Raw genomic sequence first — 54,608 nt, 5'->3', positions numbered from 1 at the left:
TTTGGCAGCACTCATGTTCGGTATCCTCAGGTCAGTAAAGGCGTTTTATTCGGGATAGCCTGCGTTTCATGCAGGCCGCAAGGGTCAAACCTCTTCAATCCGCAATGCAACGGGTTCTCCGGCTACCACATCAGTCTCGCGAAGCCCGTCGAGGGCCACGTCCAGCGTGGCGCGTGTGGTCTTGTGGGTGACGATCAGAACCGGTGCGGTGCTTTCGGAATGGCCGTACTGACGCATCCGGTCGATTGATACGCCCGCATCGCCAAGAATGGCAGCCACTTTGGCCAAAGCACCGGGTTTGTCGTACAGGGCAAGACGCAGATAATAGGGGGCTGGCAGGCCGGTCACGGCAGGTTGCGCGTCCTGTAGCGAGGTCGCAGGGCGGCCAAAGGTCGGGATTTGCAGTCCGCGGGCCAGATCGCAGACGTCACCCATCACGGCGCTGGCCGTGGGGCCCTCGCCGGCGCCGGGGCCACGCAGAACAACCTGCTCGACCGCGTCGCCTTCGATCACCACCATATTGGTGCCGCCTTCCAGTTGCCCCAGGGGCGAACTGCTGGGAACCAGGCACGGCTGCATCCGCTGTTCCAAACCACGGGCCGAGCGTTGTGCAACGCCAAGCAACTTGATGCGATAGCCCATGTCGTCGGCCTGATGGATATCTTCCAGACTGATCTGCTGAATGCCTTCGATCTGGATGCCGTCGAAATTCGGCTTTGTCCCGAACGCGATCGAGGACAGCAGCGCCAGCTTATGCGCCGCATCAATGCCGCCGACGTCGAGGTTCGGGTCAGCCTCAAGATATCCAAGCTGCGCGCATTCCTCGAACAGGGCGTTGTAACCCTGCTCCTGCGATTGCATCCGGGTCAGAATATAGTTGCAGGTACCGTTCATCACGCCCATGACGCGGGTGATCTCGTTTCCGGCGAGCCCTTCGGTCAGGGACTTGATGACTGGGATGCCGCCAGCAACGGCGGCTTCGAACCTGATCACGCGACCAGCGGCCTCGGCCTTTTCGGCCAGTTCCTGACCGTGGATGGCCAGTAGCGCCTTGTTTGCGGTAACCACGTCCTTGCCGGTGGCCAGCGCGGCCTCGACCGACGCTTTGGCGGGGCCGTTTTCACCGCCGATCAGTTCAACGAAAACGTCAATATCATCGCGTTTGGCCAGCGCTACGGGGTCGGTTTCCCAGGCATAATCGGAAAGGTTCACGCCGCGGTCTTTGCTTGCATCGCGCGCCGATACGGCGACGATTTCCACAGAACGCCCCGTACGCGCCTGCAACAGGTCTGCGTGGCGGCGGACGATCCTAACGACACCCACGCCAACTGTTCCCAAGCCCGCAATTCCCAGCCGCAGCGCCTGTGTCATCCCGTGGGTTCCTTTCCGCTCGAAGACTTCGTGATGTCGGGCCTGTTGCCCGTTCAGCGCTGCCTTAGCGGGTTCGGCGCTAGGGTGCAATGCGTGGTGGCACGCGAAGGGCAGTGAAACGCAAAGGCTCAGTTGATTTCCGCAGCCTGAAGTTCTTCTGCCTTTTTCTGCAGCGCTTCACGCCGGGCAATTAGGTCTTCTTCGACTTGGGCGGCCTCATTAACCGGGTCAACCGGCGGGCCAAGGTTTTCCTGAATAGGAACAAGCTTGGGATAGCGGGCCGATTTCACGTTTGGCTGTTCACGCCCCTCCAGTTCTGGAAAGTCGGCGCATCCGGCACAGGCGAGCACCAGGATCAGCATAGACAGGGGCTTCATTCAAATCCCTTTCAAGGTCGATTGCAAGTGTGATGCACCTTTTGCGACTTTGGTTCAAGCAGGGTTCTATCTGAACGGACGTTCAGATACGGTGAGCGAATGGCTCGTACACAAGGTTCACATTCCGATATCACCGGTCCGCGTATCCGCAAAGCGGCGTTGGGATTGTTCGCCCGTCACGGTTACGCGGCGGTCTCTATGCGCCAAATCGCGTCTGAGGTTGGGGTGCAGGCCGGGGCGCTATATAACTACACACCCGACAAGCAGAGCCTTCTGTACCGCCTGATGCATGAACACATGCAAGAGTTGTTGGCGGCCTATGACTCACTAAAGCAGCCTGCGGATGCATCTGAGGCCTTACGCCAGTTTGTCGGGTTTCACATCCGCTTTCACCTTGAACGTCCGGATGAGGTGTTCATTGCCTATATGGAACTACGCAACCTGACGCCTGAGAACTTTGCTGAGATCGAAGCGTTGCGCCGAAAATATGAAGACGCACTCGAGATGATCTTGTGCGCAGGGCAGGAGGCAGGTCTGTTCAACGTCGCGGACACCAAGATTGCTACTTTGGCGGTGATTGCCATGTTGAACGGTGTGATGACTTGGTATCGGGCCGGCGGACGCCTGTCGCTGGATGAAGTTGAACAGGTTTATTGGGATATGGTCCGCCGGTCAGTTTCGAACTGATGGCGTTAGTGCGCGGGCCGAATGAACGTACCGTTGCGTAGTTCGCGAAAGGCTTGCTCCAGCTCGGTCTGCGTGTTCATCACGATCGGGCCGTGCCAAGCGACCGGCTCGTCAATCGGCGCGCCTGAGATCAGCAGAAACCGCGCACCTTCAGGTCCAGCCTGAACCGTAATTTCATCCCCGGTGCCAAACCGGACCAGCGTCCGGTTGCCCGACATGTCGCGGATATTAACCTCTTGTCCGGCGACTTCTTTTTCCAGAAGTATGCCAGTGGGCTGTGAGGCATCGGCAAAAGCAGCCTGACCGTCGAACACATAGGCAAAGGCGCGGCGATAGGTGTCGATCCGAAAGGTCTTTTTAACACCTGCCGGTATATTGATGTCCAGATATTGCGGGTCAGCGGCAATCCCGTCGACCGGACCGGTCTTCCCCCAGAACTCACCTACGATCACGCGCACTGTGGTGCCATCGTCATCGGTGATTTCCGGGATGTCCTTACTTTGCACATCCTGATAGCGCGGCGCGGTCATTTTTTGCGCCGACGGCAGGTTGCCCCACAATTGGAACCCATGCATTTGTCCTGACACGTTTCCTGTCGGCATCTCCTGATGAAGAATCCCGGAACCTGCGGTCATCCACTGCACGTCTCCGGCCCCGAGTGTGCCGCTATTCCCCAGAGAATCCGAATGTTCGACTGAACCGGCCAGAACATATGTGATCGTTTCGATCCCGCGATGCGGGTGCCAAGGAAACCCGGCCTTAAAGTCCTGCGGGCGCTCGTTGCGAAAGTCATCGAACAGCAGAAACGGGTCGAGTTCAGAGGGGTCCTGAAATCCGAAGGCGCGGTGCAGTTTAACGCCTGCGCCCTCGATTGCGGCGACGGCTTTCCGGGTTTGCAGAACGGGTCGTAGGGACATTGCGGCCTCCTTCAGCTATGCGGAAGCATGTATTCCCGGCGCTGATTACGTCAATCGACAGAAAAGAACGGGGAATGTGCAAAAATCAGCAGTAACTGCCCCTCTGTTTTTTCCGATAATAAGTCGCTAAACCCTGATGAAAATGACAGGGGTTCACATGCAACAAGATGTATTGGCGACCATTAAGCCATCACCTGCAAGACGCTTGCTTGGCGTCGGGATGCTAAGCGTGGTGGGCGCGTTGGTTTTGTATGTAGCCCTTGCGCAGCCCCCCGAACCCGTTTGGCAGGTCTTTTTGCTTGTGGTTGGCGGCGCGGCGTTTTGGTTGGCGTATCGCATGTGGAATGCGACGAATGACTGGATCGAGTTGACACAATCCGAGCTGAGAACCGGGGCAGGGCGCCTTATTGTAAAAGTGGCAGATATCGAATCCGTTGATCGAGGGGTTTTTGCATTCAAACCATCGAACGGGTTTCTTTTGAAAACACGTACCAGCGGGGAAAACAGCTGGGCGCCCGGGCTATGGTGGCGTCTAGGTCGCCGGGTGGGGGTCGGCGGCATGACTGCCGCCGCCGAAACCAAATATATGACTGACGTGCTTAGCTCGTTGTTGCCGTAGCGACTGGTTCCACCTGACAGGCGTTGTCCGTAACAAAGCCAGCGACTTCATTGGTGAAGCGCGGGCGGGTAAAAACAAAGTTGTCGAAGGTATAGCCCTCGTTGATCCACTGGTACCCAAAGGCCGGCACAAACTTGTTGGTTGTCTCGACAATGATCAGCGAATCCTGATCCGGCATAGGCGGCAAGTTATTACGTATGGTGCCGATGTTGTCGTCCGTCCATGTGAATGCGTATCCATCTCCGCAAGTTGTCGACCACCGTACATAATGACGGTCATCCTCTTTATCAAAGACAACAAAGCTGACGCGCAGACTCATGGGTGATTGTGCTTCCACCATTCGGTACATAAGCAAATGCATCGATTGGACATAAGTGTCTGTTACGGTAGTAGTTTCACGAGAGATCAAATCACCTACGGTGTAGGCGGCTTTGAGGTTGATAGAGCTTTGGCGGAACCCTTCAAAAAAAGTGAATGATCCCGAAATTGTCCAAATCAAAACCGGAAAAATAAGAACGGAATCGACGGTCATGCTTCCGGATTCATTCTTTTTAACAGACTTTAAGACGTCTCGGATTTTCGAAAGAAGTTTCATTCTCTTACGGCTCCTGAACAAACGCTGAGGTTGCTGTCAGACGAATCTGCCCACCGTCATTTGCCAAGGTGCGTCCCATCGTCGAAGACGGAAAAAGGGGATCGATTTTGGCGCAGGCCCGCAGAATCATCAATTGGTTTTCCGTCCCGTTGCTGAAGTCGCGAACTGGTTTAGCTTCATTTGACAAGTCGGTGCAGTCTGGTTCCTCGGGGAGGTGGATACCGGCAAACGCATCCTGAACAATCATCTCAAGGCGCAAGCTTTCGCCGCACGACCTAATGATGCCAGCCCTGTCACAGATCCTGTCTTTTATGTCATCGTGTTGCAGGACAGTTCCGGTTCCAAGGCGGATATCGCGCACAGTCCGATCGACAGCATTTTCCAACATCGCCTGCTGCATAGTGACCAAAGAGTATTCAACGGCACTGAGAATAAAGAACATGTAGAAAGGGAAAATCACGACGAATTCAACCGTTGGAGAGCCTTGTTCGCAGCGTTTGAACCTCTGCAGATATGCCATTGCTTTCCTGATCATTGTGTCAGCCTCAGTTTGCGGATCGACGATGCAATGGACGCAAACGCGTCCTCAAGATTCAAACCGTGTACATCGTAAACGTGGCTGTCCGAGCTGGCACAGCCTTTGATTGTTTTGTAGCCGGATCTCGGTGCTTCGAAAGCAATGCCGTAGACGATGATGCCCTGATCTTTTGCAGCGCCGCAGACATGCTTGGTGCGCTGGTTCTTTGCAGACGTCTCAACCTTGGAATAGGCTGCGCTGGTCCACTCGGCCGGCGCGCTGGGTTGCCAGCCGAAGACGACATCGGCAATGTACTCAAGAGAGGCGCGGTTCAGCAACTCGGTATTCTTCAGGCGAACAGACGTGCCGGGCTCATCGTTCCACTCGTTTTCAGGTTCCGGGTTTCCATATGGGTGGTCCGCCCATTCTCCGCGTTGAGACCACGCGAAGTGCTTGGGAGTACCATTCGAATGGTAGGTGGAATAGTCACCATACGTGGTTTCGGTCGTATTTCGCAGTTCCCAATACCCATTGACCAATTCATAGAAGTACTCTGTCCACGAGTAAGTAGCTCCGGACTCCGGGTTGTGCCAAACGTCTGACCAACCATCGCGAATAGATGGGTTAAGCATGTATTGATCTGTATTCTGACCATCTGTCATGACGATCGCGATCTTCAGAATGTCGGAACCATAGTCGCTGGGGCGGTCAGCAAAGTGATCGGGTACAATATAGTCATCAGTCGCCATATCCCCGACAATGCCACGCATACTTGGATCCAACAGAGCGGTACCCCACTTCATCCCAATGTCAATTGAGGTGTTGCCACTCGCGGTGAGAGCTTTGATTTGAGCCTTGAGAAAATCAAGGTCGTCTGTGACCGGAGTAATCGCGCTGCCTGCCCGGACAGGGCAGACTGGGGTATCGATCGTGCCTTCAGAGTAGGAGAACGGATCAAAATGCGCAGTCCGCTCCAGCGTGTCACCCCTGTGAATATCGGCATCGCTGAATTGTTCTGCAATGAAGTTGACGCAATGCGAATAGTTATGCTCGGCGGTCACATTCGTGAAGTTCTTCAGAAGCCCCTCACCAGCATTGACCTGCGTCGCGTAGGGTATGATCGAGATCGAGATATTTTGTTTGTCTTCGTCTGACGAACTCAGCATCAGCGTCACGAACTTTGTCGCTGCGTCCTGCAGAAGCTCCAATTTCGTTTTTCCACCAGTGGGTGAATGTGACTGCATTGAGCCAGACATGTCGAGGATCAGCGAAATTTCAACGGCGCCGATGGACTCCTCTGCCGTGCTTAACGCTTTGGCCGTAAACGAGTCCACGCCAGCCAGGTTCATGTAGCTGGTAGACACCTCGGTTTCAGCCGTTGCCGTTACTTTTCGATAGCCAAAGCTCTCGGTGACTTCTACTGGTTTTGTTAGCTTGTCGCTTAGATCAGCTAAATCAAGATAAGAGTTTACGACTTCGTCAGGCGTTTTCGTTTGGTCAAGGTCCGCCGCCGCCAGCACTGCACGATCCAATGTGGACTGCAAGTTAGCTCTGTCGCGCTCGTAGTTCATGATGTCGACGCCAAAGCCGGTCAGGGCGAAGATAGTTAAGAACCCAAGGAGGACGAAGATCGTGAACGCCCCGCCGTCTTCGTTCCTGACGAAGCGCCGGATCGGTGATACAGTTCGATTGACTAACGTAGTGCCACTTTCAAAAACGTTCTTTGTCATATTGCAGTCCTCACTGAGCAGACATCCAAGCTGCCAAGGAATTATTAACTTTTGAAAATTAACGCTGAAACGTGGCGGGATTTAGGCGAAAAAGACACGGACTTGGCCGGTTTAAAGGGAAAGCCGGGATAATTTTGGGGCGTGATACGGTTCTGTTTTCGAATGGGCGACAATTCCGGCGGGGTGGGGTCGAATGGGCGACTCAGCGGGTTGTGTAAACTCCTGCTCGGTTTTTCTGGTTTTATTTTCGCTTAAATATTGATCGTTTGCGCATTGGGTGCGACAAATCGTCAGAACGCAAGTCGTTCGCTGGCACGGAGGATTAGATGACGGCCATTAAAGAACCCAGCTTTCGCGAGAGTGTGGACCTTATGTTCAACAGGGCGGCGTCCCTGATGGACCTGCCTCCTGGGTTGGAGGAGAAAATACGGGTTTGCAACGCCACCTACACGGTTCGCTTCGGTGTGCGACTGCGGGGCGAGATTCATACATTTACGGGTTATCGCTCCGTTCACTCTGAACATATGGAGCCTGTGAAAGGCGGTATTCGTTACGCGTTGGCAGTTAATCAGGACGAAGTCGAAGCGCTTGCAGCGCTGATGACGTACAAATGTGCACTGGTTGAAACGCCCTTTGGCGGCTCGAAGGGCGGTTTGTGCATCGATCCCCGCCAATATGAAGAGCATGAGTTGGAGCAGATCACCCGACGTTTTGCTTATGAACTTGCCAAGCGCGATCTGATCAATCCGTCTCAGAACGTTCCAGCGCCCGATATGGGCACGGGCGAACGTGAAATGGCCTGGATGGCTGACCAATACGCCCGTATGAACACCACCGACATCAATGCGCGTGCCAGTGTAACCGGCAAGCCGCTAAATGCTGGCGGAATCTCGGGGCGGGTCGAAGCAACCGGTCGGGGCATTCAGTATGCATTGCGTGAGTTCTTCCGCCATCCCGAGGATGTGCAGAAGGCGGGCCTGTCTGGCAAACTTGATGGCAAACGCATCATCGTTCAGGGTTTGGGCAACGTGGGGTATCACGCGGCCAAGTTCCTGAGCGAAGAGGACGGCTCGCGGATTGTCGGTATCATTGAATGGGATGGCGCGCTGTATAACCCCGACGGGATTGACGTCGAATCTGTACGTCAGTGGATCGTGAAACATGGTGGGGTCAGCAATTACCCGGACGCAACGCATTCGGCTGAGGGCGGCGAAGTTCTAGAGGCTGAATGCGATATCCTGATCCCGGCGGCGCTTGAGGGGGTGATCAACCTGTCCAATGCCGAGCGGATCAAGGCGCCTCTGATCATTGAGGCGGCGAATGGTCCTGTCACAGCCGGGGCGGATGAGATTCTGCGCAAAAAAGGTACAGTGATCGTCCCGGACATGTACGCGAATGCGGGCGGTGTGACGGTGTCGTATTTCGAATGGGTCAAGAACCTAAGCCATATCCGCTTTGGTCGGATGCAGCGCCGTCAGGAAGAGGCGCGGCACGAGCTGATCGTCAGCGAGCTGGAGCGGCTGGACCGCTACTTGGGCGATGCGTGGTCGATGACTCCAGATTTCAAGACCAAGTACCTCAAGGGCGCGGACGAACTTGAACTGGTGCGGTCGGGCCTCGATGACACGATGCGCATTGCCTATCAGTCCATGCGTGAGGTCTGGCACAGTCGCGACGATGTCGAAGATTTGCGCACGGCGGCCTATATTGTGGCCATCGACCGCGTTTCGAAAAGCTATCGCGCCAAAGGGCTTTGAGTTCCGGCTGGGGCGGGCGGGATCAATCGGTCGCCCCGGCGCAACACGATGGCGAGAGGTGTAAAACGACAATGGCGGGCAAGGCCTGCCGAGGGTAAACTGTCGCGAAAGAAACGATTCCGGGAGACCCCCATGTTGCGTACCGCCTTTGCGGCCCTGTTGTTGGCCACACCTCTGGCTGCTCAAGAAACCAAAGAACAAAGCTGCCAGTATCAGGCGGATGTCGTTGCGGCGATTCAGAAAGCGCGTCTGGATAAGGTGAAGGAGCGTGACGTACCGCAGGCGGTGGCTGACACCAGCCCGACCTGGCCCGAAAACTACAACAATGCCATTCCGCTGATCACGCCTTGGGTCTACGAGCAAAAGATGCGCGACGTGCGCAAAAAGGACCTTGGCGCGGCGTGGTTGGAACTGTGTTTGCAGCAATAATCCACAGGTCTTACATTTCCCTGTGGACAACCGCGCGCCATCCCCTTGGCGCGCGTTTTCATTTCTGTCAGGTTTGACCCATGTCACTGCCCCCCGGTTTTCTTGATGAACTGCGCACCCGTCTGAGCCTGTCTCAGGTCGTTGGGCGCAAAGTCATGTGGGATCAGCGCAAGTCCAATCAGGGCAAGGGCGACATGTGGGCGCCGTGCCCATTCCACCACGAAAAGACGGCGTCGTTCCATGTCGATGACCAAAAGGGGTTCTATTACTGCTTTGGCTGCCACGCCAAAGGCGACGCAATCAACTTCGTAAAAGAGACCGAGAATGTCTCGTTCATCGAAGCTGTCGAGATTCTGGCGCGTGAGGCCGGGATGCCGATGCCCGCGCGCGATCCCAAAGCGCAAGAGAAACAGGATCGCCGCTCGCAACTGGCCGAGGTGATGGAGCAGGCGGTGCAGTTCTTCCGCCTGCAACTCAAGACCGGAGCAGGGGCGGCAGCGCGTGACTACCTGACCCGCCGTGGGTTGGACGCGCAGGCGTTGGACCGGTGGGAGATCGGATTTGCCCCCGATGGCTGGCAAGCGTTGTGGGATCATCTGCGCGGCAAGAACGTGGCCGAGGACCTTATCCTCGGGGCCGGTCTGGCCAAGCCGTCAAACAAGGGCAAAAAGCCCTATGACACGTTCCGCAACCGGATCATGTTCCCAATCCGCGATCCGCGCGGGCGGTGCATTGCCTTTGGCGGACGGGCGATGGACCCGAATGACAATGCCAAATACCTGAACTCACCCGAGACCGAGCTGTTCGACAAAGGCCGCAGCCTCTACAACCACGGCCCCGCGCGGCAGGGGGCGGGGAAGGGGCAGCCCTTGATCGTGGCCGAAGGCTATATGGATGTGATCGCACTGGCTGAGGCCGGGTTTGGCGCATCGGTTGCGCCTTTGGGGACAGCGATCACCGAGCATCAGTTGCAACTGCTTTGGCGTATTTCGGACGAGCCGATCATTGCACTGGATGGGGACACCGCCGGTCTGCGCGCCGCCATGCGGGCGGTCGATCTGGCACTGCCGCTGCTGGAAGCCGGCAAATCCCTGCGCTTTGCGCTGATGCCCGAAGGCAAGGACCCGGACGACCTGTTGCGCGCCGAAGGGGCAGGGGCCGTGCAGGCCGTGTTGGATGGCGCCATCCCCATGGTCAAGCTGCTGTGGCAGCGCGAGACCGAAGGCAAGGTGTTTGACAGCCCCGAACGTAAGGCGGCGTTGGACAAAGTGCTGCGGGACAAGATCAAACTGATCCGAGACCCATCGATCCGCTCGCACTATGGACAAGAGATTAAAGACCTGCGTTGGCAACTGTTCCGTCCGCAGCGGCAGAACCGTCCCTGGCAACCGAAGGGCAAATGGCAGCCCAAACCCGCCGCGACACCGGGCGCGCGGGCTTCTTTTCTGGCCTCATCTGAGGGAGCGGAAATCCAGCTGCGCGAAGCCGCCATTCTGGCCATTGCCGCGCTGAACCCGCAGGTTGTCGTGCAATTCGAGCACCAGTTAGAAGAGATGGAGTGCCGCGATCCCGACCACGCGGCCCTGCGTCACGCCATTCTGCGTCATGCAATTGATGACCCGGATCACCTGCAGGACCACATTGCTGAAACTTTGGGGCCTGAAGCCCTTGAAAACCTGTTGGCCCTTCGCCATGTCGCAGTAATCCCCTGTGTGTATAAACCGGGCGACGTTGAAAAGGCCGAGATGACGCTGGCCGAGGAACTCGCAAAGATCAAAGCTCTCAGGGGGTTGGATGCTGAGATTGCCGAAGCTGAAGAGGAACTGTCCGATCTGGCCGATGAGGCGCTGACATATCGGCTGGCACAGGCCGCCGAAGAGCGAAACCGCACAAGCCGCAGCCAGAATGAGGACAGGGCCGTTTTCGACATCGCCGACAACGGCGCGCGAATCAACCGCGACGAGAAAGACGCGTTTAAGGCAATCATGTCCGGGATCAATTTTGAACGGAAACGCCGGTAAAGTGGTGTTTTCGTAAGGCACTGGAAAAGAAAAACAGGTAAACGGGTGGCCGAATCACTTCTACGCGCTAATGATTCGGTGCAAACGAATCACCCATCCCTGCAGGAGCATTGAATGGCCGCCAAAGACACGACCGAAGATCGCAAATCTGACGAGCAGGAACAGGAAATCTCGCTGGATATGAGCCAGGCCCAGGTCAAGAAGATGATCGCCGAGGCCCGCGAGAAAGGCTACATCACGTACGACCAGCTCAATCAGGTGCTGCCGCCGGATCAAGTCAGCTCGGAACAGATCGAAGACGTTATGTCGATGCTGTCCGAGATGGGCATCAACATCATCGAAGATGAAGAGGCCGAAGAGGAAGAGAACAAAGGCTCGACCGAACTGGCCACTACCGAAAGCAACCGCGAGGTTGCGCTGGCCGGGGCCGCCACTGAAAAGCTGGATCGCACCGACGACCCCGTCCGCATGTATCTGCGCGAGATGGGATCGGTTGAACTGCTAAGCCGCGAGGGCGAGATAGCCATCGCCAAGCGGATCGAAGCCGGGCGTAACACGATGATTGCCGGGCTTTGCGAAAGCCCGCTGACGTTCCAGGCGATCACGATCTGGCACGACGAACTTTTGTCCGAAGACATTCTGTTGCGCGACGTCATCGATCTGGAGGCCACGTTCGGCAACCAGATGGACGAAGACGGTGATGTTGAAGAACCGGTCGTTGACACTTCGGCGGTGCAGGCGGCCAAACCTGCCAAAGACACGGGGCCGGAACTAGACGCTGATGGCAACCCGATTGCCAATGACGACGACGATGACGACGACGATCAGGCCAACATGTCGCTGGCAGCGATGGAAGCGGCCCTGAAAGATCAGGTTCTGACCACGCTGGAGCGGATTTCGACCGACTTCTCGATGTTGTCGGAAATGCAGGACAGCCGGATTTCAGCGACCCTGAACGAGGATGGATCCTTCAGTGAGAAGGATGAAGAGACCTATCAGAAGCTGCGTGCTGAGATCGTTGAACTGGTGAATGGTCTTCACCTGCACAACAACCGTATCGAAGCCCTGATTGACCAGCTTTATGGCATCAACCGCCGCATCATGTCGCTGGACAGCTCGATGGTGAAACTGGCCGACCAGGCCCGTATCAACCGTCGTGAGTTCATTGACGCCTATCGTGGCCGCGAACTGGACCCGAACTGGCTGACCGAGATGGCCGAAAAGCCGGGCCGGGGTTGGCAGATGTTTATCGAACGCTCGACTGCCAAGGTTGAAGAACTGCGCAACGACATGGCTCAGGTCGGTCAGTATGTCGGTCTGGATATCAGCGAATTCCGCCGCATCGTGCAGCAGGTTCAGAAGGGCGAGAAAGAGGCGCGGCAGGCCAAGAAGGAAATGGTCGAAGCCAACCTGCGTTTGGTGATCTCAATCGCCAAAAAGTACACGAACCGTGGCCTGCAATTCCTTGATCTTATTCAGGAAGGTAACATCGGCCTGATGAAGGCCGTGGACAAGTTCGAATACCGCCGTGGCTACAAGTTCTCGACCTATGCGACGTGGTGGATTCGTCAGGCGATCACACGCTCGATCGCAGATCAGGCGCGGACAATCCGTATTCCGGTCCACATGATCGAAACGATCAACAAACTGGTCCGGACCGGCCGTCAGATGCTGCACGAAATTGGCCGCGAACCGACGCCGGAAGAACTGGCCGAAAAGCTGCAGATGCCACTTGAGAAAGTGCGCAAGGTGATGAAAATTGCCAAGGAGCCGATCTCGCTTGAGACGCCGATTGGTGACGAAGAAGACAGCCAGCTGGGCGATTTCATCGAGGACAAGAATGCGGTGCTGCCTCTGGACAGCGCGATTCAGGAGAACCTCAAGGAAACCACGACCCGGGTTCTGGCCTCGCTTACCCCGCGTGAGGAACGGGTTCTGCGGATGCGCTTTGGCATTGGCATGAATACCGACCATACGCTGGAAGAGGTTGGCCAACAGTTCAGCGTGACCCGCGAACGTATTCGTCAGATCGAAGCGAAGGCGCTGCGTAAACTGAAACACCCGAGCCGGTCTCGAAAACTACGATCCTTCCTGGATCAGTGAATTGAAAGGCGCCTCAATCGAGGCGCCTTTTTCTTTCAGACGGAACTCTTCACATTGACCGGTTCAAAGATCAATTTGGCGGCAACTCACAAGTTCTGTTCAGGCAGCGCCTCTATATCTCCGGTGTCCACTCATGGGACAGGCCGGGGCGAGGCTGTGCCGCTGATGACCCCCGGCCACCCGCTTTACGGGTTTTGGGGGAAATCCAGGCGGCTGCGGAATGTGCTGGGTGCTTGACCGGTCCAGCGTTTGAAAGCTGTCGAAAACGCAGGCTGATCGGAATAGCCCAAGGAAAAAGCAATCTCGGACAATGGCATCCCATTGGTAATGAAAGTCTGCGCCAGATCGCATCGCAGGTCATCGACGATATCGCGATAGCTGACCCCTTCGTCTTTGAGGCGGCGTGCAAACGTGCGTGAACTCATCCCCAGATTGGCGGCGGCCTCGTCGGCGTTGATAACCGCGCCTGGCATCGACCGGGTGATCAGCCCTTCGACTTGCGCTCGCAGTTTTTGCTCGGGCGAGTGTCGCTCGGCCAGAACGCGTTCTCCATACTCCAGAAGATGCGCCCGGAGGTTCGAGTCATAGGTCGGAACCGGCAAATCAAGCGCGGACGGCGCCAGAACAATCTCAAGTCGTTCTGCGCCAAACACAACGGGAAATCCTGCAAGCTTTTCAAACTTTAACCGGCTTTCACCGACTTCGTGTTGAAATCTTAGTTCGATGGGAAAGAAATTAGCTTGCGTCAACGTGCGCATTCGAGACAAGCCTGCGAACATCAGGAACTCGGTCCTCCGATGATACCGGGCAAAACCAGCGTCTTTCCAATCGGCCTCGATGGTGGCGAAGTTACCTGCAAGACGTAGGCTGAACATGAGGGCTGGATCAATGATCCTATGAAAACGAGATGTATTCTCCATGACCTGCCGCAGGTCACGGGAATACTTACTGATATAGGCGGTCAGACTCGACGTGGACTTAAACTGCAACCCAGCCTGCGCTGCAAATGTTACATCCCCAAGCGCATCGCAAGCATAACGTACGAACAGAGCCTCTTGATGGGCTGTATAGACAGTTGCCGGAGGAGCGATGGTTTCGCGGGACAGGTCGCATTTTTCAAGGACGCGATCGGTCAGATCGGTGTCCTTCGTTCTTTGATCAAGTGCTGAAGCCAACAATTGAATGCGGGCGATATCTACTTCCATCGGATTGACCACCGTTTACTCAAGGAGACTTCAAGTCGAGCGCGGGATACGTTTGTCTTGATCTTAGCAAATCTATTGTCCGGAATTCGAATAGTTTTGGCGGATGAAAACAAGACCCGAGGCTGAATATTTTGTATTTTCCGCCCGTTGTCGGGTCAGTGCCTTGTTGGGGAGCGGGCAGAGCCCTGGAAATTCACCAGTTCCGGTGGCTCCCCGGCACAACTACTCTCTTGGATCGCGGGCAAGTCCTCTTGTCGCATTGTTCGGTCTGGACCGGAATGAAAGGGTTGGTCCGAGCGTTATCGGGCCAAAGATATGCCAAACCCTGTTTCTGCCAGTTTAAAGAATATTCAGGATGTCATTGTATTTGATGGGGAATGTGTCCTGTGTTCGGGGTTTTTCCGCTTCATGTTGGCGCGAGATAAAACGCATCGCTTTAAGTTCGCAACGGCGCAGTCGCCTTTAGGGCAACGGCTATATCGTGAACTCGGTCTTCCAGCGCGGGATTTTGAAACCAATCTTGTTATCGTCAATGGCAAAGTTCATCAGCGTTTGGATGCATTCGCCGCCGCAATGAAAAGCTTGCCGGGAGCATGGCCAGTTCTGTCTTTGTGTCGGTTCCTGCCAAGATGGCTCAAGGACCCGCTCTATCACTCAATTGCGCGAAACAGGTACAAAGTCTTTGGGCGCACGCAGACCTGTTTGATCCCGGACGCTTCATTGCAGTCCCGGTTTCTGCCTGAGGGGTTTTGAGTGCATCCCGACCCTTTTTTGCAATCCCTGCCTTCCCAGTCCGTTCTGCCGCCTGCGGTAAGGCAGTTGCATGAGGCCCCGGGGCTGTACGTCGGGCGGTGCAGTGTTGCCGGGGGCAAGAGCAGGTTAATTGCATTGGTATTGCGTCTTGGGCGCTTCCCGCCAGACGCCGCCGACATCCCGGTGCAGGTCACGATAGATCGTGCAGGGCATGAATGGCGATGGGTTCGCGACTTTGACGGCCACACCATGCGATCCCGGCTAACTTTTGATCACGGTGCCGAATGTGTTCGTGAACAATTGGGCTTTTTGTCCATTTGGTTGGTGCCTGAAGTCTTTGACGGGCGCCTGTTGATACATATAAGGCGTCTCAGTGTTCTGGGAATCCGCTGCCCGGCATTCCTTCTGCCGCGTCTTCAACTGTAGATTGGCAGGACGAAATCGGGCATTTTGGGTTTGATGTGTCGGCTGAAATGCCGATGCTGGACTGTCTAATCAGGTATCGCGGCTGGCTGGCACCCGTTCACGACCAGCTAGGAACGGGCTGAATTCATCGTGAAGCGTCTTTGTCTGAATTTAAAGTAAACTAGGTCAATGCTTACCTCGAAACAGGAAAGAGTTTGATTATGAAAAAGGTTATGTATGCAGTATTGGCGGCGATGATGCTGAGCACTCCGGCTTCGGCCACGTTCGCCCGGTTTGGGTTTCAGACCGTCGCGCTGAGCAATACGGAGTTTGAAGTGATCCCAAGGGGGCGCACCGATGTAGACGGGTACTGGTGCGCGGCCTCAGACTTTGCGCGCAGGACATTGGGGGCAAGCTGGCAGCAGCGAATTTACGTCAAGCGTGGCTACGGCCCCAGCGAGGCGACAGGCCGAAGAACAGCTGTGCAATTCTCGCTCACGCCGCCAGAGGGGGTTCCGCAACAAAGCGGTGGTGTCATTACGACAGGGTTTCAACCTGGGTTCAATATGTCCGTTTCGGCCGCCAATGGCCGCTGCAACGTGCGCCCCTTCATACGGTGATAAAAGGGTGTCCGCCTGATGCAGACCGAGTTAGTGATTTCAACCCACGGCCCGGGCCTTTACGAATTTACCTCGGACGTGCGTAACTGGCTCAATTCGGTCGAGGGCTATGGTCTGCTGACACTGTTCGTACGGCACACCTCCTGTTCGCTGATCATTCAGGAAAACGCGGACCCGGAAGTGCAGACAGACTTGCGTGCCTTTTTTGATCGGCTAGTACCGCCGTCGGATCATCCGGCAATGGCGTATTTGCGGCACACTTATGAAGGCCCAGACGATATGCCCGCCCATATCAAAGCCGCACTTTTGCCCGTGTCGCTGTCGATCCCAGTCGCATCTGGGCATCCTGTTCTGGGCACGTGGCAGGGGATTTATCTGTTCGAGCATCGCTCAGCGCCGCATCGCCGAAAGGTTGCGGCGCATTTTGCATAGACTCACGATATAGCGGTAAAAAATTCCGACTACCCAAATCCTAGCGGCTACCCTATAGTTGTGGATAAGTAAGCGGCATAGCTTACAAAAAGAGGCCGAACAAGGGACGAGGAGACGGCGGATGCGCTGCCCGTTTTGCGGAAATATCGACACTCAGGTCAAAGATTCACGCCCGGCAGAGGATCACGTCGCGATCCGCCGACGCCGGTTTTGTCCCGCATGTGGGGGGCGGTTCACCACTTATGAGCGTGTACAGCTGCGCGATCTGGTGGTGATCAAAACCAATGGAAAACGTGAAGATTTCGACCGGGATAAGCTGGAACGCTCGATCCGGATTTCGATGCAGAAACGACCGATTGAACCGGATCGGATCGACCAGATGATTTCTGGTATCGTCCGCCGTTTGGAAAGCATGGGCGAAACCGATATCCCGTCCAACAAGATCGGCGAGATCGTCATGGAAGCTCTGGCGCGGATTGACACCGTGGCCTATGTTCGTTTTGCAAGCGTGTACAAGAATTTCCAGGCGGCCGATGATTTCGAGGAGTTTGTCCACGAACTGCGCCCGCCGCAGCCTTCGACGGACGAGTGAGCGAAACTGATAAGCGATTTATGGCGCTGGCTTTGTCTTTGGGCCAGCGCGGCCAAGGGACGTGTTGGCCTAACCCCGCAGTGGGCTGTGTCATTGTGCGCGATGGCCGGATTGTCGGACGCGGCTGGACCCAACCCGGTGGCCGTCCGCATGCCGAACCACAGGCCTTGGCGCAGGCCGGAGAGGCCGCCCGAGGCGCAACAGCCTATGTTTCATTGGAACCCTGTTCTCACTACGGAAAAACGCCGCCCTGTGCCGAGGCTTTGATCAAAGCGGGCGTGTCCCGCGTTGTCTCGGCTATTGAGGACAGCGATCCGCGTGTGGCGGGGCAGGGCTTTGCCATGCTGCGAGAGGCGGGGATCGAGGTCACCACCGGCGTTCTGGCCGAGCAGGCAGCGCGAGACCATGCTGGGTTCTTTCTGAAAACGGAACAGGGGCGACCGTTCGTTACACTCAAGTTGGCCAGCAGTTTTGACGGACGTATCGCGACATCCACCGGTCACAGCCAGTGGATTACCGGACCAAAAGCGCGGCGGGCGGTGCATGCCATGCGTGCGCGTCACGATGCGGTGATTGTAGGGGCAGGGACGGCGCGGGCGGATGATCCCTCTTTGACGGTCCGCGATCTGGGGATCGAGTCGCAACCGGTGCGGGTTGTCGTCTCACGCCATCTGGATATCCCGCTTATGGGGCATTTGGCCCGCACGGCGTCGCAAATACCGGTGTGGCTGTGCCATGGCCCGTCTCCGGACCCCGAGCGCGCGCGCGCTTGGGAGGGGTTAGGCGCACGTTTGATCCCTTGTGCACTGCAAGAGCACCACATCGATGCCAAGGATCTGCTGCAACAGCTGGGGCACGCGGGGCTGACACGCGTCTTCTGCGAAGGCGGGTCAGCGTTGGCTGCTTCGTTGCTGGCTGAAGATCTTGTGGATGAGCTTGTAGGATTCAGCGCGGGGCTGACGATCGGGGCCGAAGGCTTGCCGGCCGTTGGGTCACTTGGGTTGGAGACTCTCAATGCGGCACCGCGGTTTGAGTTGATCGAAACTCGCGCTATCGGGCCGGACGTGCTGCATCGTTGGGCGCGGTTGCTGCGTTAACGGCGACGCCACAGATGTGCGTTCGTGGCAAACGCGCCCTGCAGTTTAGAAAGTAGTCGCAGCGCGGGACCACCTTTGCGTTCGTACCCTTCAGTCAGGCGTTGAATTGCAACCTCGACAGGGCAGGGCTGTCCGGTGACCGGATCCAGATAACGCGGGTAATCGATGAGCGCTGCGTGCACCAGTCCATGCAGAGACGGTCGAGCCCCCCGCCGTGCCGGGACTGTTCCCAGATCCTGCGTCAGGCCCCATCCGGCGTAGAAAGGTGCGCCGAGGGTGGTGACACGGACACCACGCAGGAGCGCTTCAAACCCGAGCAGTGAGGTCATTGTCCAAACCTCTTGCACTTGTGCCAGCAAAGCGGCGGGGTCGGTGTTGCTGGCGATGATGTCGGCAAGGCTCTCGTCTTCAATCTCACCTTCGCGCAATCCGGCCTCGACATCTGGATGCGGTTTGTAGATCAGGATCGCGTTCGGGTTCGCCTCGCGTGTTGCGCGCAGCAAGTCGTTATTCGTGCGCACGGTTGTTGTGCCCAACAGGATTGAAGCATCGTCATGAACCTGACCGGGCACCAGAATGCGATGTCCGTCGGGCAGGTCCGGGGGAGTACCTCCGATGTTGTACTTGCTGAGTTGGTCGCTGACGATATGGGCCACCAGCCGCTCGGCCCGCAATTCCTGATCCGGACGCAGAGTCACACGCTTTGCGACCAGTTCCTCCAATCGACTTGGACGCGTTGGATCGTAATAGATACCCAAATCATCTGTGGCCAGGGAAAGCGGAGGCACAAGGTTGGCGCCAAGCCCGCGTGACCGTAAAAACCCATCCTCGATCCTGACAGCGTTTTCGGCATCACGCGCGTGGTTGGCCCAGACCATATGGGGGCGATCCGACGAATCCGGGGGCCCAGAGGTAAACCTGATCTTCTTTTCACGCCCGAACATCTGTTGCAGATGCTTGCGCTTCCACAGGCGCATGCCTGACGCAGTCCATCCCTTGTGATCCTGCCGCCATGAGCTCGTTTGTGCCTCAAGCGTATCCAGAACAGTTTCCAGTTCGCATAGTCGGTCCCTGTAAGGATCATACCAACTGGGGCAGAGGATCATTGCAGCGGCGAACAGTTGCGCTCGGGTCAGGTTGCGTTGTCGGCGCGGAAAGTGTTCTTCGTCTTGTGTCAGGCCCCATCCGGCATAGAACGGCTGGCCGAAGACTCGTGGTTTGTGCCCGGCCAAAATGGCTTCGAACCCAAATTGCGACGACAGGGTGTAGACACCCACCGCGCCGTCCAGCAGGAGCCATGGGCTGATCGGAGTGCTGAAAAACGCAACTCTGTCGGACAAGTCCTGATCCGAGAAATATCCGCTGCGATATCCCGCAACGGTTTCCGGATGCGTTTTGATCAGAATGCGAGCGCCGGGATTTTCTTCCTGCGCGATAACCAGCATTTCGCGAAAGCGGGTGTAATCTCCTTTGCTGGCGGTCACAGAGGCATCATTGTCAGCCTGATCGACCACCAGAACATAGCCGGGGTCGGGTGGCGGGAGGGTAGGGTCGACGGCTGAATACTTACTTAGGTGCAACTCGCGCATGCGTTCGATGCCATATCTGGCCCGGTTCAACAGAGCGGTGTCGTCCAGCGGATGCGTGGCCAGCAACGTCTCAAGATCGGATGGCTGAGCCGGATCGAAGTGTACCCCGGACCGGTCGAGCAGAAGGCCCAACGGGGGCTCGCCAACCCTTCCTGGATGCAACGAACGCAGAAAAGAATCCTCGACCCGCAGAACCAGCGTATTGTGTCGGGCGGCGATCGCCAGGCCGCGATGGGCCGTCGGGCTGTTGCCCCAAACGCCGACGACATCGCCCTCGCGGGGAAGGCCAATACGAATGTCATAACCAGAGAGGTTCAGCATACGCCGCACGCGGCGTTGGGTCAGGAAACCGCCGTTATAGACAAACAGCCGGGTACGCTGTGTCCCGGCTGTCTCGTCAGCGTGCATCAGCCGCCCGTCAGTGTGGCAACGTTTGCAACCGGCGTCAGGCCACCGGCGATCAGTGAGATCGACTTACTCCACTGTGCATACGGAGCTTCGGTCACATAAATCGTATCATCATCCCGAATGACGAAATCGCGGGCGATGAACAACCCATTGGGCGCTGTAAGGTTCAAAAGGTAGATCATGCGCTGATCTCCTTGCAAATCCTGACGTCCCATGACCGTTCTGGCGATGTCTTGCCGTTCCTTGCGCAGAACGAAGATACCGGTTGGGTCCGAGGACAGGGATTGCAGTCCTCCCACCTGCGCCAATGCTTCCAGCGCGGTCAAGTCCTGTGTGTCAAACGCCACGCGAGACTGGCCGGTCGCACCCAGTGCTATATAGGATCGACTGTCGGCCTCGACCAGAATGCGATCGCCGCCGCGCAATGCCACGTCCAGCTTGGGGTTACGGAACAAGTCATCGTACCAAACGGTTCCTCGGTCATTTCCTCGGATCAGCGTGACCAGTGCGATGTCTGAACCAACGGCGACACCACCCGCCTGGGACAACATCCCAAGCAAAGTTCTGCTGGGCCGTTCAATCGGATAAACGCCCGGCACGCCGATTTCTCCGGTAAGGGAAACGGTTGACCCGTTGCCTGCGGTGCGGCGTACTTCGACCTGCGGATCGGGCGTTTGATCCTGCAGTTTAGTGGTGATTAGTTGGCGGAGTTGTTCGGGCGTGTTACCGGCGGCCCGAATGCGACCCGCATAGGGCACAAAGATAAACCCGTCGCTATCCACCTGAACTTGCTCAAGGGCCGTAGCTCCGCCGAGTTCGCTGGACAACAACCCGTCATCGACGTTTTCCCAGATCGTCAAACCCAAGATATCGCCGGGGCGCACTGTATCTGCAGTCAGGTTTTGCGCGCTGCTAAAGGCGCGCGAAAACCCATATTGCGGAATAGCCGACGTTGCCCGGGTGACCCGGTCGTCAACCTCGACCACAAAAGCATTGCCGCCATTGGCCGTCGAGCCTGACAAAATCTCGGTTTTGTTGGGGCCCGCCTTGGGAAGCTGACACGCGGCCAGCAGGCCGATTGCGGCCACAAGGGACATTCCCCGTATCCATCGGATTGGAAAGCGCTGCACTGCCGGTAATCCTCAGTCGTCTTTGTATGGTCTTTTGTTTGGCGCAGGCTACTCGGTTCACACGACAACTTCTAGCGCCAACCGGTCGATTTCATTCAACCAGGTTCAACTGTGGCGTCAGCGCCTCTTTGTCGCTCAGGACGGACTGATAAGGGTCAGTGGTATCCAGTATCATGTCCGCCACGCCCCGCAGCAATTGCCGGCGACCACGGTGTGAATAGAAACCGCCGGGTAGTTGGCTGGTTTTCAGCAGAAAGCGGCGATAGCTTTGATAGGCGTCCCGATCTGGCGGCATCGGGTCGGCAAAGAATGCAGCCAGCGGCTGCCGCGACACGAATTCGGGTTTGTCATAGACTGACCTGCCGAAAATACGCAGTGGAATGCCGCGCCAAAGAACCTGCTGCCCGGCGGTCGAGTTGATCGTGACGGCAGAGTTAGCCCCATCCAGCAGCTTGGCGAGTTTCCCGCCGGGTACGTAGTGCACACGGTCTGAAATACCATGCGCCTTTGCCATCTGGCGCACGCGGCGGTGCAGGGGCTCGCGATGGTTTTCAAGCGGGTGTTCCTTCACCACCAGCCGGTGATGCGCCGGGGCGCCTTTTGCGAAACCCCGAAACACGTCCTCAAGAAAATCGGACATGCAGGAATAGTCCGAATGAGCCTGAACCGAACTGTCATGCCCCAGCTGCAACAGGATCAGATGGTAGGGGTGACCGTTTCCAAGCACTCGCGCCGTCGCCCAGCGGCGCTGTATCCGGTGAAATGGCATCAAGGCCAGACGTTTGAAATACAGCCTGAATTCCTTTGACACAGGCAGGTCCCGGTGCCGCCGAAAGTTTCGGTAACTTTGGTTCAAGAACAGTACGAACCAATGATACAGTGCGCCATAAAAGATGTGTTGCCGCATATCCCCCCAATGTGACGGTGGCGGTGGCACCTGCAGAACAGATTGATCCAGTGCATGCTGCATTTGCTGAACGTCCAGAGACATCAGCCGCGAGTTGCCGTTCGAGCCGAACCGTTCATATGTCACCCACCATGGGCGCAAATAGCCTTCCTCGAAGACATGGACGGTGACGCCTTTGGCCTTCGCGACCTTCACCGCTTTGGAATGAACCGGACGGGTGTCGCCGTAAAGGACGATATCCGTGACGTTTCGTTCGTCGATCAATTCCAAAAGCCGATCCCGCCAGTGTTCGGGTGCGTCGCGGAATGGAATGTATGAGGACTTGTCGAACCAGAACGCCTGATCGCCTGCGTTGAAACCGACGCGCCAGACCTCGGCCCCCGTGGAGCGCAACATCCGACCAAGCCCGCTGAAAAACGGTCCATGAGGCCCCTGCAGAAACAGGAAGACACGGCGTTTTGCGCCTTTTGCAGGGGATGACATCATTTCTGCTCTTGCCGTTTGTTGATGAAATTATGCCCGTTTCGGGTTTTGGCGGCAAGGTGGGGCTTGCCCGAAAGGCCGGTTGGGCTTACCTCGGCGTGGAACACTGGGCCATGTTAAGAAAAAAGGGTTAGCGGAATGTTTACAGGGATCGTTACCGATGTGGGCACCGTCACCGAATTGGATCAACAGGGCGATCTGCGGGCCCGGATCAAGACGTCCTATGACACGGCGGGTATCGATATTGGGGCCTCGATTGCAAGCGACGGTGTCTGCCTGACTGTGATCGCGCTGGGCGATGACTGGTATGACGTTCAGATCAGCGCCGAGACGGTTTCGAAAACCAACCTGGACAGCTGGCAGATCGGCAAGCGCGTCAATCTGGAACGCGCCCTGAAGGTTGGTGACGAATTGGGCGGGCATATCGTGTCGGGTCACGTGGATGGCGTGGCCGAAGTTGTCGCCATGCAGGACGAAGGCGACAGCACCCGTGTCACCCTGCGCGCACCCAAGGAACTGGCGCGCTTCATCGCGCCCAAGGGGTCGGTTGCGCTGAACGGTACCTCGCTGACCGTCAACGATGTGGATGGCTGTGACTTTGGTATCAACTTTATCCCGCACACCAAAGAGGTCACGACCTGGGGGGATGTCTCGGTCGGCGACAAAGTGAACCTTGAGATCGACACGCTGGCCCGCTACGTCGCGCGTCTGGCCGAGATGTCCTGAAGCAACGGAACAACGTCGCGTCCTGACCGGGCCTTGCCGTCTACGGGCTGGCCTTTGGACGCATCGTGGTCTATCCACCCGTTCAAACATGCTCTGCGAAAGGCTGCCTCATGAGCTTTGAAACCCCCGGACCCGTCGAAGCGCAACTGCGCGCCGCGATCAGCCCGATCGAAGAGATCATCGAAGAGGCACGCAAAGGCCGGATGTATATTCTGGTCGATCACGAAGACCGCGAGAATGAGGGCGATCTGGTAATCGCGGCCGAGTTTGCGAATGCCGAGGCGATTAACTTTATGGCCACCCACGGGCGCGGGCTGATCTGCCTGCCGATGACCGCCGAGCGTGTGGATGCCTTGGGCCTGCCGATGATGGCAGTGAACAACTCGTCCCGCCACGAAACCGCATTCACCGTGTCGATTGAGGCGCGTGAGGGTGTGTCTACCGGTATCTCTGCCGCTGACCGCGCGCTGACCGTGGCCACCGCGATCAACGAACAGAACACGATGGCGCATATCGCCACCCCCGGCCATATCTTCCCCCTGCGCGCCAAGCGGGGCGGGGTGCTGGTACGCGCAGGTCATACCGAGGCCGCTGTGGATATCTCGCGCCTTGCCGGGCTGAACCCCTCGGGCGTGATCTGTGAGATCATGAAAGCCGACGGTACCATGGCGCGTCTGCCCGATCTGGTAGAGTTCGCTAATGAGCACGACATGAAGATCGGCACGATTAGCGACCTGATCACCTACCGCTCGCGCAATGACAATCTGGTGGTCGAAACCTCGCGTGAGACCGTGACGTCGGAATATGGAGGCGAATGGGAAATGCGCCTGTTCACCGACCAGACCCACGGCATCGAGCACGTCGTGATGATCAAGGGCGATATCACCACGCCCGAGCCGGTTCTGACCCGCACCCACGCCCTGCACGAAGCGCCGGACATTCTGGGCCTTGGTCCGAAGTCCACACGCGAGTTGCCCCGTGCGATGGAAAAGATCGCCGAGGAAGGCCGCGGCGTGGTCTGCCTGTTCCGCCAACCGCGCAACTCGCTTTATGCGGCCGAGGACGAAGGCCCCCGCACCATCAAGCAAACCGGTCTGGGCGCGCAGATCCTGTCCAAGATGGGCATTCAGGAACTGGTGCTGCTGACCGACTCGCCTGAAACCGTATATCTGGGGCTCGACGCCTTTGGCCTGTCCATCGTCGGCACCCGCTCCATTCTCAAGGATGACTGATCGTGGCTGAACAAGACAAACATGGCGTTCTGCCGACCCCGACCTTCGACAAACCGGTGAAACTGCTGCTGGTTGTGGCACCGTTCTACCGTGCCATCGCCGATAACATGATTGCCGGCGCCAAGGCCGAGATCGAGGCCGCTGGCGGCACCTGCGACGTGGTCGAGGTTCCCGGCGCGCTGGAAATCCCAACCATTATCGCCATGGCCGACCGCCAGTGTAACTACGACGGGTATGTCGCGCTGGGCTGTGTCATTCGCGGTGAGACCACGCATTACGAAACCGTCTGCAACGACTCCAGCCGCGCCATTCAGCTGATGGGCCTGCAAGGCCTGCTGATCGGCAATGGTATCCTGACCGTTGAGAATGACGATCAGGCCGAAGTCCGCGCAAATCCTGAAAAGATGAATAAAGGCGGCGGAGCGGCCGCTGCGGCCTTGCATCTGATCGCGCTCAGCCGTAAGTGGGGCGCTTCGAAAAAGGGCGTCGGCTTCAAGCCCCCGTCCGAGTCCATCCTTGTGGCGGGCGACAGCAACGGACCCTCGACAGCATGACCCAGACAGACGCGCCGAAACCGGCCAACCAGAAACGCCTGATGAAATCCGCCGCTCGGCTTTACGCCGTGCAGGCGCTGTTCCAGATGGAGCAGTCGGGCCAGACGACCGAACAGGTTGTGAACGAGTTTCTGGATCATCGGTTCGGCGCCGTCTATGAGGGCGAGGAAATGCTGGATGGCGATACCCGCGTCTTCCGCAAACTGGTCGAAGACGCCGTGAACTATCAGGCGCCGATCGACCAGATGACCGACCGCGCACTGGTGGCTAAGTGGCCCATCGCGCGCATTGACCCGACCTTGCGTGCAACTTTCCGTGCGGCAGGTGCGGAGCTGACCCAAAGCGACACACCACCCAAAGTGGTCATCACTGAATTCGTTGACGTGGCCCGCGCCTTTTTCCCCGAAGGCAAGGAACCGAAATTCGTCAACGCCGTTCTGGATCACATGGCGCGTGAGGCACAGCCCGAGGCATTCTGACGCCTTTACCCGAACCAGATATGCGCTAACCTGAATGTCATAGCGCAATGAGGTTCGCCATGCCCAAACTGATCCGCCTGTACATCACGCAAGTCGCCTGGGGTTTTGTTATCTCGGCTGTGTTTGTTGGGGTGTTGCTTGCCTTTAACGTCGCGAATCTACGTCACCTGATCACCAGTTCTGAAATCGGCCTGATCGCGTTGGCGATGATCTGGTTCATGAACGGGATCGTTTTTGCTGGCGTTCAGTTCGGTTACAAGATCATGAGCATGGCCGAAAAGCCTGGCGGACCGCGTCGAGGATCGCCTGTTGTGCACAGCTTTGAACCAGCTGTCGTCAAGCAAGAGGCGAATTCAGCGCGCTGACTTTCAAGGAAAATGTGGCGGGACCACCAGTCATCCGTGCGGTGTGATTCCCGAGGACCTGTATGTACAGGTGGGCGCCAGGTAATCAGGCCAGGACCTGAACAGAGCCAGCCCCCTCGGAATTGCTTAAGGCCACCAGAATGCTACCAGTCACAAGAAGGGCAGAACCCGCCACGCGCCTAAGTAGGGGTTGCGGCGGGTTTGCACAAGGGGTCAGGCATCAACAGTTTCGTGCAGGGCGGTCCGCATCTTGTCGAAATGCTCGTCCCAGCCGCTGTCCAGAGACAGGATCAGGCCAAATGCTTCGGCGCCTTGTGGCAAGCCTTCGTGCAGTAGGGACAACCGGGTACCTCCGGGAACCGGTTCCAGCGTCCATTTGACCACGCTGACAGCGTCGCCCATGAGTTTAACGGTAAATGTGTATTCCAGATACTGCGGTGGGTGGGCAACGCGTACCTCGCCCCAGATCAGCAGATCGCCACTGGTCGTCCCGAACATCTCGAGTTTTTGACCGGCCGCCAGAGGGCGTTCGGGTTTGTGAAACCATTCGGCCAACCGCTCGGGATCGGTCAGGTAAGCCCAGACGGCTTCAGGTTCGGCCCGCAGAAAGATCGTTTTTTGCAGAACGGCATCAGTCATGTGTCTTTCCTTTCAATGGCTTCTTTCAGATTGTTGAGGCGGTCGTCCCAAAACTGGTCGAAATAGCTAAGCCAATCGAGAACAGGGGCCATTCCTTGGGGTTCTAACCTATTGATGCGCTCCCGACCGCGTGCCTCAACCGTGATGAGCCCGCCATCCGACAAAACTGTCAGGTGCTTTTTGACAGCAGCACGGGTCATGTCGAACCGCTCGGTCAGTTGCGCGATGGTCATGTCTTGCGTGGCCAGTAACTGCACGATGTTCCGGCGTGTCGGGTCGGCAAGCGCGCGAAATGCGCTTTGCGTTTGTGATTGCATGTGCTCACCCTGAAGAGATACCTTTTGGTATCATATAATGAGAAACCAAACGGTATCATGTCAAGTGTGAAGTCGTGCTTGATTTTTGTTCACGAATTGTTCACATTTTCAGGATGACATTGGATCTGCAACCCGGACAGCGATTGGCGCGTGGCGTGGCCCGCCACCTCTTGACGCATGGCTTTGTTTCAGTTGAAGAATTCGTGCCGACCCGTGGGTTGCGTGTCGATGTCATGGGGCTGGGTCCCAAGGGTGAGCTTTGGGTGATCGAATGCAAGTCCAGCCGAGCCGACTATCAGTCGGATTGCAAATGGCAGGGGTATCTTGAGTGGTGTGATCGGTTTTTCTGGGCCGTGGATATCGACTTTCCAACCGACCTGTTGCCTTCGGAAACCGGCCTGATCATTGCCGATGCTTATGATGCCGAGATTGTGCGCATGGCGCCGGAAGACAAGCTTGCCCCGGCGCGGCGCAAAAAGATGATCCAGAAGTTTGCGTCCGATGCGGCCCGCAGGTTGCAGACGCTGCGCGATCCCCGAATCTGAAAGATCAGCCTTTGACTGCCCGGGCAGCCTGCGCCGCCGCGCGGATTTCGTCCGCGATTTCTTCGGCTTCCTCGGGATCGAAATCCATCGGAATCTCGATGCCATCGGCCTCGATGAACAGTCGTATCATGCCCTGATCGGTGGGGCCGATCTGCAGGTTCGCCTGAATGTCGCGTTCGGTGTTGATGCCCATGTTCGCCTCCGGGACTGAGCGTTCGTGCTAGCGCGCAAAGGGTTGAGAATCAAGCTGTCTTTGCGGTCATATGGGGCATGGATGGCATTCAGATCAGACCTTTTCGTGCCACAGACGTGCCTTGGCTGGTAGAGCAGCACGACCGGCTTTACACGCGGGATGAAGGGTTTGATGCCTCGTTCGGCGTTCTTGTACAATCCATCCTAAATGACTTTGTCACCGGGCATGATGCCATACGCGAGCGGGGCTGGATCGCGGAACGCGCTGCGCAAAGGCTGGGCAGTATCTTTTGTGTGTCGCTGGACGATCAAACAGCAAAGCTGCGGCTTTTTCTGCTGCTGCCAGAGGTTAGGGGGCAGGGGTTGGGAAAGCGGATGCTGGACACCTGCATGGGCTTTGCACGAAGCGTTGGGTACACGGAAATGCGGCTGTGGACCCATGAAAGCCACCGGGCGGCCTGCGCGCTGTATCGCGCGAACGGGTGGCAATTGCTGGACAGTAAACCAGTGTATTCCTTCGGGGTCGATCTTGTCGAACAAAGCTGGAAAATTCGGCTTTAATCCTCTTGCATTCCCCCGGCGCGTTCGGTAAATCGCCCCTCACGAGTGCCGCCTTAGCTCAGTTGGTTAGAGCGCTGGATTGTGGATCCAGAGGTCCCCTGTTCAAGCCAGGGAGGCGGTACCATCTCTCTCAAACAGCATCAGATACAAAGCGCAGGACACGCAATTTTCGCCTGTTTGTATTTCAGATTACTCTACCCGAATGGGCAATTGGCGCGCCTGAGATCAGCGCGCCAGATTCAGTCTCAACTTCATTTTGCTTCGCTTGGCCGCAGGCAGGTGTCGGTTCAGCCGCTTGTTGATCATGCCAAATCCCCAGATGACCACGAGTGTCAGCAAGATGAAGTAGAAGGCCAGAATCGGATAGGGGATGAACGGGTTGAACGTCTTGTCCGCGAAATAGCCCGCGTAATACAGCGCATCGCCCCTTTGCTGCCAGACCGGGAAGGCCGAGAAGAAGACCAGCGTCGTGGCATGGAACAGGAAGATCGCCTCATTCGTGTAGGCGGGCCAGGCCAACCGCAGCATGGTGGGCCAGATGATGCGGCGGAACCGCGACCAACCGGTCATGCCATAGGCGTCCGCAGCCTCGATATCGCCTTTGGGTATCGACCGCAGTGCGCCATAGAAGATCTCTCCCGAATAGGCGGCTGTATTGAAAAACAGCACGATCAACGCGCCCAGCCAGGCGGATGTAAGGGCGTCAAAGAATGGAAAGCTCTGCTTTAGCGACAGGAAGAGGAAATAGGCGAAGAAGAACTGAATAAACAGCGGCGAGCCTCGGAACAGAAAGATGAACCATTCCGACGGTTTGCGCAGCCACTTGTTTGTGGATGCCTTGCCCATTGCCAGTGCCGTCGCCAGAAAGAACCCGGTCGCCAGCGCCATGATCCCGAAATAGATGTTCCAGATCATTCCTGAGCCGATCAGCGTAAAATGCTCGCACAGGGTGAAATCATTGCGAGGCAGCAGGCGCTCGCCAATTCCGATCGAACGCAGTCCATAGTCTTGAATTGTTTGCAAGCAGCTCATGCGGTTGTCTCCTTGCGTAGCAGTTCTCCGCCCGAGGTTGCCTGACCGCGTGACAGGCGTCGCATAAGCCGTTCAAGTCCGACTTCCGAGACGCGGGTCATGCCCAAGTAGAACACCAGCAAGCCGAGGAAATACCACATGCGCCAGTCGCCATGCGGATACTGCGTGAATTTGGGGTTTTTGTACGACCCCAGTTCGCGCGCCCAATAGACGATGTCTTCGATACCCAGCAGGAAAAGCAGTGGTGTGGCCTTGATCAGAACCATCCACAGGTTCGACAGGCCAGGCAGGGCGTAGACCCACATTTGCGGCACGAGGATACGCCAGAAGGTCTGGCGACGGGTCATGCCATAAGCCTCGGCCGTTTCCAGCTGAGCATGTGGTACAGCGCGCATACCGCCAAACAGGACGTTGGCCGCAAATGCTCCAAAAACGATGGAAAAGGTGATAACAGCCAGAAAGAAGCCATAGGTTTCATGCACCCATTCAGGGGCGCTGCCCAGCGGCAGCTTTGCAGCCTGACAGACGATGAAGTCATTGCCCTGCCGGACCGGATCGGTCCACTCCGGACAAAGGACTTTGTGCCGTGTCCATTCGAAAGCCTGATCCAGTGCGATTACGAAGAACATGAAGAACGCGATATCCGGAACGCCGCGTACGATGGCGATATAGCCCTTTCCCAGCAGGCTGAGCGGCAGGAAGTGGGACCGGGCCGCCATGGCCCCCAGAAACCCAAAACCAAGTGCGACCGGTGCGGTGATCGCAAGCAGCAAAAGCACCTTGAAGAAGGACAGATAGAAGGCCCAATGCACACCGTTGGTCAGATAGCATGAGAACCAACGGAACGTGCCGAGTGTTTCGGGATCAGTACAGAACGAAAAAATGGCGGGCCTCTTTGACTGGCAAAGGCTCAGAGGCGGCGCGCCCTAGGGGCAGGCGCGCCGCAGAGTTCAGGATCAGAAGGTCGAGGACACTTCCCATTTGGTGATCAGCTCATTCAGGCTGCCGTCGTCCTTCATGGACTGGATGGCTGCGTTGAACTTCTCTTTCAGCTCACCGTCGGATTCGCGAATGCCCATGCCGACGCCACCGCCCAGCGGAACTTCCTCACCCACGAAAAGAAGGCCAGAACCGTCTTCGGTGAAGGGCACCAGGAAGGATTTGTCTGCCAGAACTGCATCTGCTTCGCCGTTGCGCACGGCAGCAATGGTTTCTTCGGGGGTTGCGAACTCAACCAGAGTAGCACCGGAGTCAGCAATGTAGCCGGACTGAAGGGTGCCGGTCTGCGCTGCAATCACGCCACCCGCCACGTCAACGCCATCGGACATAGCGACGTAGGCAGATGGATCTGGCGGGGTGTAGTTCTGGGTGAAGTCGATGACCTCATCACGTTCGTCGGTGATCGACATACCTGCGATGATAGCGTCGTAGTTGCCAGAAACAAGGTTCGGAATAATCGAATCCCAGTCGTTCTTGACCCACTCGCATTCCAGACCGGCGCGCTTGCACAGCTCGTCGCCCAGTTCACGCTCGAACCCGTCGATTTCACCCGCGTCGTTGACGAAGTTCCACGGCGCATAGGCCCCTTCGGTGCCCAGACGAACGGTGTCCGCCATGGCCATACCGGCGGTCAACGCCAGCGCCGCAGTGGTCAGGATCAGTTTTTTCATTGGATACTCCCCAGTTTGTTTTCTAATCTGAAGTTAAGCCGCCTTTGTGGCGGATAGAAAGCCCCGAAGTCGCTCAGATTCGGGGGACGTAAAGATATCTTCCGGCAGGCCCTCTTCTTCGATCAGGCCCTGATGCAGGAACACGACATGGCTGGAGATGTCAGCGGCCATTTTCATGTCATGGGTCACGATGATCATGGTGCGGCCTTCGGCAGCCAGATCCTTGATCACCTTGATGACTTCCTGTTCCAGTTCCGGGTCCAGTGCCGAGGTCGGTTCGTCAAACAGTAGTGCCTCTGGCTCCATGCACAGGCCACGGGCAATGGCGGCGCGCTGTTGCTGTCCACCGGACAGTTGTGCCGGGTAAACGTCACATTTGTCGCCGATGCCCACTTTTTCCAGATATTTCCGGGCGCTGTCCTCAACCTCTTTCGGGTCGCGGCCCAGAACAGTAACCGGAGCCTCCATCACGTTTTGCAGGATGGTCATATGGGCCCACAGATTAAACTGCTGGAACACCATCGACAGGTTGGTGCGAATGCGCATGACCTGTTTCGGGTCGGCGGGGCGGCGGTGATGCAAGTCACCCGACCAGCGCACAGGCTCGCCCTTGAACATAATCTCACCCTGTTGGCTGTCTTCCAGCAGGTTGCAGCAGCGTAGAAGGGTGGACTTGCCCGACCCGGACGATCCGATCAGCGAAACAACGTCCCCGCGTCTGGCCGTAATATCGACCCCTTTCAGCACTTCCAGATTGCCGAAACTTTTGTGAAGGTTCTTGATTTCGATGACGGGAGTGGAATCTGTCACGGAGGGTCCATGTGTTATGGGTGTTGGTGCGGTAATAGGGCTTAAAAATCGGGGCAATGCAATGCGCAATTGACATCATCGGGGGCTGAATCGGTCAGATTGACCATAGGTATTGACCAAATCGGTCACCGAATAAGCCCGGTTGTCTAAACCTGAGACGGATTGGGGACCGACAAGTAGTCGTTCGCCTGGATGTCGATCAGGCCGCGAAGGTGCAGCAATGCGCGATCCGACGGTGACAGGTCACCAATTGCGGCGCGAACGGCACCGGCGATTGCACCGGCGTCCTGACCTTTGGCGGTGATATAGGGCAGGGCGGGTGTCGGAGCCGTGGCTCCAGCTTCGCGCAAAACCGCGCCAAGGTTGGTGTGCGTTTTGAGCAGTTCCCATGTCAGCGCGTCCAGCGCCGCGATATCGGCCCGGCCTACTGCGACTGCGTTTGCCGATTGCGCGTGGCCGCCGGTCGCCAGGAAAGCACTGGGCTTTTGGTTGTGCCCTTCGAGATGAACCAACGGTGCTGCCCAGCCCGATTGCGATAGCTTTTCGTTATAGGCAAAGGTGCCCGTCGCAAGCTGGCCCAGATCGCGCGGATTATCCCGACGGGCAACGAAAATCGAGCGATAATATCCGGGCGGGCAGCCTGTCAGCCCGTAGTCTGGCGTTCCGACCAGTTGCACATTGCCGTGCAGGCGGGTGCGATATGGCATTCCGCAGGTCTGGGCAAAGGTCAGTTCTGGGTTCAGCCAGACGTCCCAGACGTCTGCATCGCGAGTCAGGTGATCGGGGCCATAGCCAAGACGGTCCCGAATCAATTCCCAGAATCTATCATTCGCCGGTTGCAGCGCGGGCATGTCGTACATGCCCAGCATCGCAATCACGATTTGGCAGCCCTTTGGCGGGCCAGAGCGGAATCGACGTCGCTGACGCCCAGCAAACTGACCACTAGCCGCAGCAGCGAATCTTCCTCACCGGTACGGTGGCCATCGGCCAGAGCAACCGACCACATCGCCTGCACCACGGCGAGCCTGTCGTCATAAGCAATGGCCTCCTTGATCGCACGGGTAAAACGGACGGTGTCGGGGGCCTCGGCCTCAAGATCCTCGGCCCGGGCGCGCAGGGCGGCGGCCTCGAACGGGGACAGGCCATAGCGTTCGGCCGAAATCTTGTCGATTCGGGCCATTTCGGTGTCGGCGTAGTCATTGTCAGACCGTGCAATGCGCACCAGCAGGGCCGTCAAGGCAAGGCGGGCATCGTCATCGGCAAGTGGGTCGGGGGCGGGCTGTGTCAGCCGGGCCAGAAAATCACTAAACATGTGTTAGATATAGAGAGGGTCTAACGCTCTTCCAAGCGCCTTTGCACCCGTTCGCGCGCGGTCTGGCTGTCGTTGAAACTCAGCCCCATGGCAATGCGGGCCTCTTCCACGATGTTCATCTCGCCTTCGTCGGAGTTGCCGTCGGCCAAAACGACTTCCCACAAGGCGTCCAGCGCGGCCAGACGTTCGTGCAGATCGGTGGTTTCGCGGATCAGTTTGCCGAATGTGTCGGTTTCCGGCGCGGCGGCGTGCAGCTTTTCACAGGTGGCGCGGACCTTGGCGGCCTCGATCGCGTTATGCTGATACAGCCGGGCAAGGATGCGGTCGATCAGGCTGATTTCCTCAAGCTTGTAATCCCGATCTGCCTGCGCCACGCGCACCATGAGCGCACCCAGCGCCAGTTCGGCATCGGGGTCGGGCAGGTTGTCGTGCTGCGGCGGGCGAAAAGCCTGTAAGAACTTCTTCAACATGCCGCTAAGATATTCCATATTTTGTAGCCCGCCAAGCACGGACTACCCGCCATTGTTGCGATTGTCGGGCGAGTTCCTCAAAGCGGCAAAAACACGCTGAGAGCGATACTTAGGCGAAAGGATCAACCCGCCTGAATGGCCTGTTTTGCCTGTTCCTGAAGCCATCCCAGCATCTGCCGATAGGGGACGGGGCCATAGCTGATCCGGGCCACTCCCAACCCGGCCAGTGTGGCCGTGTCAGGGGTGCCGGGCAGGGCGATGATGTTGACCGGCAGGGTGGTCGATTCGCATAGACGGGAAATCATTGCCTCGTCCTTCAGGCCCGGTGCAAAAAAACCGCTGGCTCCGGCGTCGGCATAGGCTTTGGCCCGGGCAATTGCCTCGTCCAGCATGGCGTCAGAGTGGGTTTCAGGCTTGGCTTTCAGAAAGATATCCGTGCGGGCATTGATGAAGGCGGGGATCCCGGCGGTATCGCAGCCCTCCCGCATGGCCCGAACCCGCGCTTCCTGCGTTTCTATGTCATAAAGATCACTGGTGCCGACGATCTGGTCTTCGAAGTTGAAGCCGACAACGCCGGTGCCCAGCGCGCGTTGGACGTTGGCGGCCACGCCCAGCACATCACTGGCATAGGCCCCTTCGAAATCCAGCGTCACCGGCAGATCAACCGTCGCAACAATCCGGCGGGCGTTGTCCAGTGCAGCATCCATCGGGATGTTCTGACCATCGCCAAAGCCTTGCGCCATCGCAACCGGAGCACTGCCGGTCGCAATCGCCTTGGCCCCCGCATCGCGCACGGCCCCGGCGCTGCCCGCATCCCAGATGTTGTAGAGAATGACCGGCTCGCCCTTTTTGTGCAGGGCTGCAAATTCTTCCGCTTGGGTGATCTTGTTGGTCATGGGCGGCCTCCTGTCGCTGGGTTGCGGACAGTTAACCGTGGAAAGGGCGGGCGCGTATAGGTTTTTTTGCGCCCGCCGTCACAATGCGGTGACTGGTCCGCGATCAGACCAGACGCGAGCTTTCTTTCGCGGCGCGGACGAAGTCACGGAACAGGGGGTGCGGGTCGAACGGTTTGGACTTGAGTTCGGGGTGGTATTGCACACCGATGAACCACGGGTGATCTGACCATTCGACGATTTCCGGCAAACGTCCGTCCGGCGACATGCCCGAGAAGTTCAGGCCCGCCTTCTCCAGCTTTTCGCGGTACTTGATATCCACCTCATAGCGGTGACGGTGGCGTTCCTCAATCTGGGTGCCGCCATAAACCTCGGCCACTTTCGAGCCCTCGGCCAGCACCGCATTGTATGCTCCCAGACGCATGGTGCCGCCCTTGTCGTCGCCTACTTTGCGTTCGACCTTGTGGTTACCCTGCACCCACTCTTTCAGGTGGTATACCACTGGTTCAAAACGCCGTTTTCCAGCTTCGTGGTCGAATTCCTCGGATCCGGCCTCGGCGATGCCTGCGGCGTTCCGGGCGGCTTCGATAACGGCCATCTGCATTCCCAGACAAATGCCCAGATAGGGCACCTTGTGTTCGCGCGCATATTGCGCTGCTTTGATTTTGCCTTCGGTACCACGCTCGCCAAAGCCGCCAGGGACGAGGATGGCATGGAAACCTTCCAGATAGGGGGCCGCGTCTTCGGTGTCGAAAACCTCGGCATCGACCCACTCGACCTTGACCTTGACCCGGTTGGCCATGCCGCCATGGGTCAGCGCCTCGGCGATTGACTTATAGGCATCTTCCAGCTGGGTGTATTTGCCAACGATGGCGACTTTCACTTCGCCTTCGGCGTGGTGGATGCGGTCGCTGACGTCTTCCCATTTCGCCAGATCGGGCTTCGGCGCAGGGCTGATTTGGAACGCGTCCAGAACAGCCTGATCCAAACCTTCCTTGTGATAGGCCAGCGGTGCGTCGTAGATGGTGCTCAGGTCCTGCGCGGCGATAACACTGTCGGGGCGCACGTTACAGAACAGCGCTAGCTTCTCACGTTCCTTCTTCGGAATCGGACCTTCAGAGCGGCAAACCAGGATGTCGGGGGCCAGGCCAATCGAACGCAGCTCTTTCACCGAGTGCTGAGTCGGCTTGGTTTTCAACTCGCCAGACGCCTTGATGTAAGGCAGCAGGGTAAGGTGCATGAAAATACACTGGCCGCGCGGCTTGTCCTGGCTGAACTGGCGAATGGCTTCAAAGAAGGGCAGGCCTTCGATGTCGCCAACAGTACCGCCGATCTCACACAGCATGAAATCGACTTCGTCCTCACCAATGGCGATGAAGTCCTTGATTTCATTGGTGACGTGCGGGATCACCTGAATGGTTTTGCCGAGGTAGTCGCCTCGACGCTCTTTCTCCAACACGTTGGAATAAATCCGCCCTGAGCTGACCGAGTCGGTCTTGCGCGCGGCCACGCCAGTGAAACGTTCATAGTGGCCAAGGTCCAAATCGGTTTCGGCGCCATCGTCTGTGACGAAAACCTCGCCATGTTCAAACGGCGACATCGTGCCGGGATCGACGTTCAGATAGGGGTCCAGCTTGCGCAGACGCACCGAATATCCCCGGGCCTGCAACAGCGCACCAAGAGCCGCCGAAGCAAGTCCTTTTCCCAAGGACGAAACCACACCACCAGTGATGAAAATAAATCGCGCCATGTTTTTCGGCTGCTCCCGTGAGACGTCATTATCAGCTGCCCGGCGGTTTGAAAAAACCGCTGCATCACGGGACTTCACGTATAAAGGATTCGCGCGCATAGCGCAAGAGAACCGCAAGATGCTGTTGCAGCTCTCTTTTAGATTTCTAAGTGTAGTGGATCAGTCCGCTTGCGGGATTAGCGGCGCGTTGTCGCCCTGAGCCGGAGGCAGAAGGTCATCGGTCGACGGAACTGCCGGAGTGCTTTCCTCGGTCGGGGCTGGGGCTGGAACGCCCAAACGGTCGATAACTGAGCTGCCCGAAGATTTCTGAGCCGCCAGAATGGTCAGCGTGATGGAAGTGACGATAAAGCACGCCGCCAGAATCCAAGTGACCTTGCCCAAAGCCGTTGCCGCCGCGCGGCCGGTCATGGCACCACCGCCGCCGCCGCCCATACCCAGGCCGCCGCCTTCGGACCGCTGCATCAAAACAACGGCGATCAGGCCCAGAGCCAAGAGAAGATGGATGATGAGAACGACGTTTTCCATGGTGGTCCTGTACAGCGTGGCGTGTATCGCGTGGTACTTATGCAAGTTTGTCATCGGGGGCAAGGGATGAGTTGCTATCACGACCCCTGATGTGCGGCATCACAGCAAAGAGACTGGACAGGCCTGCAAAAGGTAACGCAGGCTGCGGTCTATGCCGCATGATGATCACAACCACCCGCACGCCCTGCTGCCGCCCGATCCCGCCCTGCGCGTCAAAGCGCTTGAGACGATTCTGACCCGCAAAGGACTGATTGACCCGGCGGCGCTTGATGAGATCATCGATACCTATCAGAACAAGATCGGCCCTCAGAATGGTGCGCGGGTGGTTGCAAAGGCGTGGATTGATCGGGACTTCAGAAAAGCCTTGCTTACAGACGCTACGCCGGTTGTTGCGGACCTCGGTTTCTATGGTCGTCAGGGGAACATATCGTTGTAGTGGAAAACACACCTGAACTGCACAACATGGTCGTTTGCACCCTGTGCAGTTGCTACCCGTGGCCTTTGCTGGGTATCCCTCCGGGCTGGTACAAGTCCGACGCCTACCGCGCCCGCGCCGTGCGAGAGCCGCGCAGGGTTTTGGCTGAATTCGGAATCACGCTGCCGTCCGAGACGGCCGTTCGCGTCTGGGATTCGACCGCCGAAATCCGTTATCTGGTGCTGCCCATGCGCCCCGCAGGCAGCGAGGGCATGGGCGAGGATGCTCTGGCTGCTCTCGTGACCCGCGACAGTATGATTGGCACCGGCTTGCCCAAGGTGCCCTCATGACCCGCGTGCACGATATGGGTGGTCGCTTCGGTGACGGTGCAGTGAAACCCGAAGCCGAAGATGCTCTGGTTTTCGCCGAAGATTGGCACGCGCGCGCGCTTGCAGAGACACTGGCCGCGGGGTTTCTGGGGCAATGGAATATCGACGTTTCACGCCATGCGCGCGAAAGGTTGTCACCCAAGGACTACGCGCGGTTTTCTTACTACGAAAAGTGGATATCGGGCCTTGCTGATCTTCTGGTGGAAAATGGCGTGCTGACTTTGGATGATCTGTCCGGGGCAGACTCAGATGACCCGCATCCTTTGTCGGCCCGCATGCTGAATGCCGAATCCGTGGCCGCGGCCCTTGCCAAGGGCGGGCCGGCAGATCGCCCGTCAGATATCCCCGCACGGTTCAAGGTAGGGCAGATTGTACGCACCGTGGATCCGGCCGCCAATCGACTGGTTGATGGCGGCCACACGCGCCTGCCGGTTTACGCATCCGGTGCGACGGGGAAGGTCATGCAGCTGCACGGCACACATGTGCTGCCGGACTCCAACGCACATGGGCTTGGCGAGGCACCTGAGCCGCTCTATGCGGTCGTTTTCCCTGCCTCAGAATTGTGGGCAGACCCAGAAAACCTCAAGGACGAAGTTGTTCTGGACCTCTGGCAAAGCTATCTGGAGCCGGTATGAGCGATTGCGCCACCTATTCCGCACCTGAACCTGTTTTTGCCGAACCCTGGCACGCGCAGGTGTTTGCGGTGACCGTGGCCCTGAACGAAGCAGGGCGTTTCGATTGGCCTGACTGGGCCGATCGGTTTTCGCAGACGTTGAAACGCCACCAGTTGGATCGCGATCTTGACGGGGGTGATGACTATTTTCACGCGTGGCTGGAAACTCTCGAACTGTTGCTGAACGATCTGGGTGCAGCGATCCCGGCGGAAGTCATTCAGTATAGGAATGCGTGGGAAGAGGCTTACCTGACAACGCCACACGGTCAGCCAGTGCATTTGACCGCAAGCAAGTAGGGGGCGCTGCCCCTGCCGCCCGTTCCGGACGACTCCCCCGGGATATTTGGAGCCAGATGAACAAGGGATCCGCGCTTCATATGGCCAAAAATATCCCCGCCTGAGGCACCGCGCGCAGCGCGGTTCTCATCTGCGGCGAATTACCGGTTTCCCTGTCGCTTTGTCCTCGTTATACGAGCCGAGTTTGATAATTCAGCGCAAAAGGACCGGATATGGCCAATGTGGTTGTTGTCGGCGCCCAGTGGGGTGACGAAGGAAAAGGCAAGATCGTAGACTGGCTCAGCGAGCGGGCAGACGTGATCGCGCGTTTTCAGGGCGGGCATAATGCCGGTCATACGCTGGTTATTGATGGAGAGGTCTATAAACTGCACGCGCTGCCTTCGGGCGTTGTACGTGGTGGCAAGCTGAGCGTCATTGGCAACGGCGTCGTGCTGGACCCCTGGCACCTAATCAAGGAAATCGCGACCATCCGTGCGCAGGGCGTCGATATCTCGCCCGAGACGCTGATGATCGCCGAGAACACGCCGTTGATCCTGCCGATCCATGGCGAACTGGACCGCGCGCGCGAAGAAGCCGCCAGCAAAGGCACCAAGATCGGCACCACCGGTCGCGGCATCGGCCCGGCTTACGAGGACAAGGTAGGCCGCCGTTCCGTGCGCGTTGCCGATCTGGCTGACGAAGCAACGCTTGAGGCGCGTGTGGACCGTGCACTGCAACACCATGATCCGCTGCGCAAGGGTCTGGGGATCGAACCTGTGGACCGCGACGCGCTCATTGCTCAGTTGAAAGAGATCGCAGCCGAAATCCTGCCCTTCGCCGCGCCGGTCTGGAAAGTGCTGAACGAAAAGCGCAAAGCGGGCAAACGTATCCTGTTCGAAGGGGCTCAGGGCGCGTTGCTGGATATCGATTTCGGCACCTACCCCTTTGTGACCTCTTCCAATGTGATTGCCGGTCAGGCGGCAACAGGTGTGGGTATCGGGCCGGGCTCTATCGACTTTGTTCTGGGCATTGTCAAAGCCTACACCACCCGTGTGGGCGAAGGACCGTTCCCGACTGAACTGGACGATGCGGACGGTCAGCGCCTTGGTGAGCGCGGGCACGAGTTCGGCACCACCACTGGCCGCAAGCGCCGTTGTGGTTGGTTCGATGCCTGCCTTGTGCGCCAAACTTGCGCGACCAGTGGCGTGAACGGCATCTCTTTGACCAAGCTGGACGTTCTGGACGGGTTCGAGACGCTGAAAATCTGCACGGGCTATGAGCTGGATGGTGAACGTCTGGACTATCTGCCCACCGCAGCCGATCAGCAGGCGCGCTGCACCCCGATCTACGAAGAGATGCCGGGGTGGAGCGAATCCACCGAAGGTGCGCGCAGCTGGGCCGATCTGCCGGCCAACGCGATCAAATATGTGCGCCGCGTCGAGGAACTGATCGAATGCCCCGTAGCCCTTCTGTCCACCAGCCCGGAGCGGGACGACACCATTCTGGTGACCGACCCGTTTGCTGACTGATGAGCGACAACGGAAAGACCGGTCTCAGCTACAAAGCCCGGCGCCGCTGGTCGTTGGTGCTGCTGTTGATTGGGTTGCCGGTCTATATCGTGGCGGTGGTGACAATTGTGAATTGGCTCGACCGTCCTCCGATTTGGTTGGAATTGCTTGTCTATATCGCTTTGGGCATTGTCTGGGCGCTGCCGTTTAAATTCGTGTTCAAAGGTGTCGGCAAGGAAGACCCGGACCATCCATCGGAGTAAAGGAACCGATGGCACTTGGAGGATAACAGCCGTCTCGGCGCTGCTATACAGTGCCGACGGCCACCTGACCAAGCTCAGCCAGCGCGCCGATTGGACACGGGCCAAGTCAGAATTGCACGCGCCATTGCGTGATATTCCCCCGAAATTTCCTCAGCAACGCTGAGCGGGGTGGGCCAGGGCGCCGTAAGCGTTGCCTCGATCTGCCCCGTAATCAATTTCAGGTCTGCATCGTGTTTTGCAGCAAGGCGCCTCATTTTCTGATTGGTGGCCAGGCACAGCATGTGCACCTCGCGAATTCCACGATTTCGCGCCGCGGTGATGATCCGCGATAACAAGGCATCGCCTATACCGCGGTCCTGCCATTCGGTCTCAACGGTGAATGCGGCCTCGGCAACATGGGCCTGGTGTCCTGGAAGCGTGCGCAACTCACCGACACCGCGCAAACACGAATCCGGAAAAGCACCAAACACAAGTGACGCGTTGTCGAAAATTTCCGACAGGTAGGATTGAACAAAAGAAGGATCAACCGGGGTGCCAAATCGAGAGGTCAGGGCGTCGACATCCAAGCTGTAGAAATGGCTATTTATTTTCGGTCTGTCGTAAATCCGGAGTCGCCGGATGGGTAGTTCATACATGGCACGGCCTTTGTTTGAACAGGGTCTGGCGATGCTGTCACCTTGCGAGTCACAATAGCATTATTCTGCAATGCAGCATAGCAACATGGTGGCCGAACGGGAGGATCGGCGCATCTTTGCAAGAAAAATGGGCCGAAGACATCTTCGGCCCATCCTCAATTGTTAAGCAAGAGGGGGGGGGAGTTACCCTGCGGCGCGCTCGTCATCCGGGCGGAAACCGATCTGAGTTGAGGCTGCAAAGCGTCCGCCGCCTGCTTTTTCGATCTTACCGTCCCGCAGCAACTGACCGAAAGAACGCAGGCTTTCTTCGCGATTGAATTCATCCTGCTTGAGCGAGCGAATTTTGTTCATCAGTTGCGGACGCGAAAACTGCTCCTGACCTTCGATAAAGGACAGGTAAGCGGCTGCTGCTTCCAGTAAGTCCGGCAGGGATTGTGCACCTTGTTCCTGTGCGAACAGGGCAAAACCACTTTCCTCCTCTGAAGTGTCCTCAGGCTGGGTCTCAGCCGAGACACGGCGAGGGGTTACAGGCCCGGCATCTTCAGTCTGGTTGTCGATGCGTTGTTCTGCCACCAGTTTGAGCGGAGAGGAATCACTGCTGGGGCGGGCGCTAGTGACCTGTACCTCTGGACGGCGCGGGCTTACGACTGAGGAGAGGTCGCCCCGATATTCCTGATCATCATCGGCCTGAACGGTTTCACCTTTTTCGCTAAGTTCCGCCTCAGTAGCCGCGACGGCTGCGCGCAAATGGGTGTAGGCTTCCCGCTTGTCGCTGGTATCTGGGTCATCAAGATGTTCACCAACCTTGTCCATGAGGCGCGATACATCATGGTCCAGGTCATGTTTGTCAGTTTCCGACTCACCGGCACGATCCGTCAGGATGGATTCCACATTTGAAATCTCGTCCAGTAGGTTGGCCTCATCTTCCTCCGTTATGACATCTTCAGCGGATTCAGAAACAGGTTCTTCATCATCGCTGATGTCGCTGAGGATGTTGGCCACCTCCTCGTTTTCGTGTTCGGCTCCTGCAGTTTCGTCGAGGTCTGAGAACAAGACATCCAGCGAGGTTTCCTCATCTTCAGGTTCTTCCTCGACCACGGTGGAAGGAGTCTTGGGGTCCGAATTCTGGATTTCGACTTTGGGCTCCAAAATCGGTGCAGCCGTTTCTTCAACCTCTTCGGCCTGAGGCGTTTCAGGGTCAGCTTTTTCCCTGAAAGCGTCAGCAATTCCGGAAGTTGCGTCGGCTTCTGGTGTGTTCTCCAGATCAGCAGGGTCCAGCGAACCTGCGGCAAAAGCTGCGGCTACTGCGTCTAACGGACCAGCCTCGCTTTTCATCAGAGCTGTTTCTTCGTCCTCGGCGTAGATGACCGAGTTTTCTTCGGAATGAGATACAACGGCCCGGATGCGCTGCAGTTTTGCGGCGATGCTGTCAGCAGCAGGGGCAGGTGTATCTTCGACGGCTTCCGATTCAGTGATGGCAGGGGGAGAGGGGGGTGGTGTATTGATAACGTTCAGAGCCGGCGCACTGGTAGCAGGTAGGGTCGTGGCACGGATCAAAAGCCCGGCATCGCTCTGACTTGCTTCAACCTTGCGAGAACCATCCCGCTGCGCGATCTTAGTCAGCATTTCCGTGTCGGGTTGCGGGGGTTCAGAACCAAAGTACCGATCATCAGCCGCGAGATCGCGAAAGTACTCGGCAATTGCTTTCATCGTCTCGAACGAATCGTCGAATCCTTCCAAAGTGCATGAGAAGGTTCCATAAGAGACGGTTAAAACCTTGTTATTCTGTACCATCAGACGCACGTCCTTTACAAACTACAAGAGCCAATCTACCCGACGTCGGGCGCACCAATGGCTCGAAACTCTCAGCATGAACCTATCATTTTGTGGTCTCAATGTGTCCAAATCCGGAAAAAATGATCAATCTTAAAAAAAATGTGCCAATTGTGCGTTCTGAAGAGCCAATTGCAGTGGTCGGAGGCGGTGAAATTGGTCCTGAAGACCTGAATCTGGCGCTGAATCGCGTCAAAATCGCTGTTGCCGCAGATGGTGGAGCGATTCCCTTGGTGGACTCGGGGCGGATGCCGGATGCCGTTATCGGTGACTTTGATTCGCTGAGCGGCACGTATCTTGATCGCATACCTGCAGACCGGCTATTTCCGATACGTGAACAAGACAGCACGGATTTCGACAAAGCTCTGCGCAGCATCGAAGCGCCGTTGGTGCTGGGTGTCGGGTTTCTCGGCGGGAGATTGGATCACCAGATGGCGGTACTAAACGCTCTGGTACGACTGCAGGACCGGCCTTGCATCTTGTTAGGAGAGCATGAGGTCGTTTTCCATGCGCCGCCGCAGATTGGGCTGCACCTTACACCCGGGGATGTGGTGTCATTGTTTCCGTTTCGGCGCGCTACCGGCCGCAGTAAAGGGCTGGAATGGCCGATCGACGATCTGGTGCTGGAACCGAACGGTCGCGTGGGCACGTCTAACCGGGCGTTGTCTGAAGTCGAGCTGACAGTGGACGGGCCCGGCCTGTTGGCGATGGTGCCGCGTGACGCTTTGGATCACGTCATGCAGGCGTTTCTGTCGGGGCAGACCGGGCGCTGGCCCGTTCGCGAAGAATGACATAGAGACCAGCGGCCACGGTGATCGCGATTCCAAGCGCCGCGATTCCGTTGGGAAGGTCGTGAAAAAAAATCAACCCGAACAGGGTCGCCACAGGTATCTCGAGATACTGCATCGGTGCCAAAGTCGCCGAAGGGGAGTAGCGCAGAGACCAGGTCATGAACAAATGCGCGACGGTGCCCAGAAGGCCGATAGCGATCAGCAGCAAGTGGGTATCCGGATGCGGCGCGATCAGAGAGACCGACCAAACCTCGTTGAACGAGCCGATCAACAGCATTGGCAAAAGCAAGACGCTTGCCATCGCGCCAGACACCGCCTGCAAGGAAATCGGGTCAGTTTCTTTCGCGATTTGGCGCGTCACCAACATGAACAAGGAAAACAACAGTGCGACCAAAAGGGGGAGCAGTGCTGCTGCACCCACCTGAACAAAGCTGGGTTGGATGACCAGTAGTGTGCCTACAAAGCCGACAGCACAGGCGACAAGGCGGCGCAGGCCGACCTCTTCGTTCAATACGTATTTGCCTAACAGCAGCATGATGAAGGGCATCACAAAGGCGATAGCTACGGCGTCTGCCAGGGGTAGAAATCTTAACGCGCTGAACATTGCCGTGATGGCGACGATGTGCAGGACCGTACGTATGAAAGTCAGTCGCAGAATACGGCCGGACATGCGCCAGGGGCGACCGGTAAATGCGACCAGCGGAGCTAAGATCAGAGCCTGAACTGCAAAGCGTACGAAGACAAGCATCCCGATCGGGGTTGTTTCAGCCAATAGCTTCGCCGTCGCGTCGCCCAGCGGGGCGAAAACGCAAAACCCAAGCATCAGGATGATGCCAAAGACCGGACGATCCTGTGTCATGTGCGCGACGCTAAGGGTTTTGTTGCTTGGTTGAAAGCACCTAAGGCAGGGGCTGAACCTTGGTGTAGTCCGGCCCAATGCAGGTGGGCAGGTTGTCGCCCAGTTTCAACCAACGCAGCTTTTCCTCACGTGCCACGTGCAGTGTGGGTTCAAGCTGGTTTGGGTCCTCAAGCGTCGCCACGTACAGGTGCAACACATCCGACATCGATTGTGAGCGGAACGAGATCGGCGTGCCGCAGTTCGGGCAGAAGCTGCGCTCGACCCCGGGCGAGGAGTTGAAGGTCTTCGGCGCGTCTCCGATCCAGCGCCACTGGCCGTCGCGCACGCCGAAATAGGTGGTCATCGGTGCCGCACACTGCCGCCTGCAACTGTCGCAATGGCAGGTGACGCAGGACAGGGCCGGAGGGTCGACCTCGTACCGGATTGTGCCGCACAGACAATGACCCCGCATGGTATCCCCTCCTGTAATGGCGTCAGCAGTTGGGTACGTTTACCGCCAGACCGCCCAAAGACGTTTCCTTGTACTTTTCGTGCATATCATGCCCGGTCTGGCGCATGGTTTCGATTGCCGCGTCCAGCGGAACGAAATGCTGGCCGTCACCGCGCAGCGCCAGCGACGCAGCCGAAACCGCCTTGATCGCTGCCAGCCCGTTGCGTTCGATGCAGGGCACCTGAACCAACCCTTTGACCGGATCGCAGGTCATGCCCAAATGATGCTCCAGCGCGATCTCGGCGGCGTTTTCCACTTGTTCCGGTGTACCGCCCATCACGGCGCATAGACCTGCCGCAGCCATGGCCGAGGCGCTGCCGACTTCGGCCTGACAGCCTGCTTCCGCGCCTGAGATCGAGGCGTTGTATTTAACCAGACCGCCGATGGCGGCAGCGGTCAGCAGGAAATCCTCGACATGGCTTTCCGATGCCCCCGGCACGTGGTCGAGGTAGTACCGCAGCACCGCAGGCAGCGTGCCCGCCGCACCATTGGTCGGCGCAGTGACGACCTGACCACCGGCGGCGTTTTCCTCGTTCACCGCCATGGCATAGACGCTCATCCAGTCATTGATGGTGTGGGGCGCGTTCAGGTTCATGCCCCGTTCGGCCAACAGAGCTTCGTGAATGCCCTTGGCGCGGCGACGCACGTTCAGGCCGCCGGGCAGGATGCCGTCCGTCTTCAGGCCGCGTTCGATGCAATCGTTCATGACCTCCCAAAGGCGCGCGGTGCCTTTGGCGAAACTGACCGGGCAGCCTCGGGCGACTTCGTTTTCGCGCTTCATCTGGGCGATGCTCTTGCCGCTGGCATTCGCCATCTTCAGCATCTCTGCCGCTGAGTGGAACGGGTAGGGTACGGGCGGGCCGTCATTGGTGTCTTTGCCTTCGGCCAACTCCTCTTCGGTCAGGACAAAGCCACCTCCGACCGAGTAATAGACCTGCCGCAGGATCACATCGCCCTGCGCGTCGGTTGCCATCAGGATCATGCCGTTGGCGTGACCGGGCAGGTTGTGATCGTAATCAAAGATCAGATCGGTCTTGGGATCGAAATGCAGCGTCGGCAGACCTTCGGGTGTGACCGTATGGGTCTTGGCAATCTCAGCCAGCGCGACCTCGGCCTTTTCGTTGTCGTAGGTATCCGGCACGAAACCGGCCAGCCCGAGGATGGTGGCACGGTCGGTCGCGTGGCCAACTCCGGTAAATGCCAGTGACCCGTGCAGCGATCCGCGTAGCCCCGCGAATTCGAACGGCGACGCGCGTATCAGGTCCAGAAACCGGGCAGCCGCAACCATCGGCCCCATGGTATGAGACGAAGACGGGCCGATGCCCACTTTGAACATATCGAAGACAGATAGAAACATGTCAGGTAGCTGAACCTTCTTGAGGAGTAGCGTAACTCGGGGAGGTGAATGGTGTAACCCCTAACACTTCGGCCGCGATGGCGGCTTGGGTTGCGGGGCGGGTTTCAAGTTGTGTCAGGATCGCTTGCAGATGAGGTGTGTCCGACAGCTGATACCAACTGCGGTCGGCGTTGGCGGGGTAGAGCGCCATCCAACGCATTTGGCAAGCCAGATAGTAGGTCAACACCGAGGGCTGCTCAGTGTGCAGCCAGTTTGGTGCGCTTTTCGCTTCAGCATCCAGAACCTGCAGATGTCGGCGCAGGCGTGGGCGGATACCTTCACGCAGGGCGTCGGCTTGTGCGGCGTCGATGTACTTCTCGGCGTAGAACAGAATGCGCAGGTCGGCGTGCAGAGTGTTGGATGCAAAGAACAGCCATTTCAGAAATGCTGCCCGCTCCGGTGCTTCGGGGGATGGGGCCAGTTTCTCATGCGTGTCAGCCAGCCACAACAGGATGGCCGCCGTTTCAAAGATCGGTCCCTGAGGAGTCTCTAGCACCGGAATCAGCCCGTTCGGGTTCAAGTGCCTATAGGCCGCACTGTCCTGTGCGTTCCGGCGGCGGTCCACCAGAACGGTCTCATAGGGCAGGCCCATCTCTTCCAGCACCAGTCTGATCACCAGAGAGGCGTTGTCGGGGGCATAGTGCAGGCGATAAGGCGTGGTCATAAAATCTATGTATATCGCCGGGGCCACTACGAAAGCCTCGATTGCGACGTTTCCAATCGGAAACGCGTATTTTCGATAGATGTTTGGGTGGAGGTGGGGCGAATTGGCTCTCGCAGTCGTCGGTTGCATTCCGTATAAACCCTGCAGCAATACAGGGAAACGCTGCCATGACCCCAGATATGTCCCCCATCGACAAGGCTAAGTATGTCGCCGCGCGCCGTGCCGCTGATTTGGTTCAGGATGGAATGCGCGTCGGGTTGGGCACCGGATCGACCGCCGCCTGGATGGTGCGTCGCCTGGGTGAGCGGGTGCAGACCGAAGGGCTGCGGGTGAAGGGGGTGCCGACCTCGATCCGAACAGCACAATTGGCCTGCGAAGTCGGGATCGAGGTGGTCTCACTGGATCAGGCGGGGTGGCTGGATTTGACCATCGACGGCGCGGATGAGTTTGACGGCGAACTGAACTTGATCAAGGGCGGTGGCGGCGCGCATCTGCAGGAAAAGATTGTTGCCACGGCCAGCGATCAGATGGTGGTGATCGCAGATGCCGGTAAAGAAGTCGAAACGCTGGGTGCTTTCCCTCTGCCGGTCGAAGTGATCCCTTTTGGCTGGCAAACCACGCGGACCCTGATCGAAGAGACGCTGGACACGATGGATGTTCTGGGCAACTCGGCAATGCTCAGGATGCATGGTGAGGCGCCTTTTGTGACCGACGAGGGCAACCACATTCTGGACCTGCATCTGCAGCGCATCGGGAATGCACGACAGCTGGCCTTGGTGCTTAATCAGGTGCCGGGTGTGGTCGAAAACGGACTGTTCATCGACATCTGTGACAAAGTTGTGATTGGTCACGGCGATGGCCGGGTTGAACTGCGCGACATCAACGCGGGCACAACCGAACTGGACCAACTGGTTGAGGGTGGAGACAACCTGTTCTCAGACTTGGCGGATTGAGACCGGTGCGAGAGCAGAAGTGGGAAACAGACTTGCAGGCAGTGCTTTAGGTGAAGTTTACACACCGGCAAGGGTTGGCAGCGCGTCTTTAGACCCCAGATAACCATCGAATTTTGGCCTGACGAAGTAAAGGAACTCAGGATGAGCTTTGACTATGATCTGTTCGTCATCGGAGGCGGCTCTGGCGGGGTCCGTGCAGCACGTGTGGCGGCTGGTGAAAACGGCGCCAAAGTGGCGTTGGCCGAAGAGGACCGCTATGGCGGAACCTGTGTTATCCGGGGGTGTGTGCCGAAAAAGCTGATGGTGTTTGCCAGCGAATTCTCGGGCATGGTCGGGGATGCGCAGGCCTATGGATGGGATATCCAGTCCGGTGCGTTGGATTGGAAAACGTTCCACGGCAAGCTGGTAACGGAACTGGACCGGCTGGAAGGCATCTATCGCAACATCCTCAAGAACAACGGTGTCGAGAGTTTTGATCAACGTGCGCAGATTGTAGACGCGCATACCGTCGAACTGGCCGATGGCACCCGCAAGACGGCCAAACATATCTTGATCGCCACAGGTGGCCGTCCGGTTGTGCCCGAATTTCCTGGCTCGGAACTGGCCATCACCTCAAACGAGATTTTCCACCTAGAGAAGCTGCCAGAGAGCATCCTGATCGTGGGCGGGGGTTACATCGCCAGCGAGTTTGCCGGGATCATGAACGGGATGGGCGTGAAAACCACTCAGTTCTATCGCGGCGCGCAAATCCTACGCGGGTTCGACGAAGAAGCGCGCGGGCTGATCAGCGAAGAGATGTGCCAGAACGGCATCGATCTGCACCTTGGCACGAACGTGCTTGAGATGAAAAAGCAAGGCGACAAGATTTGGGTCAAAGCCACCAATGGAACCGAACAGGTTTTTGACGTGGTCATGTACGCCACCGGGCGCACGCCAAACGCCGACAATCTGGGCCTTGAGGCCGTAGGCGTCGAACGCGGTCGCAAGGGTGAGATCATCGTGGACGAATACAGCCAGACCGGCGTGCCCTCGATCTATGCCATCGGGGATGTGACCGACCGAGTGAATCTGACCCCGGTTGCGATCCGCGAAGGTATGGCGTTCGTTGAGACGGTGTTCAAAGGCAATCCTACGCCGGTGGATCACGAACTGATCCCGACCGCGATCTTCACGCAGCCAGAATTCGGCACCGTGGGTCTCAGCGAGGAAGACGCCGCGGCGCAAGAACCGATTGAGGTTTACGCAACTTCGTTCAAGCCGATGCAGAAGGCCTTCGCTGGCGGCACGCAGCGCGTATTGATGAAGCTGATTGTCAGCCAGGCAACCCGAAAGGTGCTGGGCTGTCACATTGTCGCTCCGGGCGCGGGTGAGATGATCCAACTGGCCGGAATTGCGGTCAAGATGGGCGCAACCAAGGAAGATTTCGACCGTACGGTTGCAGTTCACCCGGTCATGGCCGAAGAACTGGTGACAATGCGGCAACCTGTTCGCACTGCTTGATTTGCAACTGCGCGCACACAAGTTACAAGGGAACCCGTGATCACACGGTCCAACACAAGGGAATAGATACATATGGCGGGCAACAGCGGTGGCCCCTGGGGGGGCGGAGGCTCTTCTGGAGGCGGAGGAAATCGGGGTAACAACGGGGACGGGCGCAAGCCCCCCGAAGGCGATGGCCCGCAGATCCCCGAGATCGATGAGCTGATGAAAAAAGGCCAGGAACAGCTGCGCGTTCTGATGGGCGGTCGTGGCGGTTCAGGCCGTGGCGGCGGTCAGGGTGCAGGTGGGGGTGGTCCCATTTTTACCAAAGGAACCATCTTGATCGGTGTCGTTGTTGCGGCTGTGCTTTGGGGCGCGGCCAGCTTCTATACCGTCAAGCCCGAAGAACAGTCGGTTGAGCTGTTTCTGGGTGAGTTCTCGGCCGTCGGCAATCCGGGTCTGAACTTTGCCCCTTGGCCCTTCGTGACCGCTGAGGTCATTCCGGTGACCCGCGAACAAACCGAGGATATGGGCGGCGCACGCGGTAGTGATGATGGCCTGATGCTGACCGGCGACGAAAACGTTGTCGACATCGACTATCAGGTCGTTTGGAACATCAACGATCCGGCTAAGTTCCTGTTCAACCTGCGAGATCCGCGCCAGACGATCCGCGCCGTTTCGGAATCGGCGATGCGTGAGATCATCGCGCAAAGCGAACTGGCCCCGATCCTGAACCGGGATCGTGGGATCATTGCTGAGCGTCTGCAAGAGCTGATCCAGTCGACAATGGACAGCTACGACTCGGGCATCAATATCGTCCGCGTTAACTTCGATAAGGCGGACCCGCCGCAGGACGTGATCGCCGCATTCCGCGACGTTCAGGCCGCTGCGCAGGAACGGGATCGTCTGCAAAACGTGGCCGACGCCTATGCCAACCGCGTGCTTGCGGAAGCGCGTGGTGAAGCTGCACAGGTTCTGGAAGAGGCCGAAGCCTACCGCGCCCAGCAGATCAACAGCGCTCAGGGTGAAGCCAGCCGCTTTAGCGCGGTTCTTGAAGAATACTCCAAAGCGCCAGATGTGACCCGTAAACGCCTCTATCTGGAACGGATGGAGCAGGTTCTGGGTGACGTGGATAAGATTATTCTGGACGAAAACTCGACCGGTCAGGGGCAGGGTGTTGTGCCTTATCTGCCGCTGAACGAGCTGCGTCGCAATCAGGCCGAGGGGAACAACTGATGCGTAAATCACCCATTCTTCTCATTGTCGTTGTAATCCTTGGCGTTGTCGGCCTGTCTTCGATCTTTATTGTGGACGAGCGTGAGCGAGCGTTGGTTCTGCAATTTGGCCGCGTGGTTGCCGTGAAAGAAGATCCCGGTCTGGCGTTCAAGATCCCGTTAATTCAGGAAGTTGTTCGCTATGATGACCGCATCCTGTCGATCGACGTTCAACCGCTGGAGGTGACGCCTTTGGATGACCGTCGTCTGGTGGTCGACGCCTTCGCGCGCTATCGGATTTCGGATCTGAACCGGTTCCGTCAGGCGGTTGGCGTCGGTGGCATTCCGGTGGCCGAAGATCGTTTGGACCGTATCCTACGCGCCGAAACGCGTGAGGTGCTGGGTTCGGTGTCGTCTCGTGATATCCTCAGCTCGGACCGTGCCGCACTGATGCTGCGCATCCGAAACAGCGCAATTGCCGAAGCGCAGGCGCTGGGCGTCAACGTGATCGACGTGCGTTTGAAAGCCACCGATCTGCCGCAGGCCAACCTTGAGGCGACCTTCGACCGGATGAAGGCGGAACGGGAACGTGAGGCGACCGACGAACGCGCCCGTGGTAACGAGGCCGCGCAGCGTGTTCGCGCGCAAGCCGACCGGACCGTGGTTGAACTGGTCTCGGATGCGAACCGTGAGGCCGAGATCATTCGCGGTGAGGCGGACGCCGAACGCAACGCAATCTTCGCCGAAGCCTATGGCGCAGACCCGGAGTTCTTTGAATTTTATCGCTCGCTCAGCGCGTATGAAAACGCGTTGCAGGGCGGAAACAGCTCAATGGTGCTGAGCCCGGATTCCGAGTTCTTCAATTACCTGAAGTCACCCACCGGACAGGCGGGGCGGTAATGGGCTTGATCCTTCTGGCCTTTGGGCTGGTACTGATTGTCGAGGGGCTGGCGTACGCGCTGGCCCCTTCGCTTATTGAACGTATGCTCGAGGCGCTGCGGTCGCTGCCGGAACAGGCCCGGCGATTGGCAGGTCTGCTTTGCGTCGTCAGCGGTCTGGTGCTGCTGTGGGGCGCTTATCAGGTCGGATTTTAATACAGTGATCTCACTTGCCGGTGATTTCCCCGCGATCCCGAGTTGCGGGCTTGGACAAACTGACTACATTGGTTGCTAAGAAAGGTTGCCGAGGGGCGGCCACAGAAGAATTGTCGACAAGGAGTTTCCAAGTGCAGGCACAAGCACGAAGTATTTCCGTCCAGCGGGACGATAGTGTTGGTTTCATGCGGCTGATGTGGCTGGCTTTTGCGGGGATGTTGCTTGTTCTGGCCCAGACCGTCGCCGCGCAGGCGCGGGGCGAAAGCCTGGCACCGTTGGCCGAAAAGATCAGCCCGGCGGTGGTCAACATCACCACCACAACCCTGATCGAGGGGCAGACCGGTCCGCAGGGGATCGTGCCCGAGGGCTCACCGTTCGAGGATTTCTTCCGTGAGTTTCAGGATCGCAACGGTGATGACGGGAACCGCCCGCGCCGCAGCAATGCTCTGGGATCGGGGTTCGTGATTTCCGAGGACGGTTATATCGTCACCAACAATCACGTCATTGCCGAAGCGGATGAAATTCTCGTGGAATTCTTCCCCGGCGACGGGCAGCCCAAGAAGGAGCTGCCTGCCAAGGTGATTGGCACGGATGAGAAAACCGATATCGCGCTTCTCAAGGTCGAGGCGACGGGTCCGTTGAAATATGTGCAGTTCGGCGACAGCGATATTGCACGTGTCGGCGATTGGGTAATCGCAATGGGCAACCCGCTGGGGCAGGGTTTCTCGGTTTCGGCTGGTATCGTTTCAGCCCGAAACAGGGCGCTGAGTGGCTCTTATGACGACTACATTCAAACCGATGCTGCGATTAACCGAGGCAACTCGGGTGGTCCTTTGTTCAACATGAATGGCGAAGTAATCGGTGTAAACACCGCAATCCTGTCACCCAATGGCGGCTCGATCGGGATTGGTTTCTCGATGGCTTCCAATGTAGTGGTCAAAGTCGTCGATCAATTGCGCGAATTTGGTGAAACCCGTCGCGGTTGGCTGGGTGTACGCATTCAGGACGTAACCGAGGACATGGCTGAGGCGATGGGGCTGGACAAGCCCGGCGGCGCGCTGATCAGTGATGTGCCGGAAGGCCCAGCCAAAGAGGCGGGGCTATTGGCCGGTGACGTGATCCTCAGCTTTGACGGAGTCGAAGTAGCAGATACCCGCGGTCTGGTGCGTCAGGTTGGCGAAACCACCGTTGGCAAATCGGTTCGCGTGGTTGTCCATCGCGACGGCGGCACACAGACCGTTCTGGTGACACTTGGCCGCCGCGAGGACGCTGAGCGCGCCGAGGACGGCGAAGAGGAAACGTCGGACGCTCCTGCCGAGGAAAACGCAGATATTCTGGGCCTAACCATTTCACCGCTGACCGACAAGTTGCGTGAGGATATGGGGCTGGATGCGGATGCGGAAGGTCTGGTCGTGACCGAAGTGGACGAGGCGTCCGAGGCCTTTTCGAAGGGCTTGCGCGCCGGTGACCTGATCACTGAGGCCGGGCAGCAGAAGGTCAGTTCGATCGAAGACCTCGAGTCGCGCATGGATGAAGCGCGCGAGGCAGGGCGCAAGTCGCTGCTGCTGCTGGTGCGTCGTGGCGGCGAACCCCGCTTTGTGGCGTTGAGCCTGGGAGAATAACCCATAGCCTGAAACAACCCAAAAGGCCGGAGCAGATGCTCCGGCCTTTTTTGTGCTGGGAGGTAGTGAGCCACGTACCGGGGAGGTACGTGGCTCTTGTACAGGGAGAGGTCAGTGGACAGATATCGGGGATGATTCTCTGACCTCCTACGGTAACACTTACGACGATAGGCTTAACTCCGCCCAAGGTCTGTGAAGCAGGTCACAGGGGTCAGATCAGGTCGGAATCGGCCAATTCCCGCAGAGCTTCGAAGTCCTGAATCATGAGCCCGCCGCGCGACGCCTCAACCACGTTATCGCGTTTCCAGGTGGAAATGGTCTTGGATACCGCTTCCCGCGTGGCGCCAACGAATTCGGCCAGTTCGCTTTGTGACAGCGTAATCTTTGTCGATGGGTCGTCCTGCATCTCTGAAAGATGTAGCAGTTTACGAGCCAGACGAATTGGCATCGGCAGAAAAACCTGTTCATTCAGTTGCGATCCCATCCAGCGCATACGCAGGCCAGCCAGGCGGATCAGGTCTACTGCCAGATCAGGATGCTGGCGGATCTGAGCCATCACGTCGCCTTGCCTGACACGCAAAACGCGGGATGGTTCGGCCGCTGCAATCGTCGCGGTACGGGGGCCACTGTCGAACAGGGCAATCTCGCCAAAAATTTCTCCGGGTCTCATCAGGGTCAGAGACAACTTACGACCGCTCATGGCCAGAAAAGACACCTCAAGCGTGCCTTCAAGGAGGGCAAAGAGGGCGTCGCCTTCGTCGCCCTGCTCGAACAGAACGTCCCCGCGATCCAGTGAAATCTCGGTTGCCTGTGCAGAAAGCATGGCTTTCAGTCTGTCTGATGCATCGGACAGAAAGCCGCTGTCAGGGAAAGCCGTCATGAGTTTCGGGTGCTCCGGCTGTGAGTGGTGACACAACTTTCCATAGCTTTGGCGTTTAGCCAAGGATTTTGTCTGCATTTCCCGGTAATTCGGTCGCAGAAATGTACCGAGCATCACAATCGCTTGAGGCGAGTGGGTTTGTTTCCGGTTCGGCTATTGGTGGTCAGGGTCATCCATGTAGCTTTGCAACAGATTGAACTGCAGCATTAGAAACACCATCAGTGCAATGGGGAAGCCAAAGGTTTCGATCTTGACCCAGAGGTCGGTCGACATCGTGCGCCAGACGAATTCGTTGGCCATAGCCAGAACTGCAAAACAACCGCAAAGGCGCCGGGTCAGGATCATCCACCCCTCGTGG

The 54,608-nt window shown here is 57.7% G+C and carries 61 protein-coding genes, 1 tRNA gene and 2 pseudogenes (2 of these 64 only partly in view); 32 read left to right on the top strand and 32 right to left on the bottom strand.

Going from position 1 to position 54,608, the window contains the following annotated elements; translation table 11 throughout:
- The 3 genes from glpX to ACR0ER_RS15740 all read right to left on the bottom strand — a co-directional run.
- Positions 1-15 carry the start of a class II fructose-bisphosphatase gene (glpX, locus tag ACR0ER_RS15750; RefSeq protein ID WP_480769749.1) on the bottom strand. 969 nt of this gene lie to the left of the window's left edge, so only the first 15 of its 984 coding nucleotides appear in the window; its start codon is at positions 13-15; the stop codon falls past the left edge of the window.
- Positions 16-84: 69 nt separating this feature from the next.
- A complete protein-coding gene (locus ACR0ER_RS15745) occupies positions 85-1,371 on the bottom strand; it encodes a homoserine dehydrogenase (RefSeq protein WP_480769748.1) in 1,287 nt (428 codons plus the stop codon).
- A 128-nt stretch (positions 1,372-1,499) separates the two neighbouring features.
- Positions 1,500-1,748: a hypothetical protein gene (locus tag ACR0ER_RS15740; protein ID WP_480769747.1), complete on the bottom strand. Its 249-nt coding sequence runs from the start codon at positions 1,746-1,748 to the stop codon at positions 1,500-1,502.
- Positions 1,749-1,847: 99 nt separating this feature from the next.
- Between ACR0ER_RS15740 and ACR0ER_RS15735 the strand changes: the two genes are divergently transcribed.
- Positions 1,848-2,435 carry a TetR/AcrR family transcriptional regulator gene (locus ACR0ER_RS15735; protein WP_480769746.1) on the top strand — a complete coding sequence of 196 codons (588 nt, stop codon included), beginning with the start codon at positions 1,848-1,850 and terminating at the stop codon, positions 2,433-2,435.
- Positions 2,436-2,440: 5 nt separating this feature from the next.
- On the opposite strand, the gene ACR0ER_RS15730 is transcribed toward ACR0ER_RS15735, so the two are convergent.
- Entirely contained in the window at positions 2,441-3,352 is a 912-nt protein-coding gene (locus ACR0ER_RS15730) for a pirin family protein (RefSeq protein WP_480769745.1), read from the bottom strand.
- 136 nt (positions 3,353-3,488) lie between these two features.
- Here ACR0ER_RS15730 and ACR0ER_RS15725 point away from each other — a divergent pair, with 136 nt between their 5' ends.
- Positions 3,489-3,971 (top strand): hypothetical protein, encoded by a 483-nt coding sequence (locus tag ACR0ER_RS15725; protein ID WP_480769744.1) that lies wholly within the window; start codon positions 3,489-3,491, stop codon positions 3,969-3,971.
- Here the strand turns inward: ACR0ER_RS15725 and ACR0ER_RS15720 are convergent.
- Genes ACR0ER_RS15720 through ACR0ER_RS15710 form a run of 3 tightly spaced genes read right to left on the bottom strand, consistent with a single transcriptional unit; the run spans position 3,952 to position 6,813 of the window.
- Positions 3,952-4,566, bottom strand: coding sequence for a TadE/TadG family type IV pilus assembly protein (locus tag ACR0ER_RS15720; protein WP_480769743.1), 615 nt, complete (start codon positions 4,564-4,566; stop codon positions 3,952-3,954). The two genes, ACR0ER_RS15725 and ACR0ER_RS15720, sit on opposite strands and share 20 nt — an antisense overlap.
- Positions 4,567-4,570: 4 nt before the next feature.
- Positions 4,571-5,086: a TadE/TadG family type IV pilus assembly protein gene (locus tag ACR0ER_RS15715; RefSeq protein WP_480769792.1), complete on the bottom strand. Its 516-nt coding sequence runs from the start codon at positions 5,084-5,086 to the stop codon at positions 4,571-4,573.
- Positions 5,087-5,097: 11 nt separating this feature from the next.
- Entirely contained in the window at positions 5,098-6,813 is a 1,716-nt protein-coding gene (locus tag ACR0ER_RS15710; RefSeq protein ID WP_480769742.1) for a TadE/TadG family type IV pilus assembly protein, read from the bottom strand.
- Between the two features lie 326 nt (positions 6,814-7,139).
- On the opposite strand from ACR0ER_RS15710, the gene ACR0ER_RS15705 reads away from it, so the two are divergent.
- The 4 genes from ACR0ER_RS15705 to rpoD all read left to right on the top strand — a co-directional run bounded on the left by ACR0ER_RS15705 (position 7,140) and on the right by rpoD (position 13,123).
- Complete coding sequence (locus ACR0ER_RS15705) at positions 7,140-8,570, top strand: Glu/Leu/Phe/Val family dehydrogenase (RefSeq protein ID WP_480769741.1); 1,431 nt, start codon at positions 7,140-7,142, stop codon at positions 8,568-8,570.
- Positions 8,571-8,702: 132 nt separating this feature from the next.
- Positions 8,703-8,999 (top strand): hypothetical protein, encoded by a 297-nt coding sequence (locus ACR0ER_RS15700; RefSeq protein ID WP_480769740.1) that lies wholly within the window; start codon positions 8,703-8,705, stop codon positions 8,997-8,999.
- Positions 9,000-9,079: 80 nt separating this feature from the next.
- On the top strand, positions 9,080-11,020 hold the full coding sequence (gene dnaG, locus ACR0ER_RS15695; protein ID WP_480769739.1) for a DNA primase: 1,941 nt from the start codon (positions 9,080-9,082) through the stop codon (positions 11,018-11,020).
- Between the two features lie 114 nt (positions 11,021-11,134).
- A complete protein-coding gene (gene rpoD / locus ACR0ER_RS15690) occupies positions 11,135-13,123 on the top strand; it encodes an RNA polymerase sigma factor RpoD (protein ID WP_480769738.1) in 1,989 nt (662 codons plus the stop codon).
- A 185-nt stretch (positions 13,124-13,308) separates the two neighbouring features.
- Here the strand turns inward: rpoD and ACR0ER_RS15685 are convergent, their stop codons facing one another.
- Positions 13,309-14,328: a helix-turn-helix domain-containing protein gene (locus ACR0ER_RS15685; RefSeq protein WP_480769737.1), complete on the bottom strand. Its 1,020-nt coding sequence runs from the start codon at positions 14,326-14,328 to the stop codon at positions 13,309-13,311.
- Positions 14,329-14,643: 315 nt separating this feature from the next.
- On the opposite strand from ACR0ER_RS15685, the gene ACR0ER_RS15680 reads away from it, so the two are divergent.
- From ACR0ER_RS15680 to ribD, 6 genes and pseudogenes are all read left to right on the top strand, one after another.
- Positions 14,644-15,081, top strand: a complete 438-nt coding sequence (locus ACR0ER_RS15680; protein ID WP_480769736.1) for a thiol-disulfide oxidoreductase DCC family protein — start codon at positions 14,644-14,646, stop codon at positions 15,079-15,081.
- Positions 15,082-15,629: pseudogene (locus ACR0ER_RS15675) on the top strand (DUF4166 domain-containing protein).
- Positions 15,630-15,707: 78 nt separating this feature from the next.
- Positions 15,708-16,106: a hypothetical protein gene (locus ACR0ER_RS15670; protein WP_170330884.1), complete on the top strand. Its 399-nt coding sequence runs from the start codon at positions 15,708-15,710 to the stop codon at positions 16,104-16,106.
- Positions 16,107-16,124: 18 nt separating this feature from the next.
- Complete coding sequence (locus ACR0ER_RS15665) at positions 16,125-16,538, top strand: secondary thiamine-phosphate synthase enzyme YjbQ (RefSeq protein ID WP_480769735.1); 414 nt, start codon at positions 16,125-16,127, stop codon at positions 16,536-16,538.
- A 121-nt stretch (positions 16,539-16,659) separates the two neighbouring features.
- The gene (nrdR, locus tag ACR0ER_RS15660) at positions 16,660-17,130 is read left to right on the top strand and encodes a transcriptional regulator NrdR (protein ID WP_170792101.1); all 471 of its coding nucleotides are present in this window, start codon (positions 16,660-16,662) and stop codon (positions 17,128-17,130) included.
- Positions 17,127-18,227, top strand: a complete 1,101-nt coding sequence (gene ribD, locus ACR0ER_RS15655) for a bifunctional diaminohydroxyphosphoribosylaminopyrimidine deaminase/5-amino-6-(5-phosphoribosylamino)uracil reductase RibD (protein ID WP_480769734.1) — start codon at positions 17,127-17,129, stop codon at positions 18,225-18,227. Before nrdR ends, ribD begins: the two co-directional genes overlap by 4 nt.
- On the opposite strand, the gene ACR0ER_RS15650 is transcribed toward ribD, so the two are convergent.
- From ACR0ER_RS15650 to ACR0ER_RS15640, 3 genes are all read right to left on the bottom strand, one after another.
- On the bottom strand, positions 18,224-20,224 hold the full coding sequence (locus ACR0ER_RS15650) for a capsular polysaccharide biosynthesis protein (protein WP_480769733.1): 2,001 nt from the start codon (positions 20,222-20,224) through the stop codon (positions 18,224-18,226). The two genes, ribD and ACR0ER_RS15650, sit on opposite strands and share 4 nt — an antisense overlap.
- Positions 20,224-21,321: a polysaccharide biosynthesis/export family protein gene (locus ACR0ER_RS15645; protein WP_480769732.1), complete on the bottom strand. Its 1,098-nt coding sequence runs from the start codon at positions 21,319-21,321 to the stop codon at positions 20,224-20,226. Before ACR0ER_RS15645 ends, ACR0ER_RS15650 begins: the two co-directional genes overlap by 1 nt.
- A 124-nt stretch (positions 21,322-21,445) precedes the next feature.
- Positions 21,446-22,744 (bottom strand): capsule biosynthesis protein, encoded by a 1,299-nt coding sequence (locus tag ACR0ER_RS15640; protein ID WP_480769731.1) that lies wholly within the window; start codon positions 22,742-22,744, stop codon positions 21,446-21,448.
- Between the two features lie 138 nt (positions 22,745-22,882).
- On the opposite strand from ACR0ER_RS15640, the gene ACR0ER_RS15635 reads away from it, so the two are divergent.
- The 5 genes from ACR0ER_RS15635 to ACR0ER_RS15615 all read left to right on the top strand — a co-directional run bounded on the left by ACR0ER_RS15635 (position 22,883) and on the right by ACR0ER_RS15615 (position 26,100).
- Positions 22,883-23,470 carry a riboflavin synthase gene (locus tag ACR0ER_RS15635; RefSeq protein ID WP_480769730.1) on the top strand — a complete coding sequence of 196 codons (588 nt, stop codon included), beginning with the start codon at positions 22,883-22,885 and terminating at the stop codon, positions 23,468-23,470.
- A gap of 110 nt (positions 23,471-23,580) precedes the next feature.
- Positions 23,581-24,702 carry a 3,4-dihydroxy-2-butanone-4-phosphate synthase gene (gene ribB / locus ACR0ER_RS15630; RefSeq protein ID WP_480769729.1) on the top strand — a complete coding sequence of 374 codons (1,122 nt, stop codon included), beginning with the start codon at positions 23,581-23,583 and terminating at the stop codon, positions 24,700-24,702.
- 2 nt (positions 24,703-24,704) lie between these two features.
- Entirely contained in the window at positions 24,705-25,256 is a 552-nt protein-coding gene (locus ACR0ER_RS15625) for a 6,7-dimethyl-8-ribityllumazine synthase (RefSeq protein WP_480769728.1), read from the top strand.
- Entirely contained in the window at positions 25,253-25,735 is a 483-nt protein-coding gene (gene nusB / locus ACR0ER_RS15620; RefSeq protein WP_170324487.1) for a transcription antitermination factor NusB, read from the top strand. Before ACR0ER_RS15625 ends, nusB begins: the two co-directional genes overlap by 4 nt.
- A 59-nt stretch (positions 25,736-25,794) precedes the next feature.
- Positions 25,795-26,100 (top strand): hypothetical protein, encoded by a 306-nt coding sequence (locus ACR0ER_RS15615; protein WP_170330904.1) that lies wholly within the window; start codon positions 25,795-25,797, stop codon positions 26,098-26,100.
- A gap of 213 nt (positions 26,101-26,313) precedes the next feature.
- Here ACR0ER_RS15615 and ACR0ER_RS15610 read toward each other — a convergent pair whose 3' ends face one another.
- On the bottom strand, positions 26,314-26,739 hold the full coding sequence (locus ACR0ER_RS15610; protein ID WP_480769727.1) for an SRPBCC family protein: 426 nt from the start codon (positions 26,737-26,739) through the stop codon (positions 26,314-26,316).
- Positions 26,736-27,056, bottom strand: a complete 321-nt coding sequence (locus tag ACR0ER_RS15605; RefSeq protein ID WP_170330908.1) for an ArsR/SmtB family transcription factor — start codon at positions 27,054-27,056, stop codon at positions 26,736-26,738. Before ACR0ER_RS15605 ends, ACR0ER_RS15610 begins: the two co-directional genes overlap by 4 nt.
- Positions 27,057-27,169: 113 nt before the next feature.
- On the opposite strand from ACR0ER_RS15605, the gene ACR0ER_RS15600 reads away from it, so the two are divergent.
- A complete protein-coding gene (locus ACR0ER_RS15600) occupies positions 27,170-27,601 on the top strand; it encodes an MmcB family DNA repair protein (protein WP_480769726.1) in 432 nt (143 codons plus the stop codon).
- 4 nt (positions 27,602-27,605) lie between these two features.
- Here ACR0ER_RS15600 and ACR0ER_RS15595 read toward each other — a convergent pair whose 3' ends face one another.
- A complete protein-coding gene (locus ACR0ER_RS15595; RefSeq protein ID WP_068334412.1) occupies positions 27,606-27,794 on the bottom strand; it encodes a DUF6324 family protein in 189 nt (62 codons plus the stop codon).
- 77 nt (positions 27,795-27,871) lie between these two features.
- Here ACR0ER_RS15595 and ACR0ER_RS15590 point away from each other — a divergent pair, with 77 nt between their 5' ends.
- A complete protein-coding gene (locus ACR0ER_RS15590; protein WP_480769725.1) occupies positions 27,872-28,354 on the top strand; it encodes a GNAT family N-acetyltransferase in 483 nt (160 codons plus the stop codon).
- A 47-nt stretch (positions 28,355-28,401) separates the two neighbouring features.
- A tRNA-His gene (locus ACR0ER_RS15585) sits at positions 28,402-28,478 on the top strand.
- Between the two features lie 101 nt (positions 28,479-28,579).
- Here ACR0ER_RS15585 and ACR0ER_RS15580 read toward each other — a convergent pair.
- From ACR0ER_RS15580 to secG, 10 genes are all read right to left on the bottom strand, one after another.
- Positions 28,580-29,386, bottom strand: coding sequence for an ABC transporter permease (locus ACR0ER_RS15580; protein ID WP_170330914.1), 807 nt, complete (start codon positions 29,384-29,386; stop codon positions 28,580-28,582).
- The gene (locus tag ACR0ER_RS15575; RefSeq protein ID WP_480769791.1) at positions 29,383-30,270 is read right to left on the bottom strand and encodes an ABC transporter permease; all 888 of its coding nucleotides are present in this window, start codon (positions 30,268-30,270) and stop codon (positions 29,383-29,385) included. The genes ACR0ER_RS15580 and ACR0ER_RS15575 overlap by 4 nt, the downstream gene beginning before the upstream one ends.
- Before the next feature lie 72 nt (positions 30,271-30,342).
- Positions 30,343-31,056 carry a transporter substrate-binding domain-containing protein gene (locus tag ACR0ER_RS15570; RefSeq protein WP_170330916.1) on the bottom strand — a complete coding sequence of 238 codons (714 nt, stop codon included), beginning with the start codon at positions 31,054-31,056 and terminating at the stop codon, positions 30,343-30,345.
- A 33-nt stretch (positions 31,057-31,089) separates the two neighbouring features.
- Positions 31,090-31,866 carry an ABC transporter ATP-binding protein gene (locus ACR0ER_RS15565; RefSeq protein ID WP_480769724.1) on the bottom strand — a complete coding sequence of 259 codons (777 nt, stop codon included), beginning with the start codon at positions 31,864-31,866 and terminating at the stop codon, positions 31,090-31,092.
- A gap of 146 nt (positions 31,867-32,012) precedes the next feature.
- The gene (locus ACR0ER_RS15560) at positions 32,013-32,744 is read right to left on the bottom strand and encodes a phosphate/phosphite/phosphonate ABC transporter substrate-binding protein (protein ID WP_480769723.1); all 732 of its coding nucleotides are present in this window, start codon (positions 32,742-32,744) and stop codon (positions 32,013-32,015) included.
- Positions 32,741-33,178, bottom strand: a complete 438-nt coding sequence (locus ACR0ER_RS15555) for a tellurite resistance TerB family protein (RefSeq protein WP_170330922.1) — start codon at positions 33,176-33,178, stop codon at positions 32,741-32,743. The genes ACR0ER_RS15560 and ACR0ER_RS15555 overlap by 4 nt, the downstream gene beginning before the upstream one ends.
- Before the next feature lie 20 nt (positions 33,179-33,198).
- Positions 33,199-33,648, bottom strand: coding sequence for a tellurite resistance TerB family protein (locus tag ACR0ER_RS15550; protein ID WP_170325500.1), 450 nt, complete (start codon positions 33,646-33,648; stop codon positions 33,199-33,201).
- A gap of 122 nt (positions 33,649-33,770) precedes the next feature.
- A complete protein-coding gene (locus ACR0ER_RS15545) occupies positions 33,771-34,544 on the bottom strand; it encodes an isocitrate lyase/PEP mutase family protein (RefSeq protein ID WP_480769722.1) in 774 nt (257 codons plus the stop codon).
- A gap of 103 nt (positions 34,545-34,647) precedes the next feature.
- Entirely contained in the window at positions 34,648-36,291 is a 1,644-nt protein-coding gene (locus ACR0ER_RS15540; protein WP_480769721.1) for a CTP synthase, read from the bottom strand.
- A 159-nt stretch (positions 36,292-36,450) separates the two neighbouring features.
- Entirely contained in the window at positions 36,451-36,816 is a 366-nt protein-coding gene (gene secG, locus ACR0ER_RS15535) for a preprotein translocase subunit SecG (RefSeq protein ID WP_170331361.1), read from the bottom strand.
- Between the two features lie 151 nt (positions 36,817-36,967).
- Between secG and nthA the strand changes: the two are divergent.
- The 5 genes and pseudogenes from nthA to ACR0ER_RS15510 all read left to right on the top strand — a co-directional run bounded on the left by nthA (position 36,968) and on the right by ACR0ER_RS15510 (position 40,340).
- Positions 36,968-37,581 (top strand): annotated as a pseudogene (nthA, locus tag ACR0ER_RS15530) (nitrile hydratase subunit alpha).
- Positions 37,578-38,255, top strand: coding sequence for a nitrile hydratase subunit beta (gene nthB, locus ACR0ER_RS15525; RefSeq protein ID WP_480769720.1), 678 nt, complete (start codon positions 37,578-37,580; stop codon positions 38,253-38,255). The pseudogene nthA and the gene nthB overlap by 4 nt, the downstream one beginning before the upstream one ends.
- Entirely contained in the window at positions 38,252-38,590 is a 339-nt protein-coding gene (locus ACR0ER_RS15520; RefSeq protein ID WP_480769719.1) for a nitrile hydratase accessory protein, read from the top strand. Before nthB ends, ACR0ER_RS15520 begins: the two co-directional genes overlap by 4 nt.
- A gap of 212 nt (positions 38,591-38,802) precedes the next feature.
- Positions 38,803-40,098, top strand: coding sequence for an adenylosuccinate synthase (locus ACR0ER_RS15515; protein ID WP_480769718.1), 1,296 nt, complete (start codon positions 38,803-38,805; stop codon positions 40,096-40,098).
- Positions 40,098-40,340: a DUF2842 domain-containing protein gene (locus ACR0ER_RS15510; protein WP_480769717.1), complete on the top strand. Its 243-nt coding sequence runs from the start codon at positions 40,098-40,100 to the stop codon at positions 40,338-40,340. Before ACR0ER_RS15515 ends, ACR0ER_RS15510 begins: the two co-directional genes overlap by 1 nt.
- A gap of 74 nt (positions 40,341-40,414) precedes the next feature.
- Here ACR0ER_RS15510 and ACR0ER_RS15505 read toward each other — a convergent pair whose 3' ends face one another.
- Positions 40,415-40,975 carry an N-acetyltransferase family protein gene (locus ACR0ER_RS15505; protein WP_480769716.1) on the bottom strand — a complete coding sequence of 187 codons (561 nt, stop codon included), beginning with the start codon at positions 40,973-40,975 and terminating at the stop codon, positions 40,415-40,417.
- A 183-nt stretch (positions 40,976-41,158) separates the two neighbouring features.
- Positions 41,159-42,769 (bottom strand): hypothetical protein, encoded by a 1,611-nt coding sequence (locus ACR0ER_RS15500; RefSeq protein WP_480769715.1) that lies wholly within the window; start codon positions 42,767-42,769, stop codon positions 41,159-41,161.
- A 152-nt stretch (positions 42,770-42,921) separates the two neighbouring features.
- Here ACR0ER_RS15500 and ACR0ER_RS15495 point away from each other — a divergent pair, with 152 nt between their 5' ends.
- Positions 42,922-43,599 (top strand): thiamine diphosphokinase, encoded by a 678-nt coding sequence (locus ACR0ER_RS15495; RefSeq protein WP_480769714.1) that lies wholly within the window; start codon positions 42,922-42,924, stop codon positions 43,597-43,599.
- Here the strand turns inward: ACR0ER_RS15495 and ACR0ER_RS15490 are convergent.
- From ACR0ER_RS15490 to ACR0ER_RS15475, 4 genes are read right to left on the bottom strand one after another with little or no spacing between them, the layout of a single operon-like run.
- The gene (locus tag ACR0ER_RS15490) at positions 43,544-44,458 is read right to left on the bottom strand and encodes a DMT family transporter (protein ID WP_480769713.1); all 915 of its coding nucleotides are present in this window, start codon (positions 44,456-44,458) and stop codon (positions 43,544-43,546) included. The genes ACR0ER_RS15495 and ACR0ER_RS15490 overlap by 56 nt on opposite strands.
- 40 nt (positions 44,459-44,498) lie before the next feature.
- Positions 44,499-44,909, bottom strand: coding sequence for a GFA family protein (locus ACR0ER_RS15485; RefSeq protein WP_480769712.1), 411 nt, complete (start codon positions 44,907-44,909; stop codon positions 44,499-44,501).
- Between the two features lie 22 nt (positions 44,910-44,931).
- Positions 44,932-46,305, bottom strand: coding sequence for an L-serine ammonia-lyase (locus tag ACR0ER_RS15480; RefSeq protein WP_480769711.1), 1,374 nt, complete (start codon positions 46,303-46,305; stop codon positions 44,932-44,934).
- Between the two features lies 1 nt (position 46,306).
- On the bottom strand, positions 46,307-47,008 hold the full coding sequence (locus ACR0ER_RS15475; protein WP_480769710.1) for a glutathione S-transferase family protein: 702 nt from the start codon (positions 47,006-47,008) through the stop codon (positions 46,307-46,309).
- A gap of 167 nt (positions 47,009-47,175) precedes the next feature.
- Between ACR0ER_RS15475 and rpiA the strand changes: the two genes are divergently transcribed.
- From rpiA to ACR0ER_RS15445, 6 genes are all read left to right on the top strand, one after another.
- Positions 47,176-47,961 (top strand): ribose-5-phosphate isomerase RpiA, encoded by a 786-nt coding sequence (gene rpiA, locus ACR0ER_RS15470; RefSeq protein WP_480769709.1) that lies wholly within the window; start codon positions 47,176-47,178, stop codon positions 47,959-47,961.
- A gap of 141 nt (positions 47,962-48,102) precedes the next feature.
- Positions 48,103-49,461: a glutathione-disulfide reductase gene (gene gor / locus ACR0ER_RS15465; RefSeq protein WP_480769708.1), complete on the top strand. Its 1,359-nt coding sequence runs from the start codon at positions 48,103-48,105 to the stop codon at positions 49,459-49,461.
- Positions 49,462-49,533: 72 nt separating this feature from the next.
- Entirely contained in the window at positions 49,534-50,676 is a 1,143-nt protein-coding gene (gene hflK / locus ACR0ER_RS15460) for an FtsH protease activity modulator HflK (RefSeq protein ID WP_170330948.1), read from the top strand.
- Entirely contained in the window at positions 50,676-51,554 is an 879-nt protein-coding gene (hflC, locus tag ACR0ER_RS15455) for a protease modulator HflC (protein ID WP_170330950.1), read from the top strand. Before hflK ends, hflC begins: the two co-directional genes overlap by 1 nt.
- Complete coding sequence (locus ACR0ER_RS15450) at positions 51,554-51,748, top strand: DUF2065 domain-containing protein (protein WP_170324515.1); 195 nt, start codon at positions 51,554-51,556, stop codon at positions 51,746-51,748. The genes hflC and ACR0ER_RS15450 overlap by 1 nt, the downstream gene beginning before the upstream one ends.
- Before the next feature lie 185 nt (positions 51,749-51,933).
- Positions 51,934-53,370 (top strand): DegQ family serine endoprotease, encoded by a 1,437-nt coding sequence (locus ACR0ER_RS15445; protein WP_480769790.1) that lies wholly within the window; start codon positions 51,934-51,936, stop codon positions 53,368-53,370.
- Positions 53,371-53,581: 211 nt separating this feature from the next.
- Here ACR0ER_RS15445 and ACR0ER_RS15440 read toward each other — a convergent pair whose 3' ends face one another.
- Together ACR0ER_RS15440 and ACR0ER_RS15435 are read right to left on the bottom strand one after the other, a co-directional pair.
- Positions 53,582-54,250 (bottom strand): Crp/Fnr family transcriptional regulator, encoded by a 669-nt coding sequence (locus tag ACR0ER_RS15440; protein ID WP_170330956.1) that lies wholly within the window; start codon positions 54,248-54,250, stop codon positions 53,582-53,584.
- A gap of 153 nt (positions 54,251-54,403) precedes the next feature.
- Positions 54,404-54,608, bottom strand: partial view of an inner membrane-spanning protein YciB gene (locus ACR0ER_RS15435; protein ID WP_480769707.1) — the 3' end only. Its footprint extends 401 nt past the window's final position; the window shows 205 of its 606 coding nt (coding positions 402-606); its start codon lies off the right edge, out of view; it ends in the stop codon at positions 54,404-54,406.

The sequence above is a fragment of the Ruegeria sp. CH8 genome, from assembly GCF_056536985.1.
Note: the sequence above shows the minus strand (reverse complement) of the source record. Positions and strands in the feature narration are given on the sequence as shown.

Coding starts and splice junctions, on each gene's coding strand:
- ACR0ER_RS15745 (WP_480769748.1), bottom strand. CDS start 1,371: ATGACACAGGCGCTGCGGCTGGGAATTGCGGGCTTGGGAACAGTTGGC.
- ACR0ER_RS15740 (WP_480769747.1), bottom strand. CDS start 1,748: ATGAAGCCCCTGTCTATGCTGATCCTGGTGCTCGCCTGTGCCGGATGC.
- ACR0ER_RS15735 (WP_480769746.1), top strand. CDS start 1,848: ATGGCTCGTACACAAGGTTCACATTCCGATATCACCGGTCCGCGTATC.
- ACR0ER_RS15730 (WP_480769745.1), bottom strand. CDS start 3,352: ATGTCCCTACGACCCGTTCTGCAAACCCGGAAAGCCGTCGCCGCAATC.
- ACR0ER_RS15725 (WP_480769744.1), top strand. CDS start 3,489: ATGAAAATGACAGGGGTTCACATGCAACAAGATGTATTGGCGACCATT.
- ACR0ER_RS15720 (WP_480769743.1), bottom strand. CDS start 4,566: ATGAAACTTCTTTCGAAAATCCGAGACGTCTTAAAGTCTGTTAAAAAG.
- ACR0ER_RS15715 (WP_480769792.1), bottom strand. CDS start 5,086: ATGGCATATCTGCAGAGGTTCAAACGCTGCGAACAAGGCTCTCCAACG.
- ACR0ER_RS15710 (WP_480769742.1), bottom strand. CDS start 6,813: ATGACAAAGAACGTTTTTGAAAGTGGCACTACGTTAGTCAATCGAACT.
- ACR0ER_RS15705 (WP_480769741.1), top strand. CDS start 7,140: ATGACGGCCATTAAAGAACCCAGCTTTCGCGAGAGTGTGGACCTTATG.
- ACR0ER_RS15700 (WP_480769740.1), top strand. CDS start 8,703: ATGTTGCGTACCGCCTTTGCGGCCCTGTTGTTGGCCACACCTCTGGCT.
- dnaG (WP_480769739.1), top strand. CDS start 9,080: ATGTCACTGCCCCCCGGTTTTCTTGATGAACTGCGCACCCGTCTGAGC.
- rpoD (WP_480769738.1), top strand. CDS start 11,135: ATGGCCGCCAAAGACACGACCGAAGATCGCAAATCTGACGAGCAGGAA.
- ACR0ER_RS15685 (WP_480769737.1), bottom strand. CDS start 14,328: ATGGAAGTAGATATCGCCCGCATTCAATTGTTGGCTTCAGCACTTGAT.
- ACR0ER_RS15680 (WP_480769736.1), top strand. CDS start 14,644: ATGCCAAACCCTGTTTCTGCCAGTTTAAAGAATATTCAGGATGTCATT.
- ACR0ER_RS15670 (WP_170330884.1), top strand. CDS start 15,708: ATGAAAAAGGTTATGTATGCAGTATTGGCGGCGATGATGCTGAGCACT.
- ACR0ER_RS15665 (WP_480769735.1), top strand. CDS start 16,125: ATGCAGACCGAGTTAGTGATTTCAACCCACGGCCCGGGCCTTTACGAA.
- nrdR (WP_170792101.1), top strand. CDS start 16,660: ATGCGCTGCCCGTTTTGCGGAAATATCGACACTCAGGTCAAAGATTCA.
- ACR0ER_RS15650 (WP_480769733.1), bottom strand. CDS start 20,224: ATGCACGCTGACGAGACAGCCGGGACACAGCGTACCCGGCTGTTTGTC.
- ACR0ER_RS15645 (WP_480769732.1), bottom strand. CDS start 21,321: ATGTCCCTTGTGGCCGCAATCGGCCTGCTGGCCGCGTGTCAGCTTCCC.
- ACR0ER_RS15640 (WP_480769731.1), bottom strand. CDS start 22,744: ATGTCATCCCCTGCAAAAGGCGCAAAACGCCGTGTCTTCCTGTTTCTG.
- ACR0ER_RS15635 (WP_480769730.1), top strand. CDS start 22,883: ATGTTTACAGGGATCGTTACCGATGTGGGCACCGTCACCGAATTGGAT.
- ribB (WP_480769729.1), top strand. CDS start 23,581: ATGAGCTTTGAAACCCCCGGACCCGTCGAAGCGCAACTGCGCGCCGCG.
- nusB (WP_170324487.1), top strand. CDS start 25,253: ATGACCCAGACAGACGCGCCGAAACCGGCCAACCAGAAACGCCTGATG.
- ACR0ER_RS15615 (WP_170330904.1), top strand. CDS start 25,795: ATGCCCAAACTGATCCGCCTGTACATCACGCAAGTCGCCTGGGGTTTT.
- ACR0ER_RS15610 (WP_480769727.1), bottom strand. CDS start 26,739: ATGACTGATGCCGTTCTGCAAAAAACGATCTTTCTGCGGGCCGAACCT.
- ACR0ER_RS15605 (WP_170330908.1), bottom strand. CDS start 27,056: ATGCAATCACAAACGCAAAGCGCATTTCGCGCGCTTGCCGACCCGACA.
- ACR0ER_RS15600 (WP_480769726.1), top strand. CDS start 27,170: ATGACATTGGATCTGCAACCCGGACAGCGATTGGCGCGTGGCGTGGCC.
- ACR0ER_RS15595 (WP_068334412.1), bottom strand. CDS start 27,794: ATGGGCATCAACACCGAACGCGACATTCAGGCGAACCTGCAGATCGGC.
- ACR0ER_RS15590 (WP_480769725.1), top strand. CDS start 27,872: ATGGATGGCATTCAGATCAGACCTTTTCGTGCCACAGACGTGCCTTGG.
- ACR0ER_RS15580 (WP_170330914.1), bottom strand. CDS start 29,386: ATGAGCTGCTTGCAAACAATTCAAGACTATGGACTGCGTTCGATCGGA.
- ACR0ER_RS15570 (WP_170330916.1), bottom strand. CDS start 31,056: ATGAAAAAACTGATCCTGACCACTGCGGCGCTGGCGTTGACCGCCGGT.
- ACR0ER_RS15555 (WP_170330922.1), bottom strand. CDS start 33,178: ATGTTTAGTGATTTTCTGGCCCGGCTGACACAGCCCGCCCCCGACCCA.
- ACR0ER_RS15550 (WP_170325500.1), bottom strand. CDS start 33,648: ATGTTGAAGAAGTTCTTACAGGCTTTTCGCCCGCCGCAGCACGACAAC.
- ACR0ER_RS15545 (WP_480769722.1), bottom strand. CDS start 34,544: ATGACCAACAAGATCACCCAAGCGGAAGAATTTGCAGCCCTGCACAAA.
- ACR0ER_RS15540 (WP_480769721.1), bottom strand. CDS start 36,291: ATGGCGCGATTTATTTTCATCACTGGTGGTGTGGTTTCGTCCTTGGGA.
- secG (WP_170331361.1), bottom strand. CDS start 36,816: ATGGAAAACGTCGTTCTCATCATCCATCTTCTCTTGGCTCTGGGCCTG.
- nthB (WP_480769720.1), top strand. CDS start 37,578: ATGACCCGCGTGCACGATATGGGTGGTCGCTTCGGTGACGGTGCAGTG.
- ACR0ER_RS15520 (WP_480769719.1), top strand. CDS start 38,252: ATGAGCGATTGCGCCACCTATTCCGCACCTGAACCTGTTTTTGCCGAA.
- ACR0ER_RS15515 (WP_480769718.1), top strand. CDS start 38,803: ATGGCCAATGTGGTTGTTGTCGGCGCCCAGTGGGGTGACGAAGGAAAA.
- ACR0ER_RS15510 (WP_480769717.1), top strand. CDS start 40,098: ATGAGCGACAACGGAAAGACCGGTCTCAGCTACAAAGCCCGGCGCCGC.
- ACR0ER_RS15505 (WP_480769716.1), bottom strand. CDS start 40,975: ATGTATGAACTACCCATCCGGCGACTCCGGATTTACGACAGACCGAAA.
- ACR0ER_RS15500 (WP_480769715.1), bottom strand. CDS start 42,769: ATGGTACAGAATAACAAGGTTTTAACCGTCTCTTATGGAACCTTCTCA.
- ACR0ER_RS15490 (WP_480769713.1), bottom strand. CDS start 44,458: ATGACACAGGATCGTCCGGTCTTTGGCATCATCCTGATGCTTGGGTTT.
- ACR0ER_RS15485 (WP_480769712.1), bottom strand. CDS start 44,909: ATGCGGGGTCATTGTCTGTGCGGCACAATCCGGTACGAGGTCGACCCT.
- ACR0ER_RS15480 (WP_480769711.1), bottom strand. CDS start 46,305: ATGTTTCTATCTGTCTTCGATATGTTCAAAGTGGGCATCGGCCCGTCT.
- ACR0ER_RS15475 (WP_480769710.1), bottom strand. CDS start 47,008: ATGACCACGCCTTATCGCCTGCACTATGCCCCCGACAACGCCTCTCTG.
- rpiA (WP_480769709.1), top strand. CDS start 47,176: ATGACCCCAGATATGTCCCCCATCGACAAGGCTAAGTATGTCGCCGCG.
- gor (WP_480769708.1), top strand. CDS start 48,103: ATGAGCTTTGACTATGATCTGTTCGTCATCGGAGGCGGCTCTGGCGGG.
- hflK (WP_170330948.1), top strand. CDS start 49,534: ATGGCGGGCAACAGCGGTGGCCCCTGGGGGGGCGGAGGCTCTTCTGGA.
- hflC (WP_170330950.1), top strand. CDS start 50,676: ATGCGTAAATCACCCATTCTTCTCATTGTCGTTGTAATCCTTGGCGTT.
- ACR0ER_RS15450 (WP_170324515.1), top strand. CDS start 51,554: ATGGGCTTGATCCTTCTGGCCTTTGGGCTGGTACTGATTGTCGAGGGG.
- ACR0ER_RS15445 (WP_480769790.1), top strand. CDS start 51,934: ATGCGGCTGATGTGGCTGGCTTTTGCGGGGATGTTGCTTGTTCTGGCC.
- ACR0ER_RS15440 (WP_170330956.1), bottom strand. CDS start 54,250: ATGACGGCTTTCCCTGACAGCGGCTTTCTGTCCGATGCATCAGACAGA.